Annotated in this window: 53 protein-coding genes and 1 riboswitch (2 of these 54 cut by a window edge); of the genes, 29 read left to right on the forward strand and 24 right to left on the reverse strand. The window is 38.1% G+C overall.

The genetic code is table 11. The features are described from left to right. Positions 1-5,745, forward strand: partial view of a M36 family metallopeptidase gene (locus ACJJVW_RS06160; protein WP_405251064.1) — the 3' portion only. 759 nt of this gene lie to the left of the window's left edge; the window shows 5,745 of its 6,504 coding nt (coding positions 760-6,504); its start codon lies off the left edge, out of view; its stop codon occupies positions 5,743-5,745. An 80-nt stretch (positions 5,746-5,825) separates the two neighbouring features. On the opposite strand, the gene ACJJVW_RS06165 is transcribed toward ACJJVW_RS06160, so the two are convergent. Next, the gene (locus ACJJVW_RS06165) at positions 5,826-6,749 is read right to left on the reverse strand and encodes a ketopantoate reductase family protein (protein ID WP_405251065.1); all 924 of its coding nucleotides are present in this window, start codon (positions 6,747-6,749) and stop codon (positions 5,826-5,828) included. A 110-nt stretch (positions 6,750-6,859) separates the two neighbouring features. Beyond that, positions 6,860-6,951, forward strand: a riboswitch (TPP riboswitch). A gap of 158 nt (positions 6,952-7,109) precedes the next feature. Here ACJJVW_RS06165 and ACJJVW_RS06170 point away from each other — a divergent pair. Further along, a complete protein-coding gene (locus ACJJVW_RS06170; RefSeq protein ID WP_405251066.1) occupies positions 7,110-9,347 on the forward strand; it encodes a TonB-dependent receptor in 2,238 nt (745 codons plus the stop codon). A 135-nt stretch (positions 9,348-9,482) separates the two neighbouring features. Here ACJJVW_RS06170 and ACJJVW_RS06175 read toward each other — a convergent pair whose 3' ends face one another. Continuing rightward, complete coding sequence (locus ACJJVW_RS06175) at positions 9,483-9,905, reverse strand: hypothetical protein (protein WP_405251067.1); 423 nt, start codon at positions 9,903-9,905, stop codon at positions 9,483-9,485. Between the two features lie 188 nt (positions 9,906-10,093). Between ACJJVW_RS06175 and greA the strand changes: the two genes are divergently transcribed. From greA to ACJJVW_RS06190, 3 genes are all read left to right on the forward strand, one after another. Further along, positions 10,094-10,570, forward strand: coding sequence for a transcription elongation factor GreA (gene greA, locus ACJJVW_RS06180; protein ID WP_339846481.1), 477 nt, complete (start codon positions 10,094-10,096; stop codon positions 10,568-10,570). Positions 10,571-10,752: 182 nt separating this feature from the next. Next, the gene (locus ACJJVW_RS06185; RefSeq protein WP_405251068.1) at positions 10,753-10,989 is read left to right on the forward strand and encodes a four helix bundle protein; all 237 of its coding nucleotides are present in this window, start codon (positions 10,753-10,755) and stop codon (positions 10,987-10,989) included. 46 nt (positions 10,990-11,035) lie between these two features. Further along, the gene (locus tag ACJJVW_RS06190) at positions 11,036-11,425 is read left to right on the forward strand and encodes an HIT family protein (protein WP_405251069.1); all 390 of its coding nucleotides are present in this window, start codon (positions 11,036-11,038) and stop codon (positions 11,423-11,425) included. Positions 11,426-11,431: 6 nt separating this feature from the next. Here ACJJVW_RS06190 and ACJJVW_RS06195 read toward each other — a convergent pair whose 3' ends face one another. From ACJJVW_RS06195 to ACJJVW_RS06220, 6 genes are all read right to left on the reverse strand, one after another. Next, positions 11,432-11,776, reverse strand: a complete 345-nt coding sequence (locus tag ACJJVW_RS06195) for a hypothetical protein (protein WP_405251070.1) — start codon at positions 11,774-11,776, stop codon at positions 11,432-11,434. A gap of 22 nt (positions 11,777-11,798) precedes the next feature. Further along, on the reverse strand, positions 11,799-12,386 hold the full coding sequence (locus ACJJVW_RS06200) for an NUDIX domain-containing protein (protein ID WP_405251071.1): 588 nt from the start codon (positions 12,384-12,386) through the stop codon (positions 11,799-11,801). Further along, a complete protein-coding gene (locus tag ACJJVW_RS06205) occupies positions 12,383-13,576 on the reverse strand; it encodes a sensor histidine kinase (RefSeq protein WP_405251072.1) in 1,194 nt (397 codons plus the stop codon). Before ACJJVW_RS06205 ends, ACJJVW_RS06200 begins: the two co-directional genes overlap by 4 nt. 81 nt (positions 13,577-13,657) lie before the next feature. After that, positions 13,658-14,386, reverse strand: a complete 729-nt coding sequence (locus tag ACJJVW_RS06210; protein ID WP_405251073.1) for a metallophosphoesterase family protein — start codon at positions 14,384-14,386, stop codon at positions 13,658-13,660. An 18-nt stretch (positions 14,387-14,404) separates the two neighbouring features. Further along, positions 14,405-15,541 carry an ATP-binding protein gene (locus tag ACJJVW_RS06215; RefSeq protein WP_405251074.1) on the reverse strand — a complete coding sequence of 379 codons (1,137 nt, stop codon included), beginning with the start codon at positions 15,539-15,541 and terminating at the stop codon, positions 14,405-14,407. Between the two features lie 27 nt (positions 15,542-15,568). Further along, on the reverse strand, positions 15,569-16,315 hold the full coding sequence (locus tag ACJJVW_RS06220) for an SDR family NAD(P)-dependent oxidoreductase (protein ID WP_405251075.1): 747 nt from the start codon (positions 16,313-16,315) through the stop codon (positions 15,569-15,571). 148 nt (positions 16,316-16,463) lie between these two features. Here ACJJVW_RS06220 and ACJJVW_RS06225 point away from each other — a divergent pair, with 148 nt between their 5' ends. Further along, positions 16,464-17,258, forward strand: a complete 795-nt coding sequence (locus ACJJVW_RS06225) for a DUF4382 domain-containing protein (RefSeq protein WP_405251076.1) — start codon at positions 16,464-16,466, stop codon at positions 17,256-17,258. Between the two features lie 74 nt (positions 17,259-17,332). Here the strand turns inward: ACJJVW_RS06225 and ACJJVW_RS06230 are convergent, their stop codons facing one another. Beyond that, entirely contained in the window at positions 17,333-18,199 is an 867-nt protein-coding gene (locus ACJJVW_RS06230; RefSeq protein WP_298323703.1) for an aldo/keto reductase family oxidoreductase, read from the reverse strand. Between the two features lie 168 nt (positions 18,200-18,367). Here ACJJVW_RS06230 and ACJJVW_RS06235 point away from each other — a divergent pair, with 168 nt between their 5' ends. The 12 genes from ACJJVW_RS06235 to ACJJVW_RS06290 all read left to right on the forward strand — a co-directional run bounded on the left by ACJJVW_RS06235 (position 18,368) and on the right by ACJJVW_RS06290 (position 32,502). After that, the gene (locus ACJJVW_RS06235) at positions 18,368-19,372 is read left to right on the forward strand and encodes a MoxR family ATPase (RefSeq protein ID WP_108877319.1); all 1,005 of its coding nucleotides are present in this window, start codon (positions 18,368-18,370) and stop codon (positions 19,370-19,372) included. Positions 19,373-19,433: 61 nt separating this feature from the next. Then, a complete protein-coding gene (locus ACJJVW_RS06240) occupies positions 19,434-20,300 on the forward strand; it encodes a DUF58 domain-containing protein (protein ID WP_405251077.1) in 867 nt (288 codons plus the stop codon). A 54-nt stretch (positions 20,301-20,354) separates the two neighbouring features. Then, entirely contained in the window at positions 20,355-22,016 is a 1,662-nt protein-coding gene (locus tag ACJJVW_RS06245) for a hypothetical protein (RefSeq protein WP_405251078.1), read from the forward strand. Next, positions 22,016-23,020 carry a vWA domain-containing protein gene (locus ACJJVW_RS06250; RefSeq protein ID WP_405251079.1) on the forward strand — a complete coding sequence of 335 codons (1,005 nt, stop codon included), beginning with the start codon at positions 22,016-22,018 and terminating at the stop codon, positions 23,018-23,020. Before ACJJVW_RS06245 ends, ACJJVW_RS06250 begins: the two co-directional genes overlap by 1 nt. A 28-nt stretch (positions 23,021-23,048) precedes the next feature. Next, positions 23,049-24,083, forward strand: coding sequence for a vWA domain-containing protein (locus tag ACJJVW_RS06255; RefSeq protein ID WP_405251080.1), 1,035 nt, complete (start codon positions 23,049-23,051; stop codon positions 24,081-24,083). A gap of 53 nt (positions 24,084-24,136) precedes the next feature. Beyond that, entirely contained in the window at positions 24,137-25,075 is a 939-nt protein-coding gene (locus ACJJVW_RS06260) for a tetratricopeptide repeat protein (protein ID WP_405251081.1), read from the forward strand. Then, positions 25,075-26,838: a BatD family protein gene (locus tag ACJJVW_RS06265; protein WP_405251082.1), complete on the forward strand. Its 1,764-nt coding sequence runs from the start codon at positions 25,075-25,077 to the stop codon at positions 26,836-26,838. Before ACJJVW_RS06260 ends, ACJJVW_RS06265 begins: the two co-directional genes overlap by 1 nt. A gap of 1 nt (position 26,839) precedes the next feature. Continuing rightward, positions 26,840-27,604, forward strand: coding sequence for a tetratricopeptide repeat protein (locus ACJJVW_RS06270; protein WP_405251083.1), 765 nt, complete (start codon positions 26,840-26,842; stop codon positions 27,602-27,604). Positions 27,605-27,860: 256 nt separating this feature from the next. Further along, positions 27,861-28,160, forward strand: a complete 300-nt coding sequence (locus ACJJVW_RS06275; RefSeq protein WP_405251084.1) for a hypothetical protein — start codon at positions 27,861-27,863, stop codon at positions 28,158-28,160. 125 nt (positions 28,161-28,285) lie between these two features. Continuing rightward, complete coding sequence (locus ACJJVW_RS06280; protein ID WP_405251085.1) at positions 28,286-29,863, forward strand: SulP family inorganic anion transporter; 1,578 nt, start codon at positions 28,286-28,288, stop codon at positions 29,861-29,863. Between the two features lie 3 nt (positions 29,864-29,866). Further along, positions 29,867-30,493, forward strand: coding sequence for a carbonic anhydrase family protein (locus ACJJVW_RS06285; protein WP_298323679.1), 627 nt, complete (start codon positions 29,867-29,869; stop codon positions 30,491-30,493). A gap of 131 nt (positions 30,494-30,624) precedes the next feature. Further along, on the forward strand, positions 30,625-32,502 hold the full coding sequence (locus ACJJVW_RS06290; protein WP_405251086.1) for a SulP family inorganic anion transporter: 1,878 nt from the start codon (positions 30,625-30,627) through the stop codon (positions 32,500-32,502). Positions 32,503-32,556: 54 nt separating this feature from the next. On the opposite strand, the gene ACJJVW_RS06295 is transcribed toward ACJJVW_RS06290, so the two are convergent. Further along, the gene (locus tag ACJJVW_RS06295) at positions 32,557-33,111 is read right to left on the reverse strand and encodes a CvpA family protein (RefSeq protein ID WP_405251088.1); all 555 of its coding nucleotides are present in this window, start codon (positions 33,109-33,111) and stop codon (positions 32,557-32,559) included. Between the two features lie 142 nt (positions 33,112-33,253). Here ACJJVW_RS06295 and ACJJVW_RS06300 point away from each other — a divergent pair, with 142 nt between their 5' ends. From ACJJVW_RS06300 to ACJJVW_RS06310, 3 genes are all read left to right on the forward strand, one after another. Then, on the forward strand, positions 33,254-33,616 hold the full coding sequence (locus ACJJVW_RS06300) for a hypothetical protein (RefSeq protein WP_013750813.1): 363 nt from the start codon (positions 33,254-33,256) through the stop codon (positions 33,614-33,616). Between the two features lie 117 nt (positions 33,617-33,733). Beyond that, a complete protein-coding gene (gene pheS, locus ACJJVW_RS06305) occupies positions 33,734-34,750 on the forward strand; it encodes a phenylalanine--tRNA ligase subunit alpha (protein WP_339846425.1) in 1,017 nt (338 codons plus the stop codon). Between the two features lie 86 nt (positions 34,751-34,836). Continuing rightward, positions 34,837-35,232, forward strand: coding sequence for a hypothetical protein (locus ACJJVW_RS06310; protein ID WP_339846423.1), 396 nt, complete (start codon positions 34,837-34,839; stop codon positions 35,230-35,232). Positions 35,233-35,306: 74 nt separating this feature from the next. On the opposite strand, the gene ACJJVW_RS06315 is transcribed toward ACJJVW_RS06310, so the two are convergent. The 8 genes from ACJJVW_RS06315 to ACJJVW_RS06350 form a co-directional block, all read right to left on the reverse strand. Beyond that, a complete protein-coding gene (locus tag ACJJVW_RS06315; protein ID WP_298323667.1) occupies positions 35,307-36,308 on the reverse strand; it encodes an NAD(P)H-dependent glycerol-3-phosphate dehydrogenase in 1,002 nt (333 codons plus the stop codon). 27 nt (positions 36,309-36,335) lie between these two features. Then, a complete protein-coding gene (locus tag ACJJVW_RS06320; RefSeq protein ID WP_405251090.1) occupies positions 36,336-38,504 on the reverse strand; it encodes a prolyl oligopeptidase family protein in 2,169 nt (722 codons plus the stop codon). Between the two features lie 109 nt (positions 38,505-38,613). After that, positions 38,614-38,991, reverse strand: coding sequence for a DoxX family membrane protein (locus ACJJVW_RS06325; protein ID WP_298323664.1), 378 nt, complete (start codon positions 38,989-38,991; stop codon positions 38,614-38,616). 58 nt (positions 38,992-39,049) lie between these two features. Then, entirely contained in the window at positions 39,050-39,682 is a 633-nt protein-coding gene (locus ACJJVW_RS06330; RefSeq protein ID WP_405251091.1) for a CatA-like O-acetyltransferase, read from the reverse strand. 90 nt (positions 39,683-39,772) lie between these two features. Further along, positions 39,773-40,762 (reverse strand): aspartate-semialdehyde dehydrogenase, encoded by a 990-nt coding sequence (locus ACJJVW_RS06335; protein ID WP_405251092.1) that lies wholly within the window; start codon positions 40,760-40,762, stop codon positions 39,773-39,775. Between the two features lie 230 nt (positions 40,763-40,992). After that, positions 40,993-41,397, reverse strand: a complete 405-nt coding sequence (mscL, locus tag ACJJVW_RS06340) for a large conductance mechanosensitive channel protein MscL (protein WP_298323659.1) — start codon at positions 41,395-41,397, stop codon at positions 40,993-40,995. An 83-nt stretch (positions 41,398-41,480) separates the two neighbouring features. Then, positions 41,481-42,578, reverse strand: coding sequence for an alanine racemase (gene alr, locus ACJJVW_RS06345; RefSeq protein ID WP_405251093.1), 1,098 nt, complete (start codon positions 42,576-42,578; stop codon positions 41,481-41,483). After that, complete coding sequence (locus tag ACJJVW_RS06350) at positions 42,578-43,237, reverse strand: thymidine kinase (protein ID WP_298323655.1); 660 nt, start codon at positions 43,235-43,237, stop codon at positions 42,578-42,580. The genes alr and ACJJVW_RS06350 overlap by 1 nt, the downstream gene beginning before the upstream one ends. 113 nt (positions 43,238-43,350) lie before the next feature. On the opposite strand from ACJJVW_RS06350, the gene ACJJVW_RS06355 reads away from it, so the two are divergent. From ACJJVW_RS06355 to rsmI, 3 genes are all read left to right on the forward strand, one after another. Beyond that, positions 43,351-44,199, forward strand: coding sequence for a hypothetical protein (locus ACJJVW_RS06355; protein ID WP_405251094.1), 849 nt, complete (start codon positions 43,351-43,353; stop codon positions 44,197-44,199). 144 nt (positions 44,200-44,343) lie between these two features. Then, a complete protein-coding gene (locus tag ACJJVW_RS06360) occupies positions 44,344-44,706 on the forward strand; it encodes a DoxX family protein (RefSeq protein ID WP_405251095.1) in 363 nt (120 codons plus the stop codon). A gap of 41 nt (positions 44,707-44,747) precedes the next feature. Next, positions 44,748-45,422 (forward strand): 16S rRNA (cytidine(1402)-2'-O)-methyltransferase, encoded by a 675-nt coding sequence (rsmI, locus tag ACJJVW_RS06365; protein ID WP_013750800.1) that lies wholly within the window; start codon positions 44,748-44,750, stop codon positions 45,420-45,422. A gap of 50 nt (positions 45,423-45,472) precedes the next feature. Here rsmI and ACJJVW_RS06370 read toward each other — a convergent pair whose 3' ends face one another. The 4 genes from ACJJVW_RS06370 to gdhA all read right to left on the reverse strand — a co-directional run bounded on the left by ACJJVW_RS06370 (position 45,473) and on the right by gdhA (position 52,403). Beyond that, positions 45,473-47,884, reverse strand: coding sequence for a TonB-dependent receptor plug domain-containing protein (locus ACJJVW_RS06370; RefSeq protein ID WP_405251096.1), 2,412 nt, complete (start codon positions 47,882-47,884; stop codon positions 45,473-45,475). A gap of 1 nt (position 47,885) precedes the next feature. Then, on the reverse strand, positions 47,886-48,605 hold the full coding sequence (gene recO, locus ACJJVW_RS06375) for a DNA repair protein RecO (protein ID WP_405251097.1): 720 nt from the start codon (positions 48,603-48,605) through the stop codon (positions 47,886-47,888). Continuing rightward, positions 48,605-50,884 carry a two-component regulator propeller domain-containing protein gene (locus ACJJVW_RS06380; protein ID WP_405251098.1) on the reverse strand — a complete coding sequence of 760 codons (2,280 nt, stop codon included), beginning with the start codon at positions 50,882-50,884 and terminating at the stop codon, positions 48,605-48,607. Before ACJJVW_RS06380 ends, recO begins: the two co-directional genes overlap by 1 nt. A 175-nt stretch (positions 50,885-51,059) precedes the next feature. Then, positions 51,060-52,403: an NADP-specific glutamate dehydrogenase gene (gene gdhA / locus ACJJVW_RS06385; protein ID WP_405251100.1), complete on the reverse strand. Its 1,344-nt coding sequence runs from the start codon at positions 52,401-52,403 to the stop codon at positions 51,060-51,062. 210 nt (positions 52,404-52,613) lie between these two features. On the opposite strand from gdhA, the gene ACJJVW_RS06390 reads away from it, so the two are divergent. Continuing rightward, on the forward strand, positions 52,614-53,456 hold the full coding sequence (locus tag ACJJVW_RS06390) for a THC0290_0291 family protein (RefSeq protein WP_405251101.1): 843 nt from the start codon (positions 52,614-52,616) through the stop codon (positions 53,454-53,456). 67 nt (positions 53,457-53,523) lie between these two features. On the opposite strand, the gene ACJJVW_RS06395 is transcribed toward ACJJVW_RS06390, so the two are convergent. Continuing rightward, entirely contained in the window at positions 53,524-54,666 is a 1,143-nt protein-coding gene (locus ACJJVW_RS06395) for a cystathionine gamma-synthase (RefSeq protein ID WP_405251102.1), read from the reverse strand. A gap of 154 nt (positions 54,667-54,820) precedes the next feature. On the opposite strand from ACJJVW_RS06395, the gene ACJJVW_RS06400 reads away from it, so the two are divergent. Beyond that, positions 54,821-55,543 (forward strand): hypothetical protein, encoded by a 723-nt coding sequence (locus ACJJVW_RS06400; RefSeq protein ID WP_405251103.1) that lies wholly within the window; start codon positions 54,821-54,823, stop codon positions 55,541-55,543. Here the strand turns inward: ACJJVW_RS06400 and ACJJVW_RS06405 are convergent. Further along, complete coding sequence (locus tag ACJJVW_RS06405; RefSeq protein ID WP_405251104.1) at positions 55,533-55,997, reverse strand: DinB family protein; 465 nt, start codon at positions 55,995-55,997, stop codon at positions 55,533-55,535. The two genes, ACJJVW_RS06400 and ACJJVW_RS06405, sit on opposite strands and share 11 nt — an antisense overlap. Before the next feature lie 84 nt (positions 55,998-56,081). Here ACJJVW_RS06405 and ACJJVW_RS06410 point away from each other — a divergent pair, with 84 nt between their 5' ends. The 3 genes in view from ACJJVW_RS06410 to ACJJVW_RS06420 are tightly spaced (at most 6 nt apart) and all read left to right on the forward strand, a layout consistent with a single transcriptional unit that may run on beyond the window. Beyond that, entirely contained in the window at positions 56,082-56,435 is a 354-nt protein-coding gene (locus tag ACJJVW_RS06410) for an arsenate reductase family protein (RefSeq protein WP_298323631.1), read from the forward strand. Between the two features lie 6 nt (positions 56,436-56,441). Further along, complete coding sequence (locus ACJJVW_RS06415) at positions 56,442-57,335, forward strand: DMT family transporter (protein WP_405221906.1); 894 nt, start codon at positions 56,442-56,444, stop codon at positions 57,333-57,335. Further along, on the forward strand, positions 57,328-57,671 hold the beginning of the coding sequence (locus tag ACJJVW_RS06420; protein WP_405251105.1) for a peptidogalycan biosysnthesis protein. The gene runs 787 nt beyond the window's last position; the window shows 344 of its 1,131 coding nt (coding positions 1-344); it begins with the start codon at positions 57,328-57,330; its stop codon lies off the right edge, out of view. The genes ACJJVW_RS06415 and ACJJVW_RS06420 overlap by 8 nt, the downstream gene beginning before the upstream one ends.

The raw sequence follows: 57,671 nt of genomic DNA on the forward strand, positions 1-57,671 counted from the left end.
GGCTCACCTTTTGAAGGGGATCGCTCCCAAGTATCTGGGGTTTTTAACACTATGGCCTCACCATTTGGATGGCACGACACAAATGGGATAACAGGTGCTGAATACACTGTTACTAGAGGGAATAATGTAAATGCATATGAAGATGGTGACAATACAGGATTTCAACCAGATGGAGGTTTAGACCTTTTCTTTGATTATCCTATAAACACAGTTTTTAGTAATGGAAATCAATCTGAAAGCGCTGCTATTACAAATCTTTTTTATTGGAACAATATTGTGCATGATGTCTTATACCAATATGGTTTTGATGAGGCTAGTGGAAACTATCAAGAGAACAATTATGACAATGGCGGTGTAGGTAATGATCACGTAAATGCTGAAGCTCAAGACAATTCTGGAGAGTGCAATGCAAACTTTAGCTTTTCTCCAGATGGAGTTTCAGGTAGAATGCAAATGTATACTTGTGGCTCTAGGGATGGAGATTTAGACAACCAAGTAATCATACACGAATACGGTCACGGCATCTCAACTCGTCTTACCGGTGGGGCTGCAAACTCTGACTGTCTATTTAATGATGAACAAATGGGGGAAGGATGGAGCGACTGGTATGGCACCGTTATGACTATTAAGCCAGAAGATGTAGGAACAGACTTAAGACCAGTGGGTAATTGGTTATTCCAGCAAGGTCCTGACGATGGAGGTATCCGTGATTTTCCATATACTACAGATTTCTCTCAAGACCCGCGCACCTATAATAGTATTCAAAACACTTCTGTCCCTCACGGCGTAGGTTCTGTGTGGGCAGCAATGTTATGGGAAATGACTTGGAATCTTATAGAAGAGTACGGTTTTGATCCAGACATTTACAATGGTACTGGCGGAAATAATATTGCAATAGCTCTCGTTACAGAAGGACTTAAATTACAACCGTGCAACCCTGGTTTTGTAGATGGTCGAGACGCTATACTCGCCGCAGACCTTACACTATATGGAGGAGCTAATCAATGTCGTATTTGGGATGCCTTTGCAAAGCGAGGTTTAGGGCTAAGTGCAGACCAAGGCTCTTCTTTTAATCTTTTTGATGGTACAGAAGCTTTTGATTCTCCAGCAACTTCTTTTCAGCTAAATGAAGAACCTATATGTCTTTCTGCAAATGTTATTGTATTAGGAGGAGGTTTACCTACAGGCGGTGTATACTCTGGTACTGGTGTAACAGACAATGGGAATGGGCAAACCTTTACATTTGACCCTACTATAGCTGGTATAAATGATCACCTTATATCATATGTAGCAGACTCCCCTTGCGACGATGGAGGTGATACAGCAACTGCAATCCTTAGTGTTAAATCTGACGACCCTATTATTATATGTCAAGACATCACAGTAACACTTGATGCCGAAGGAAATGCACAAATCATTCCGGAAGACGTAGTAACCAATTTTTCACCTGGGAATGGGTATACTATAAGTCAATCTGGTGTGTTTTCTCCTGAAGACATTTCCGGAGGCACTGCATTAAACTTATCTGATGATCAGACTTCAGACCCAGTATCTCTTGGATTTGATTTTAATTTTTTTGGAGACACATATTCAACAGCTCGTATTTCATCTAATGGATTTTTAACTTTTGAAAACACGGGTAATTCAGGATGTTGCTCTGGAGAATTTATTCCATCTCAGAGTGCAATTAACAACTATATCGCTTTTGCGTGGTCAGATCTTTTTCCTCCAGGTGGAAATGGAATCGTTAGATACACAACAACAGGTGCAGCACCTAACAGAATATTTATATTAGACTTTATTGACATATCGTTATGTTGTGATTCTACTCCAGAGGTAACAACACAATTAAAGTTGTTTGAGGATAGCTCAGTGATAGAAATTCATACCACTGAAATCACACAATCTGGGATAATGAGCCAGGGGATTGAAAATGCTGATGGTACCGAAGGTTACGTTCTTGATGAGCGTAATAATACGCAGTTTACCCTAACAAATGATTTTATAGCATTCATTCCTAATACAGGAGATTTTCCTGATAATTGTGGAAATGCGACAACTGTAGCTATAGATATCGACACTTTTACCTGCTCTGACTTAGGAGAAAATACAGTAACAGCAACCGCAACAGATAGTGAAGGCAATACATCAAGCTGTACAGCTACGGTTACTATAATTTCTGACGTTTCTGTAACATTTGAACAAGAAGAGGTATTATGTGCTGATCAAATTAGCGTTACTTTAGGAGGAGGGCTTCCTACTGGTGGAGTATATTCTGGAACAGGTGTTACAGATGATGGAAATGGGCAAACATTTACAATTGACCCATCTATGACAGGCGAGGGTTCTGTAACAGTATCTTATGAATCTGAAAATTCTTGTGGCTTAAATGGTACAGCCGCTGTTACACTAGAAATTATATCTAGTATTCCTGATGTGTCCTGTCAAGATATTACCATTTCATTAAATGACGAGGGGACAGCAACAGTGTCGTGGGAAGATGTTTTCGACTCCAGCACTTTTACGGGGAATCTTGAAAGTACTTTATATGCGTTAAATCCAAATTCTGGTATATTGAATATAGCCGAATATCAATTTAATCAAACTAGTAGTAACCTTGAACTTAATTCAGGTTTTAACTACTCTACAGGGTTAGACCGAAATTACGGTTTTGACAAACACCCAGAAACAAGTGAAGTATACCTAGTAGCCTCTGAAGTTGCAGGAGGTGTAAGGTCTCTTTATAGGATTGATCTTAACAACCCCTCTATAGATCCACAACTTATTTCTAGTTTAACCTCATCAAATGGTAGTAATCAAATAATAGACATCACCTTTGACAACAACGGTAGCTTATACGCTATTTATAATAATGGGGAACTTGAAATTATAAATACAGAAACAGGGGCTTCATCTCCTTTTGCGTTTATAAATATTTTTGGAGCTACAGGAATAACATATGATTTTGATAATGATCGTTTATTGTATGCCACAGGTACAGGTCCTGTGAATATTTATGAAGTAAATCTCTCTACTGGAGGTTCCAATAATATAGGGGTGTTTTTTACACCAGGGCCCAACGAGTTTTGTTCGGCACAAGCGTTGGAATACATAGGAAACAACACTTTAATGGCAGGAGCAACATCTTCTTGTGACATTCTTTATGAGATAAACCTCACCTCTTTTGAGACATCTCTTCTAGCCAACCCTACTGGATCATACCCCAATATCAAAGACCTGTTGTTATACTCTCAAAAACCTCTTGACAGTTGCACCAACGAACCATTAACTCTAGTGGTGACTCCTAGTACTTTTGACTGTTCTAATTTAGGAGAAAATGTAATTACTCTTACAGCAACAGATAGTCTAGGGAATACTACATCTTGTACTAGTACAGCAGTTGTCACAACAACAGTTGATGTTACATTTGCAACAGAAAGTACATTTTGTCTAGATCAAGGTGAAATTATTTTGGGTGGAGGATTTCCTTCTGGAGGAGTATATTCTGGCTCAGGAGTAACGGATAATAATAATGGTATAGATTTCACACTAAACCCATCAATAGGAGAAGGATTTTACGAAATCACCTACTCGTACACTAATGCCTGTGAACTTCAAGACCAAGCAACACAAACTATAGAAATACTTGGTGTAATTCCAGATTTAGAATGTACTGATATAACTGTAAATCTTGAAGAAAATGGTATAGTTGTTCTAGATGCTGCGCTTTTACTGGGTGCTGCTGGCGAATCTGAAATAGGGACACTCTACGCTTTAAACCCTTTCTTTGGTAATCAAAACATTGCAAAATATAGTTATGATACGATTACTGATGACTTAACTTTAGATTCTTCTTATTCTTATAGTACTGGAGCAGACAGAAATTATGGTTTTGATCAAAATCCGTTAACTAGTGAATTATATCTATTAAGAAGAGTGCCAGAAACAGGAAATAGAGCACTCTATAGTATTGATTTACAAGAAGAGGAAGGAGAACCTACGTTTATTTCTGAAATAATTTCTGTAAATGGATCAAATCAAGTTCAAGATATGGCCTTTGGTATAGACGGAACACTCTATATGGTATTTAATGGTGGTGAGATTAATAGCTACAATATCGATTCTGGTAATACAGAAGTTATTGCATCTGTCAACTCTTCCGGAGCTGCTGGAATGACCTTTGACACTGATCAAAATAGACTTCTATACTCCACAGGATCTAATCCTGTAAACCTTTTTGCAATTGATACATCGACTGGTACAGTAACAGAGTTATTTTCTTGGTTTACGCCAGGAAACGATAATAGCTGTAGTGCTCAAGGCATTGAGTATGTCGGACAAGGAAAAGTAATTGCGAGCTCAACATTTGGCTGCGATATTATATACACTGTTGACCTTGAAAGTCAAGAGACTGAATTACTAATAAATCCTACAGGTTCATATGCTGATATAAAAGACTTGATGTTTTTAGGAACATTACCTGTAGATAATTGTAATGGTGAAGCGCTTACTTTTACGGTAACTCCTAATCAATTAGATTGTTCTAATATTGGTGAAAACATAGTAACTGTAATAGCAACAGATGTAGATGGGAACACGAGTGAATGCACCTCTACAGTTACTGTAATTGACACTACTGCTCCTATAATAAACTGTTTATCTTCTATTGATGTTGTTTTAGACAGTTCTGGAAGTATTATACTAAATGTAGAGGATCTTATTACAGGAAATATCATAGACAATTGCGATACAAATCTCCAAATAGATATCTCGCCATCTGAAATCACTTGTGATAATTATTCTACAATTGCACTTGCGGAACTAGTTAAAAATGGCAGTTTTGAAAACGACTTAAACTTCTGGGAATCAACAATTGAAAATGGAACAGATGATGGATCGTGCTCTCAACCTTGGAAAGCTCAACCAGATTCGCAAAATATATGTTGTTGTGTAGACGAAATATTTCCCACCGATGGTTTCTCCGCTGCATTTACTTCATTTGATGGCTTTGGCAATAGTTTTTATAGATTGTCCCAAGATATTCTTATTCCTACAAGTGAAAATGAAAGCGACTTTGAAGCCCTTTTGAGTTTTGATTGGGTTGCAAACTTTAATTTAAGCGGATTTGAAAACAGAAAACTAGAAGTAATTATTTACGACGATTCTGGTGCTGAAATCGAAGTTGTTTATGAAGATATCATCCCAGCAGATGGGGAGTCTTTTAGGAATGAAACCATTTCTCTTGATTTAACTAACACACTACTACCTTATCGCAGTGAACAAATTACACTTGAGTTTAGCGCTTTTATTCCTGAAGAATTTTTAGGACCTGCTAAAGCAATGATAGATAACGTTTCACTTTTAGCAAATGCAACTACCAGTATTGTTGATGTACAAATTACAGTGACAGATGTTTCAGGTAATAGCTCGGTATGTACAGTACAGGTTAATGTTTCAGACCCTAATAATGTTTGTGCATTAAGCACAGATGAATTTTTTAATAATGACATTAAAATTTTCCCAAATCCAGCGTCATCAAATTTTAAAGTCACTTGGAATAGTACATATAAGCCAGAAAAAATTAAGATTTACGACCTCCTTGGCAAACATATTCTAACGAAAAGAATACAAGAAAATCAACTAGATACGAGCTTCAATATTAGTGAGCTTAAAACTGGTATTTACTTGGTTCAATTGATTCATCAATCAAACCAGATTATCACAAAAAGGTTAATAGTAGAATAGGTTAGAATACTACTATTATTTTTTAAATAAAATACGCCTGTAGCTATTGCTTCAGGCGTATTTTGCTTAATCTTATATCTTTAATTTCTATGATCCCTTTCCATAGGCAATAACAACTGATAAATCATCTCGTTTACTGGCGTAGGCACTCCAAGTCGTTTACCTTCCTTCATGATATAACCATTAAAGTTTTCTAGTTCGCTAGGTTTTCCAGCCATGATATCGCGTTGTGTTGAAGCTGTAGTCTCATGCGCTTGCTTGCTAATGGCTTCAAAGATGTTTTCAATGGTTTTCTCTGGGAGTATAATCCCTTTTGCTTTTGCAACCTCAAATACTTCTTGCGCGGTCTTGCGCATCAGTTCTTTTATATACGGCTGCTCTCTCATCACGCCTATAGGTACTCTTGTTAGTCCGCCTATGGCGCTTATAGTTGTTATAAAAAGGAACTTTTGCCAGATGGCTACTTGAATATTATCTGGAACAGCCGCATTAATTCCTGCATTTGTAAATACAGACACTATTTTTTCTAAACGTTCTGTCTTGATATTATCCTGCTCTCCAAAAAGTATTGCAGGCGCTATATCTGGATTAGAGATCACTCCTGGCGCTTCAATAAAACTAATCATACGGCAAAGTCCTGCCAGTACTTGTGACTTAGGAACCACCGAATTAAGGACCTCTACGTTACTTGCTCCGTTTTGTAAAGGCAGGTATAATGTGTTTTCATCACAATATTGCAATATATCTTTTACAGCACTCTCTATTTGATATGACTTCACTCCAAAGATGACTAAATCTGGTGTTTCAATCTTACTAAGATCATCTGTTGCTAGATACGGAGTCGCTTTAAAATCTCCTGTTATACTTTTTACCTCAATACCGTTTTCTTGTATGGCCCTAAGGTGTTCTCCTCTGGCAATCATGGTCACTTTATTTCCAGCAAGCGCGAGTTTCCCTCCAAAGAATCCCCCCACGCCACCGGCTCCGTAAATCAAAATATGCATCGTTTTATTGTTTTCTTAGGACTAGAGAATTCTAGTCAGTTTAAAAGTACAGTAAGCGGATTTATTTTTTCTTTATAATATCTTAATTAAAAACTCTAGTATATCTTTGCAAAATCTCAAAGGGGTGCTTTTTACGAAGCTGAGATTATACCCATTGAACCTAGAACAGGTAATGCTGTTTAGGAATGAGGAACATGTCTTTCTAGATAACGCTATACAAATTAGCTTTTCTAGTGTTACCATATTTCTCTTGAGAAGCACCACGGTGCACCCTCTTCAATATGTGCTTATCGCACAGGTATGTAAATGCTAACTTATTAGAATATTTGCCCTTTGTATTCGTAACTAAACCATATACGGATGAAAAAGGTCCTATTGAGTATGATTGCGCTTGCAGGAATTACAGCTAGTGCACAAGAGAAAACAGTGGTAGACACTACAAAAGTAGAGTCACTTGATGAAGTTTTAGTTCGTTCTGTACGAGTAAAAGCCGACTCACCTATTACGCACTCAAATCTTAATGCAGAAGATCTTGAAAAGCGTAATCTAGGACAAGATCTTGCTACGCAACTTAACTTTTTACCAGGCGTAGTGACTACCTCAGACGCTGGTGCTGGCATAGGTTACACTGGTTTCCGAGTACGTGGTACAGGTAACCAAGGGATTAACGTTACTATAAATGGAATTCCCTATAATGACTCAGAAAGTCTTACTACCTTTTTTGTAAATCTTCAAGATTTTACATCGTCCGTAGAAAGTTTACAACTACAGCGTGGAGTAGGTTCTTCTACGAATGGACCTGGAGCTTTTGGAGCAAGTCTTAATATTCTTACAGATGCAATTTCTAATGAAGCATATGGTGAGATTTCTAACTCTTTTGGGTCTTTTGGGACACGCCGTCATAATGTTAAGTTTAGTACAGGCTTGCTCAACGATCACATAGAGATATCTGGTCGTTTATCACAGATCAAATCTGACGGTTACATCGACCGTGCGTCATCTGATCTTAAATCTTACTTTTTGCAAGCAGCATACAAGGATGATAATACGCTTATCAAGCTTATCAACTTTGCAGGGTCTGAAGTTACATACCAATCTTGGTACGGATTTGAAGAAACAAGCCTAGCAACCATAGGTGCAAACACAAATATAGATGAAAATCGCACTTTTAATATTGCGGGTGTACAGCTAGATGATGAGGGAAATATCACTGGTTTCCACAATAATCAAGTGGATGATTACAAACAAGATCACTACCAACTACACTGGAATCAGAAATATGATAACAACTGGAGCTCTACCGCTAGTTTCAACTACACGTATGGTCGTGGATTTTTTGAAGAATATGTAGATGATTTTTATGAGCAGAATTACAACTTCGGCAGTGAGAGCACACTCGCTTTTTACGGGATCACTCCAGTTACCATAGGTGGAGAAACGATTGAAACTTCTGACATTATACGTCGTCGCTGGTTAGATAACGACTTTTATGTGGCAAGTGCAACGGCAAATTACAAGGACAACATGGTTGACTTTGTAGGTGGTGCTTTGGGTAGCATTTATAGAGGAGACCATTTTGGCGAAGTGATATGGGCACGATTTGCTGGTGATTCTGAGCTAGGAGATAATTACTATTTTGGAACGGGAAGTAAGAATGAGTTTTCTGCTTTCGCGAAAGCGAACTTTAAATTAAATGATCAATGGCAATTTTATGCAGACATTCAAGGTCGATTTATCACTTATAAAACTGACGGAATCAATTCTGACCTTGATGAATTTTTGGTAGATGAAAACTATGAGTTCTTTAATCCAAAATTAGGTTTGAGCTATAAGATTAATGCAGAAAATCAGTTATATGCCTCTTATGCGCGTGCAAACCGTGAGCCCAACCGTGGAGATTTTGAAGACGGCAATCCACGCGCAGAAAAACTAGACGACTTTGAGCTAGGATGGAGATTAAATACAGAGACCGTCACCTTAAATGTGAATGGTTATTTTATGGATTATGACGGGCAGTTAGTCCCTACTGGTGAACTTGATAATGTAGGAGCGCCTATCCGAATTAATAGTAATAGCTATAGAGCAGGTATAGAAATAGATGCTGCGATAAAGCTAAGTTCTAAGTTTACTTTACAACCTAATATTGCATTAAGCACAAATAAGAATAGAGATTTTCTTTTTAATCTAGATGGTGCGATTACAAACCTAGGTAATACAAATATTTCATACTCGCCTAATCTCGTAGCTAGTAATATGCTTACCTATAAGCCTAATGCAGATTTTAGTATAGGTTTCTTATCGAAATTTGTAGGAGAGCAATATATGGGTAATATAGATAGCGAACTTTCTAAACTTGATTCTTATTTCTTAAATGATTTGAGTATTCAATACGAGATTAAGGAGGTTCCAGTATTTAAGTCTATTCTCCTCAATGGACTTGTGAATAATATCTTCGATAAGAAATATATCTCAAATGGATACTTCTTCACCTATGATGATGATTTCTCAGTACCTAATGAGATTACAACCATTGAAGGAGCGGGCTATTATCCGCAGGCGGGAATTAATTTCTTAGTAGGAGCTACACTTAAATTTTAAGGGATAAAAGGTCTTATTATTTAATTTTCGCTATATTTAAGTCGCTAAAAATAAACAATATGTAATCAGTTGGGGGACTGAACTACAAATTGTAAGTGAGAAGCCGCCTCTTTTGAGTCGGCTTCTTTTTTACTTTTAGTTAAATACGGTGATGCTATTACCAGAAGCATTTACTCGGTAATTAAGCATTGTATATTCTAGCACTTCATTATTAGACTGCCCAGTAAAGAGGTTGTAACTATTATCATCATCACACTGGCATTTTACATTGATACCATCTATGACCATAAGTGAGCAATCATTAGGCGCATGGTTAGGATCTGATGCTTCCCACGCAACAATGCTACTCCCTGTATTAATAACAAAAAGACCACGTATACCTCCGTTTTGAACGTAGATAGGGTTACTTGGGATTTCTAAATCTAATACTTGAATAGCACTCAATTGTGTAGAAAAGTTCACATCTAGTAAGAAAGGATTACGCTGGTTTCCATCGTCACTATTTGTGCATGAAAAACAAAAGGCAATAAGAATAACAAAGGTCAATATCTGACGCATAGAAGTATTTTTTTACGCTTTCGCGAAAGCGTGATTTCAATAATTTAGGCTCGCAAGGTACCATAAAACGGTAAAGGATTTAAAATATTTTGTATATTCGTGAGACACGTCCCGAAGAGGGACTTTTTTTATGTGTATGCATAAAAAGACAACATTTTTAAACTAATTATACTTAAACCGGATCTATTATGAGTAAGGTAAATTATTATACACCAGAGGGCTTAAAGAAGCTTAAGGATGAACTAAATCAACTACGCGATGTAGAGCGCCCAAAGGCGTCGCAAGACATTGCAGATGCTCGTGATAAAGGAGATTTAAGTGAGAATGCCGAATATGATGCCGCAAAGGAAGCGCAAGGTATGCTAGAAATGCGTATTGCTAAACTAGAAAATCTAGCCTCAAATGCACGTATCATTGACGAGTCACAGCTGGACACTTCTAAAGTACTAGTACACTCTAGCGTCAAGATTAAAAATCAAATAAATGGCGCTATGATGACCTACAAACTAGTAGCTCAAAATGAAGCCGACATTAAAAAAGGCCTCATCTCTGTAGACTCACCTATAGGTAGAGGTCTGCTAGGTAAGGAAGTAGGTGAAGTAGCCGAGATTCAAGTGCCAAGTGGCGTAATGAAATTTGACATTGTTTCTATCTCAAGGGACTAAGTAGAAGTTGAAGTTGAAATTGAAATTGAACGAGAAGTTGAAAAATGAAGTTGGCTAAATAATTATAATATGAGCGATAAACCTTTCGATTTGAGTGAACGACTGGAAGATTTTGCTGCTGCGGTTATTATACTTTACAATAAAAAACCATCTTATTTGCTGCAGAATATCTCGCAAAACAATTGATACGATCATCTTGCTCATCTGCTTTAAACTATGGAGAAGCCTTAGGGGCGGGAACTACTAACGATAAAGTTCACAAACTCAGAATTTGTTTAAAAGAACTAAGAGAAAGCATGCGCAATCTCAACATTCAAGTTAAAGTAAATATATTATCCGAAAACAATCTCGCATCGCTTAGAAATGAAAACGATCAACTCATAAGAATAATCGTCACCAGAATTAAAAATAGTAAATAAGGAGCTTGTTCGAGTTCAGTTTCAATTTCAATTTCAATTTCAAATTATGCCAAGCATTTTCACAAAAATCATAAACCGAGAAATCCCAGGACACATCGTTGCCGAAGATGATAAGCACATCGCCATTCTAGATGTAAATCCTAATGCAAAAGGACACACACTTTGTATTCCTAAAAAAGAGGAAAATAAAATATTTGATCTTGAGGAACAAGAATATCTTGACCTCATGCTATTCTCTCGTAAAGTTGCAATTGCTCTAGAAAAAGCAGTGCCTTGTAAACGCGTAGGCGTTTCTGTAATAGGTCTTGAAGTTCCTCACGTACATGTACATCTTGTACCGCTACAAACTATGGAAGATATCCAGTTTAAGAAAAAAGTGACGCTTAGCGATGGTGAGTTTAAAGAGCTTGTAGAGGTTATAAAAGGGGAGTTTTAAGACGTTTTACAAACTACTAACCAACGCAAAAACCACAATAGCGATAACTGCTATTGCTATTGCCCCTATTACATAGGTTTGTGATTTTACTTTAAAGAAGGTTTCCTTTTCGGCGCGTTTTAGGTTGTACTCATAGAGGCGCTCAATATCTGGGGTCCATTTTACGGGATAAATAGGAAACTCACAGTGCTTGCAGTATATCTCTTCACGCACAACATCTGTAGCTTTTTGTACCCAGAAAGTATCTTTCCACTCTTGTTTGAAACTTAATTCAAGGCCACTATTACTGTAGCATTCTGGGCAGTTGCACTGTAAAATAGTCGTTTGTATGGTCTTTAATTCGGTTGTCATAAAAGAAGTACGATGTATATGGCTAGTTAGATCTTTCCATGATTCCAGATAGCGCCAAATTTTGCAGCAAGATTACGGTTTTTGCATCTCTTATCTCTCCATTTTTTAATGCTTTTAACGCTTTCGCGAAAGCATACTCAACCACAGTGATATCTTCATGTTCTGTTACCAAACCTCCGCCATTACTTACTTTTTGTTGCTCCTCGTATGACGCAAGAAACATATGAATGCGCTCTGTACTTGCGCCAGGAGTCATAAAAAAGTCACCCGCCTTCGTAATGCTATCAATGCGGTAACCCATCTCCTCTTCTATCTCCCTAATAATTGTTTGCTCTGGGGTCTCATCTTCTATCATGCCTGCACAAGCTTCTATAAGGAAACCACTATCCTCATTAAGATATGCTGGCAGTCTAAATTGCTTTATAAGCAATACCGTTTGCCTTTTTACATTATAAAGCAGCGCGCAAGCTCCATCACCACGGTCATAGACCTCGCGGCGCACCTGATCCCAAGAGCCATCTTCATTCTGATAATCAAAATGGACTTTTTTAAGCGTTGCCCACTGGTCACTTATGATCTCTTCTTTTATATTTTTTATACGTGTATTCATTCGGCTAGTCGTAGGGAGATTTGCATAGTGGTTCCTTTGTTTAATTCTGATTCCAGTACTCTTATGCGTCCGTCATGATACTCCTCAACAATACGTCTTGCGAGCGAAAGTCCAAGACCCCAGCCCCGCCTTTTTGTAGTAAAGCCAGGCTCAAAAATATTATTGAACTTAGATTTTGGGATTCCTTTACCCGTATCTGTAATGAGTATTTTGGCAAATCTAGTGTCACGTGAAATTGCAATGGTTAACGCTCCCTTACCCTTCATGGCATCAATCGCATTTTTAATAAGGTTTTCAAAAGTCCACCCATAGAGTTCTTTATTAAGCATCACAGGCAACTCTCCTTGAGGAACGTCTAAAGTAAAGTTTATGAGCTTAGAGCTTCTCTTACTCAGATAATCATAGGCTTCTTGTGTTTCTGCTATAATATCTACTTTTTCTAAATCTGGAATGGAGCCTATCTTACTAAAACGATTTGTAATCGTCTCTAGCCTATTGATATCCTTAGTCATCTCTGCAATATAATCTGGATCTACATTTTCTGTTTTGAGAATTTCTGTCCAGCCTACAAGGGATGAAAGTGGTGTACCTATCTGATGAGCGGTTTCCTTTGCCATACCTGCCCATAGCAGATTTTGAGCTCCTGCTTTTGAGGTTAAGTAATAGAAGTAAATCAATGCCACAAAGAGAATGACAATCACGATAAGCGCAATAGGAAAATACTTAAGCTGATTAATAACAGATGAGTTTCCGTAATATAAAATCTGACTATCAACTCCGTCGTAACCTATCACAATAGGCTCATTAATGAGCGCATACTCTTCTGCAAGTCGTTTAAAATCTTCTTGCGAGAGTTTATCTTCTTTATTGATGTTTCTAGGGGTGTAATGGTTTTCTTCTATGCTGTATAAAAGTATAGGGATGGTTCTATTATCACCTATTATAAATTGCTGCAGAGATATAAGCTCGTCAGAAACAATGCGTGTATCCCTGTTTCTAGTTTCTAGATTAACATCACTTGTATTTGCAAATGCTCTGTAAGCAGCGGCATAAATCTCCACTTTAGAACGCTCTGCATCCTTGAGCTGATCAAAAAACAGCGACACATTCCACAAGATAAGTGTGGTAATGATAAGCGAAGCGATGATGATAAACCATCTCGCAATGTGCGGCTGGGCGCTAAAGTTCATAAAAGATTCTTTGTGTTAAAGATACGGGAGAAATTAAAAACGCCGGACCTCCTTATTAATTGCTTCTTGCAATGCAAACTCTTAGTTTCTACCTATTTCATCTGGGTATAATGACGGCAGAGTGTCACTCTGCCAGAACTCCTTTGTATCCACATCCATCACTGTAAGTGAACCCTTAAAAGCTGCTCCAGTGTCAAGATTCCAGATGTTTGCTTTATTAACAGGAACCAAGGAATTAATACGCGTAGTGGGTGTGTGACCTATATAAATCTCTTCAAATAATTGTAACCGTTTAGGATATAACGGGTCTTCCTTTTTGAGATCCTCTCTCATAGCGCAAGCCATCTCCCAGAGTGTACGATCCCAATAAAATGCGGTACTATGCCACTCGTATTCTGGACCGTTTAAATTTTGAAAACCCGCATGACAGAAAAAGCGATTTTTATCATCTAGATAGTAATCCTCAAAAGTCTTATAAAATTTTATATGCTCTTGAATTTCTTGAGCAGATCTCTTTTCATAGCAATCTATTGTACTTTGCCCGCCATGCTGTAACCACTTAGGAGACATTGTTTTTCCTTCTAGCCATTGCTGCACAAGGTCGTCATGGTTACCACGTATTAAAGTGACTTTTTTATATTCTTTCTTGAGGCGCATTAACTCATCTATCACTGCATCACTCTCACTCCAGCCGTCCACATAATCTCCTAAAAAAATGAGGTGATCATCTTGTGTGACATTTGCTCTCTCCAAAACCTGCACTAATGCTCTGTAACCTCCGTGTATATCTCCGAAAACTAATGTTCTCATACTTCTTTTCTTTCTTTTTTATTCATAACGTACTTTTCTCAAAATACGCATTGCCTCCTTATATCTGCCGTAGACAGCGCCGTCTAAAGTTTTCAAATAAGGTTTTAAATCTACCAACTTTTGTATGGCGGTTTCAAAACCATTTAAATAACAAATTAAATAGGTATTAGCTAGATTATATAAATCATTCCACTCCCCTTGATTAAGGTTTATACCTCGTTTCAGTTTATAAAAAATAACATTGTTATTATTAAAAATATGATACAAGATCTTCTTATCTATCACTGGTGGTTCAAAAATAAGCGTTGTATCAATGGTATAAGTACCGCTTTCGCGAAAGCGTATCACCACCTCCTCTAGTGGATAATATTTAAATTGCTCTTGTACTCCCAAGTGCACGAATTCTTGAATTTTGAAGCAATCCTCATCATAAGTAATAGTTACCTCATCTAGTGTTGAGTAAAATAGTTTTACTTGTTCATTAATGAGCTCTATATCTACCCGAGAGTAATAGGTCTGACCTTTAACCACCTTTTTATTTCCTGCCCAGCACAACACAAACTGCTCTTTAAATACCTTATAAGTGCTCTCCATGTCCTTATGACGATGATTTACAAAGTCCATTACACCATCAAGCGTGAGACCTATGCTGTTTTTTGCGTGATTTTCTATTGCCGCAACAATCTCACTATTTACATCTACAATATCTGACTTGAACGTCTTAGGCATAGACATACTCCCATCTCTAAAAAAGACCGTGCCACCCCAATATTTCCAGATATTACGTCGTAACGCTGTAAGCTTATCTTGTGCTCGTATGGTAACAAGTCCCACTACTTTGTCTTGCGGCAAATTAGGAAAAGGAATATTCTCATAAGATATTATAGGAGGATTATCTAAGTATGCATTTATGAGATTCTGCAGTTTGCTGTCATCAAAAAATGGCACACCTATAATAGCATTTTCGCCATCATCTACGCCTATTACTATGAACGAATTGTTCTTTGGGTTACTATTGGAAAGCGCACAAATATGCTTTAAAAACTTTGCCTTCCCTTCTTTGTTACTGATGTCAATCTTACGCTTTTTGTCGTAGAAACTGTTCTCGTCATTATGAGCGAGTAAGTTCTTTACGAGAAGGCGTTTATTGATCATCGCATTATTTTATTAGTCAGCTTGCAATCAACTTTTATTTACAATAGTAGAAGATGCTTGTGCAGTGCTAAGCACAACTAAATCTGCTATGTTCACATGATAAGGTCTTGATACTACAAAATGAATAATATCTGCAATATCTTCTGGTTGTAGGCAATCAAAACCTTGATACACCTTATCTGCTCGCTCATCATCATTTTTAAAGCGAACTTTACTAAAGTCAGTTTCAACCATTCCAGGATGCACTGCTCCTACTCTGATGTTAAATTTATTTAAATCAATGCGCATCCCTTGGTTAATAGCATCTACGGCATGTTTACTTGCACAGTATACATTTCCGTTAGGATATACTTCTTTGGCAGCGGTAGACCCTATGTTGATTATATGTCCGCTTTTGCGTGCGGTCATCTGTGGTATAATAGCCTTGCTCACATAAAGCAATCCTTTTACGTTAATGTCAAGCATGGCGTCCCAATCCTCTACAGAACCTGTTTGTATAGGGTCTAGTCCGTGAGCATTACCTGCATTATTAATAAGGATGTCTATTTGTTTGAAATCTTCTGGTAGGTCTAAAATTGCTTTTTGTACATCCTCATTCTTTCTCACATCAAAATTGAGCGTATGCACTTGCACGAGCTTACTTAATTCATTTTTGAGGGTGTCAAGTTCTTCTTGACGTCGCCCGCAAAGGATAAGGTTTATAGATTCATTTGCAAAGCGTATTGCTGTTGCTCTTCCTATCCCGCTAGTTGCGCCTGTTATAAGTGCTGTCATTAAAATTACGTTTTTTTAAAAGTACCTTTTTATCACTAAATCTGAAAGTTAAGATATTCTTATAGGCCAAGTTAATAAGTGTTAAGTCTAAATGTAGGTTTTAAAACGTATAATAGTTTTACACAACACATTAATAAACTATCAAATTATGAAGACTTATTTAAAATTTGCGCTTATGAGCGTACTTGCTTTTGGAATTGTTTCTTGTGACGATGACGACAACAATTCAGAAAGAGGTGAAGCTCGTATGGCTGTGCGCCTTACAGATGCTCCTGGAGATTATGATGCTGTATTTATTGACGTACAGGATGTAGTTATTAAATACAACGGAAACAACGATGATGATGACGATGTAACAATAAGCAACGACGTAAATGCTGGAGTATACGATCTTCTCGAGCTTACTGCAGGTACTAACGTATTGCTAGTAGATGATCAAGTAGAAACTGGAAACTTAAGTCAGATTAGATTAATACTAGGTTCTGACAACACTATCGTTGTAGATGGAGAAACATTCCCTTTACAAACGCCAAGTGCACAACAAAGCGGTCTTAAGGTTCAAGTTAATGAGTCTTTAGAAGACGGTATTTTTTATGAGTTTTTATTAGATTTTGATGTAGATGAATCTATTGTACAACAGGGTAATGGTGGATACTCACTAAAGCCAGTAATTAGAGCTAGTGTTGAAGCAGAATCTGGAGCTATCTCTGGTACTGTTCTTCCTTTAGACTTTATCACTGAGGTAACTGCTACAAACGGAACAACAGAAATTTCTGCCTTTACAAATGAGACTGGACAATTTTTACTTGCAGGAGTGCCATCTGGAACTTACACACTGACTTACCAAATCGATGCAGCAGCTGGATTTGAAACTATTACTGTTACAGACGTAAATGTAGAAGTAGGCGCTATTACAACTGTAGACGCCGTAACTTTTCAATAATAAAAAATAATCATATTATTAAATAGAGGGCTGCATATTATGCAGCCCTCTATTTATTTTTAAACAACGCTGTACTAGGCTACTTCTTCTCCTGTACTAGCTTCCAGCAATTCAAACCAATCTTTTCTTTCAAGATTAATAGCCACTGCTTTTACAGCATTTGTGATTCGGTCTTTATTTGTGGTTCCTATAACTGGGTGAATATTTGCTGGGTGTTTGAGTAACCACGCTAGTAGTAGTTGGTCTTGAGTTGCGTTATACTTATCGCCTAGCTCTTTCAATTTTTTCTTGATACGCATATTCTGCGGGGTGTCTTCTCTAAAAACAGACCCCAGCGGACTCCAACTCATAGGAGTTATATTGTGAGTCATCATGTAATCAAGCGTTCCATCTGTAAGTGAAGACCGTTCTGTGATAGAAATTTCAATCTGATTTACAGTTACCTTACTTTTTGTAGCCAGTAAATCTACAGTTCGCGGTGTAAAATTAGACACCCCAAAATCCCTAACCTTCCCTTGCTGTTGTAATTGACTCACTGCCTCTTGCACTTCATCTGGATCTAAAAGTGGGCTCGGTCTGTGTAATAAAAATAAATCTAGGTATTCAGTACGCAGCTCCTTTAATGATCTTTCGGCGCTTGAGATGATGTACTCTTTATCATATTGATAATGCTTGATGGTATTTTCTTTGCGAGCATCTCCTTTCATCTGGATACCGCATTTGCTTATGATCTGTATGGTGTCTCTGGAGATATCCGCTTTCGCGAAAGCGTTACCCCATTCACCCTCAGTCGTGTAATCCCCATAAATATCTGCATGATCAAAAGTGGTGATACCTTTCTCCAAACAATGATTCATAGTCTCAATCATTTGCTGCTCGTTGAATTGCTTACCCCAAACGCCCCACGTCATACAACCTTGAATAATTCTTGAAAATTTCATTATCGTTTTTTAATTTGCATTCTGAATAAAATTACTACTTCTAAAACTACCTAAATGTGTGCGAAGCCCTTTATTTTCCTTTATTTTTAACCAAATGTTAACAAGCTTTATAGGAATAAAATGTGATTTTGCGACGTTAGAAGTATCTGCTTAATAGAATTTGAAATTATGGAAGAAAATACTACTGCTATTGATATACAGGCTATCAATGAGAAGATAGAAAGAGAGAGTGCCTTTGTAGACATTCTCGCAATGGAAATGAACAAAGTAATCGTAGGTCAAAAACACATGATCGAGCGTTTACTTATAGGTCTTTTAGGTCGTGGTCATATTCTCTTAGAAGGAGTTCCAGGACTTGCAAAAACGCTTGCGATTAATACGCTTGCACAAGCGGTAGACGGGTCTTTCTCTCGTATACAGTTTACTCCAGATTTACTTCCAGCAGATGTAGTGGGAACACTTATCTATAACATGAAGCTTGCAGACTTTAGCATCAAGAAGGGTCCTATTTTTGCAAACTTTGTTCTTGCAGATGAGATTAACCGTGCTCCTGCCAAAGTGCAATCTGCACTGCTAGAGGCGATGCAAGAAAAGCAGGTAACCATAGGTGACGAAACTTTTATTCTTGACAAACCATTCTTAGTAATGGCAACTCAAAATCCTGTAGAGCAAGAAGGTACGTACCCACTTCCAGAAGCACAAATAGACCGTTTTATGCTTAAAACGGTAATTGATTATCCAACAATAGCAGACGAACAACTCATTATACGCCAAAACTTAAAGGGTTCTTACGAAAAAGTAAATCCTGTAGTTACAGTGGCGCAAATTTTACGTGCACAAGAAGCCGTAAAAGAAGTATACATGGATGAAAAGATTGAGAAATACATTCTTGATATCATCTTTGCAACTCGCTACCCAGAAAATTATGGGCTAGCAGATCTTAAACCTCTTATTAATTTTGGAGCATCTCCTCGTGGTAGTATTAACCTTGCAACTGCTGCAAAGTGTTATGCTTTTATAAAACGTAGAGGGTATGTGATTCCAGAAGATGTAAGAGCCGTAGTACACGATATCTTACGCCACCGTATAGGAATCACCTACGAAGCAGAAGCAGAAAATATCACCTCTGTAGATATTATCAACAAAATTGTAAATCAGATTGAAGTACCATAGTCTTTAGATTAAAAGACCATTTGTAACCCTCATATTATTACATAAAAGGCAATAAGAACCATTGGATACTAAGGAACTCTTAAAGAAAGTACGCAAGATTGAGATAAAGACACGTAGACTGTCTGATCATATCTTTGGTGGTGAGTACCACTCTACGTTTAAAGGACGTGGTATGACTTTTTCTGAGGTGCGCCAGTATCAATTTGGCGATGATGTGCGTAACATCGATTGGAACGTAACTGCTCGCTATAGCGAACCATACATTAAAGTATTTGAAGAGGAGCGCGAGCTCACCATGATGCTCGTAGCAGATGTGTCTGGATCAGAGTTTTTTGGTACAGATAAGCAATTCAAAAACGAGATTGTGACAGAAATTGCTGCGACGCTAGCCTTTAGCGCCATGCAGAATAACGATAAAATAGGTCTCATCCTTTTTACAGATGAGATAGAATTATTTATACCTCCTAAAAAAGGAAAGTCCCACGTACTCCGCATCATACGCGAACTACTAGAGTTTAAGCCAAAATCTAAGAAAACAGACCTTTCTCAAGCTATTAAGTACTTGAGTAATGTAATGAAGAAGAAAGCAATTGTTTTTGTGCTCTCAGACTTTATTACTGATGGTTACGAGCAAACGATGAAAATCGCTGCAAATAAACATGATATCACAGGTATACGTATTTACGATCAGCGCGAGGAAAGCATCCCTAGTTTAGGTATTGTACAGATGGAGGATGAAGAAACTGGCGAACTCATGCTTGTAAATACAAGTTCAAAAAAGGTACGTAATGATTACACTACTTATTACCGTGAGCGTGTAGATTATTTTAAAGAAACCTTTAAACGTAGTGGTGCAGGAGTGATAGACGTAAGGACAGATGAAAGCTATGTAAAGAAGCTTCTAGGCTATTTTAAGAGAAGAGGGTAAGGTTAAAATAAAAAGCTAGATTAAAAATGATCTCGCATTAGATGACAAAAATTAATGAATAACAACATAACATACATAACAACTCCTAAGAATGCGATTCTTCGTGCGTTATCGTTATTCTTATTGCTATTTATTTCTTCACTACAGGTTCAAGCGCAAGATGATGTGCGTGCAACCATAGATTCTACAAGTATTCTCATAGGCCAGCAAATCAATTACACAATTGAGGCGCTAGCAAATGATGGTGAAGCTGTTATTTTTCCAGAAGGACAAACTTTTAGTCCGCTGGAGGTTATTGAGAGTTATGCAATTGATACAGCAAGTTCTACCTCTGCTAGAATGAAGCTTATTAAAAAATATGGCTTGACACAGTTTGACAGTGGTCGCTATGTAATCCCAAAACAAAAAGTAATAATAGGTACAAGAACGGTTGAGACAGATACTTTTCTTGTTGAAGTGAATAATGTGATTCTTGACACCGTAAATCAAGGATTATATGATATCAAACCTATTATAGACCTACCCAGAGACTACAGCAACTGGTGGAAGTATCTATTATGGATTATCCCAGTAGTGGTAGCGATTTCATTGTTTTTATGGTGGTTATTACGTCGCAACAAGAAACAAAAAGAAGCAGAGCAATACATCCCTCCTTTTGAGCAGGCAATGGCTACGCTTACAGCGCTAGATAGTAAAAACCTCATTGCCGAAGCTAAATACAAAGAGTACTACTCTGTACTCACAGATGCCATACGTCGCTATTATGAGGAAAAGGTGTATGATCGCTCTATGGAAAGCACCACAGACGAGCTTATTGCCCGTCTTGAGATGGAACGCGATAGTGGTCATATAGATTTCAGCAAGCATACTATTGCTAGTATTAAAGATATTTTTAAACGTGCAGACCTTGTAAAATTTGCGCGTGTGAATCCGCCAGAAGGAAAGGCACAAGCAGATAGACTTGCTGTAGAAGATATTGTAAAACAAACCAGAGAAGCATTACCACCTCCTACTGTTGAGGAATTAATGATGCAGGAGGATTATAGAGAGGAGCTTTCGCGAAAGCGTAAAAGGAAACTTTGGCTTTCTGGAATAGGCGGTATCCTCGCAATTTTACTACTCGCTACAGGAATAGGAATCGCTATTAAAGGATATAGTGAAGTGAAGGATTTTGTTTTTGGAAACATGACAAGAGAGCTCGCCGAAGGTAACTGGATCACGAGTGAATACGGCAGCCCCTCTATGGCAATAAGCACCCCAAAAGTTCTGGAACGTAAAGAAGTAAGCCTACCTGAACAAGCTAAGGGTAAAATGGAAGCAGAATCATTTGTTTGGTCAAGTAAACGTCCCGCAATATTAGTTACCTTATTTCAGACAACGTATCCAAAAGGAACCAAAGCCACACCAGGCCCAATTGTTGATACACGATTAAAATATTTTGAAGAATCCGGAACAAAATTCGCTATTGTCAAAAATGAAAAGTTCACTACTCCTAATGGTGCTGAAGGACTTAAAGTTTTTGGATCTGGAAGTACAACATATTTTGAAACAGTAGAAGAATTTGAAACAAATTATGTGTTACTCGTTTTTGTGACGGAAAATTACACTCAAGAATTATACTTGAGTTGGCCATCTGAAGATCCATACGGAAAAGAAATCGCAGAGCGCGTGATGCAAAGTATCGAACTCCAGGCTAAAGAAAAAGAAGAGAACTAATGCTAAGCAATTTTGAATTTACTAATCCTGAGTTTTTCTGGCTGTTTCTAGCACTGCCAGTTGCCATTGCTTGGTATTTATGGAAGCGCAAGAAGCAAACCCCAGCGGTAAAGCTTTCAAGCATTAAAGGTTTTAAAACTGGAAGCAGCTTACTACCTAAACTTAGACCGTTATTATTTATACTACGCCTCGCTGCATTAAGCTTAATAATCGTCGCACTAGCAAGACCTCGTAATGTGGAGGTATCTACTAAGACTAAAACCACAAAAGGTATAGATATTGTAATCGCAATAGACGTATCTGCCAGTATGCTGGCAAAAGATTTACGTCCTAATAGACTGGAAGCTCTTAAAAAAGTAGCTGCCAGCTTTATAAATGGACGTCCTAATGATCGTATAGGTCTTATAGAATATGCAGGGGAGAGTTTTACAAAAACGCCTATTACCAGCGATAAAAGCATTGTACTTAGTGCACTTAAAAGTATCCAATACAATAACATTATAGAAGGAGGAACTGCTATAGGTATGGGACTTGCCACTGGTGTAAACCGTCTCAAAGACAGTAAGGCGCTAAGTAAGGTGATTATTTTAATGACAGACGGTGAGAATAACGCAGGGCAAATAGATCCTCGTATTGCTGCAGAGCTTGCTCAAGAGTTTGGCATTAAAGTGTACACCATCGGGATGGGAACAAACGGGATGGCGTTATCACCGTACGCTCGTAATGCAAATGGAACTTTTGTGTATGAGAATATCCAAGTAACCATTGATGAGGAGCTACTAGAAGAAATTGCAGCCACCACCGGTGGGCAATATTTTAGAGCAACTAATAATGAGAAGCTACAAGAAATCTATGATGAGATAGATAAGCTTGAACGTACAGATGTGGAGGAATTTAAGTACACCAACTACGAAGAAAAATATCGCCCGCTTGTGTTACTCGCTGGGTTACTACTACTTATAGAATTACTGTTGAAATACACGGTCTTCAAGAGTTTTGTTTAAAAATAAATAGCGCTTCAAGAAAGCAACTATGTATCTATTAGAAGAAAAAATATGGTTTTGGTTACTGCTGGCTATTCCGGCGGTGATACTCTTGTACCTTGGTGTAATAATCTGGCAACGCAATGCACAGAAGAAATTTGCCAATGCTAAATTACTTAAGAAGCTAAGTCCAAACAGGTCTTACTTCAAGACTGGTCTTAAAGTCATATTAGTATGTTTTGCCATATTATTTCTAGTCGTAGGGCTTGTAAATCCTAAAATAGGAACCAAGTTAGAAACTGTAAAAAGAGAAGGTGTAGATGTCGTTTTTGCCATAGATGTATCAAAATCTATGCTTGCCGAGGATATAGCTCCTAATCGAATAGAAAAATCAAAACAACTCGTTACTCAGATTATTAATAATCTAGGCAGTGATCGTATAGGTATCATCGCATATGCTGGTAGTGCTTATCCGCAGCTTCCTATTACTACAGATTATAGTAGTGCAAAGCTCTTCTTAAGCCAGATGAACACAGATATGCTATCTAGTCAAGGAACAGCTATCGGTGAAGCCATAGAACTTGCTAAAACCTACTATAACGACGAGGAGCAAACAAATAGAGTATTATTTATCATTTCTGACGGAGAAGATCACGTAGGTGAATCTTCTAATATAGCAGAGCAAGCAAACGAAGAGGGTATACGCATATTTACAATAGGTGTGGGTAAACCAGAAGGTGGACCTATACCTCTTAAACGTAATGGTATCGTACAGTCTTATAAAAAAGATCAAAATGGCGAGACTGTAATTACCCGTCTAGATGACACCACATTAAAAGAGATTGCCTCGGGAGCAAATGGAGAATATATTGATGGGAGCAATACTGCCACGGTAGTAGAAACGGTACAGAATTTGCTCAACGGAATGGATAAGAAAGAGTTTGAGGCAAAGCAATTTGCAGATTTTGAAGATCAGTTTCAGTGGTTTTTGGGAGCTGGATTATTACTATTGTTTTTAGACATCTTTTTACTTGACCGTAAGACTAGTTGGCTTAAAAAACTAAACCTATTCAACGATAATTAAACATCCTCACCAAACCACTCCCTTACAAGAGTGAAGTAATAGTGAAATGTACAATGAAACAGTTTATAACTAACATATCTCACAAAACGATGGCTCCTTTACAAGGTGCTAAGGACACATTATTCATAGTTGCCTTGCTACTTTCATTTACCATCACAGCACAAGATAAAAAAGCGACTCCTCCAGAAAATCCTTATGCAGATCAAGCTCGAGAGCTCATTGTAGAAGGGACAGAAGCTATGGTTAATCAAGAAGGTGGTGTGGTTGATTTTAACGCTTTCGCGAAAGCGGAATCAAATTTAAGAGCAGCAATTTCATTGACACCAGAGAGTGTTCCTGCAAAGTATAATGCGGGTAACAATTACTACAAGAACAAAAGATGGGAAGAAAGTACAGATGCGCTGGTTAAAGCCACTGCAGTTGCTCAAACTAAGAAAGAGAAACATAAATCTTTTCACAATCTTGGGAATGCTTTATTCCAACAAAAACAATGGGATGGCGCAGTAGAGGCTTATAAAAATGCGTTGCGTGCAGATCCTACAGATGAAGAAACTCGTTATAATTTACAGCTAGCCAAGAAGGAGAAAGAAAACGACGGTGGCGGCGGTAGTGATAACGACGACAAGGAAGATCAAGACGAGGATAAAAAAGAAGACGAAAAGAAGGAAAACGAAGAAGGCGACGGAGATAAGAAAGAAGGAGAAGACGGTGACAAAGATGAAACCGATGATAAAGGAGAGGAAAAAGAGGATGATGGAGAGAAGAAGGAAGATAACAATGGAAAGCCTGAAGACAAGGATAAAAAACAAGATGGCGGTGAGGGTGAAGAAGATAAAAAACAACCTCCACCACAACCTAAACAAGGACAGTTATCTCCTCAACAAGTGCAGAGTTTACTAAAAGCTATGCAAGATCAAGAGAAGAAAACGCAAGAAAAGATGAACGCACAAAAGGTGAAAGGTGCTAAAGTCAAAACAGAGAAAGACTGGTAATGAAGATGAAATTAAACATACTAATTCTATTCTTACTCGCAACAATAACAACGGTTGCACAAGATGTACAGTTTAACGCAAAACTGAGTAAAAACAGACTAGGCGTAAACGAACGTTTACGTGTAGATTTTACCATGAATCAAGATGGTGACAACTTTAAGTCGCCAGATTTTGACGGCTTTACAGTAGTGGGTGGTCCTAGTCAAACTACAAGCAGACAGTGGATTAATGGGAAAGGTAGTTTTTCAAAAACATTTTCTTATTTCTTAACCCCTACACGACAGGGGAATTTAGAAATAGGCCAAGCAGAAATAACAGTAGGTGCCCAAGTTTATAAGTCACCAGCGGTTCCCGTAGTAGTCACTAGCGCTGTAGAAATACCTAAGGACCCGAACGACCCAACCTACCTAGCCAAAGAAAATGTACACCTCGTAGCCGAAGTTTCAAAAACAAGTCCTTACCTAAATGAAGCCTTTACGGTAGTATATAAACTGTATGTCTCAGAAACAACTACAGTAAGCAACTGGCGCGAGATTGAATCTCCAAAATTTGCTGATTTCTGGAATCAAAGTGCAGATGAGAAACAGTTTAAAATATACGACGGCACCTATCAAGGCAAGCCTTATAGATATGTCATCTTAAGACGCACCGTACTTTATCCTCAAAAAACTGGTAAGCTAGAGATAGAACCTCTTAGCCTCAGCGTGGCTGTGAGCGTTCCTACAAGTCGTAGAGACATTTTTGGAAGGCCACTCAGTAAAAGTGCAAATATTACAGTAAGTGCTGCGAAGAGAACTGTAAATGTAAAACCACTACCAGAAGCGGGGAAACCCGAGTATTTTGGTGGAGCCGTAGGAGAATTTGAATTTGCAGTAACTACAGACAAAGACTCCCTAGACGCTGGCGAAGCATTCCAGATGAGTGTTGAGGTAAGAGGAAAAGGAAATTTAAAGCTGTTTGAGCTTCCAGAGCCTACACTTCCTAGCTCACTAGAAGTATATGAGCCGGAAAATGGGGACCAGATACGCACTAACCTTGCAGGTATGAGTGGTATGAAAAAGAATTCTTACACGGTAGTTCCTCAGTATAAAGGAACCTACCCTATACCACCACTCTCTTTTTCTTATTTCAACCCTAGGACCAAAACCTATGAGCGTCTTACATCTGATGATATTGTCGTTACTGTAAATAATGGGCCTTTAGAAAACCCAGTGACTACGGATACAAAGACAGCAGATGGTGAGCAGTTGGTTGCAGCGCAAAATCAATTTCAATACATTAAAACTAAAGCAAATTTAACGCCTGTTTTAAAGGAACATTTTTTTAAAAGTAATACGTTCTGGACCTTAGTGATTGTCCCTTTTCTTTTAATTCCGCTTGCGATGATTATTCGTAAAAAGCGTGATGCGTATGCAAGCGATGTCACTGGTAATAGAATTAGAAAAGCAGATAAGCTAGCTCGTAAATTTTTAAGTACTGCAAAGAAAAGTCTAGGTAACCAAAAAGAGTTTTATATCGCAATGGAGCGAGCACTTCATAACTATCTTAAAGCAAAGCTTAGCATTACTACCAGTGAGATGTCTAAAGATCGTATCACAAGACTTCTAGAGGAAAGAAATGTAGAGACTGCTACTAATATTGAGTTTATAAGCTTACTAGAAAGCTGTGAGTTTGCAAGATACACTCCTACTGGAGACGTAGCAATGCAGCAAGATTATGACAAGGCAGTACGAGTAATAAGCACTTTAGATAAACAACTGTAACATGAGAAACGTAATCAATTATCTCGTAGTGACCGTTTTTATGCTAGCGGCCATTTTTACCACTGCACAAACACCAGAACAACTTTTTGAGCAAGGCAATAACCACTATGCAAATGGCCAGTTTCAAGAAGCGATAGATGCTTATAAAAAGGTGCTAGACGCAAATCAAGAAAGCGCTGCCGTTTATTACAATCTTGCAAATGCACATTTTAAACTCAATAATGTTGCTCCAAGCATCTATTATTTTGAGAAAGCAAAACAACTAGCTCCTGCAGATCAAGAGATAAAAAATAATGCCTCTTTTGCAGAGAAGATGACCATAGATGCCATCACCCCGTTACCAGAAAACACGTTTAAAAAGTGGTACAATAGTGTACTTACATTACTAACTACAGACGGATGGGCGTATGCAACGGTAATATTTGTTGCGTTGTGTACACTGCTATTTTTAGGGTACTACTTTACCGCTAGTTCTACCAAGAAGCGCGCGTTATTTGTGTCATCATTAGTTAGTCTGGTGCTTGCTGTATGTTCTTTGTTATTTGCTTATTCCGCTTTCGCGAAAATATCCAAGGATAACCCAGCCATCGTGTTTGCAAAAGAATCTCAAGTAAAAGGAGAGCCTACTTTATCAAGTCAAGAAGCATTCTTATTACACGAAGGCACAAAAGTAATGGTGCTGGAAACTGTCGACAATTGGAAAAAAATACTTATTGTGGATGGAAGAACGGGCTGGATTCCTACTACAGATATAAGAGAGTTGTAAAACAACTCTTGCTCCTTTCACTCCATTACACGAGCAAATAATGCTCCTACTCTAGACAAAAGAGTAATACTATCAATCCCACAACTACGTTTTGCTCAAGCTTATTAAGATTAATAGCCCTTATAGGTATGTAATTAACTTAAGTATTCCCTAATCAAAGCCATAGTTATAAATGCCTGAGGCAATCATAAAAACTATTTTATGCCTTTTAGGAGGTATTAAATTTATTTATCTTTATCATTAATTATATTAAACAATGCTCAAGGCTTTTATCTTGTATTCACTAGCGTTAATGCTGTCCTTCTCTATTTTGGGCCCAGCATTTCTTGCGTTACTTGATAACGAAGCAGATATAGAGGTTGTACAGGACATTGAAGAGGAGAACAACGAGACCAAAAAAGAACTTGAAGAGTATGAAAAATTCTTCAGCAACCTTGCTTTTTTCCCGATTGAAGTAGACGAAACTGCTGAGCTTTCTAGCTATTCCTACTTTATGAGTACTTATGATTATACTCAGGATATTAATATTCCACCGCCAGACTATAGATTATCTTAACCCTGACTCTTTTATCAGGTATATGTAGAGGCGTAAACTTACGTTTCGTTTTCGCGTAAGCAAACCCACAATTTTTATTTAAAAACTGCACCTCTACCTTAATAGAAGTGTTCAAATCACGAATTATGTTCAAATATTTAAAAAACGACTTACCCGCAAGTGTCGTTGTATTTTTTGTAGCATTACCACTATGTCTTGGTATTGCTCTCGCCAGTGGTGCTCCGCTATTTTCTGGTCTTATTGCAGGTATTATAGGAGGTATTGTAGTAGGAGCTTTAAGTGGCTCTAAAATAGGAGTAAGTGGTCCAGCTGCAGGACTTGCAGCGATTGTTCTTACTGCGATTGGTGCTTTAGGTGGTTATGAAAACTTCCTTGTAGCAGTAGTATTAGGAGGAGTTATACAGTTAGTGTTTGGATTTTTAAAAGCTGGTGTGATAGGATATTACTTTCCTTCATCAGTAATTAAAGGAATGCTTACGGGTATAGGTATCATTATTATTTTCAAGCAAATCCCACACTTTTTTGGGTATGATGCAGATCCAGAGGGAGATTTTGCTTTTTTTCAAATGGATGGCGAAAACACCTTATCAGAATTAGGAAATATCGTCGGATCTATAAGTATAGGAGCAACATTAGTAGGAGTACTTGCCTTAGGAATACTCATATTATGGAGTAATGTTCTATCTAAAAAGGGAAAGATATTCCAACTTGTGCAAGGACCACTTGTCGCAGTTGCTGTAGGTATCATTTATTTTATAAGCACTCAAGGATCTGAATATGGAATAAGTGCTGAGCACTTAGTAAGTGTACCAGTACCTGATAGTGTAGACAGTTTTATAGGTCAATTTGCTTTTCCAAACTTTGCAGCAATAACAAACCCAGCGATATGGGTAACAGCATTTACCATTGCACTTGTAGCAAGTTTAGAAACCTTATTATGTGTTGAGGCTACAGATAAACTCGATCCAGATAAAAATGTAACTCCTACTAACAGAGAGCTGCTAGCCCAAGGAACAGGAAACATCTTATCTGGTATGATAGGAGGACTTCCTGTAACACAAGTAATCGTAAGATCATCTGCAAACATACAGTCTGGAGGAAAGACTAAAATGGCAGCAATCATTCACGGTTTCTTATTATTAATCTCTGTAATTCTAATACCTACACTACTTAATAAAATACCACTATCAGTACTAGCAGCCATTTTACTAGTTGTGGGATATAAACTAGCAAAACCGTCTACTTTTAAAGCAATGTGGAGTGCTGGTTGGAAACAATTTGTACCATTTATAGTTACTGTAGTAGGTATCTTCTTTATAGATTTATTATGGGGTATAGGCCTTGGTCTTGCCGTAGGGATTGTTGTGGTTTTATTTAAGAGTTACAAGAACTCACACTTCTTACATAAGGAAGATATAAGTAATGGAGCTTCAAAAATGAAAATGACACTTGCCGAAGAGGTAACTTTCTTCAACAAAGGTGCTATTCTAAAAGAACTAGACAATTTACCTGAAAACTCGTATCTTGAGTTAGATGTGCGTAAAACGCGCTTTTTAGACAATGATATTATAGAAATTCTAGAAGACTTTGCTGGCAAAGCACGAAGTAGAAATATAAATATCAAACTTATCTCAGAACGTGGTATTGTAGAGAACCCACCTAGTTATATTGAATTCTTTAAACTAAGACCAAAAACAGCATAAATTATGAAAGCACATACTAAAATTTCACAAGCAAAAATGACCCCGGATACTGCATTAGAATTCTTGCAAGAAGGGAATCAGCGTTTTTTGCAAAATTTAAAAGCTAATCGTAATCTACTTGAACAAGTAAATGACACCTCTGACGGGCAGTATCCTTTTGCAACAATCTTAAGTTGTATAGATTCTAGAGTATCTGCAGAGCTTGTGTTTGATCAAGGGCTAGGAGATGTTTTTAGCGTGCGTATCGCAGGAAACTTCATTAATGAAGATATCTTAGGAAGTATGGAGTTTGCTTGTAAAGTAGCAGGAACTAAACTTCTTGTAGTATTAGGACACACAAGCTGTGGAGCTATTAAAGGAGCTTGTGATCACGTGAGATTAGGTAATCTTACTGCTCTTATCAATAAAATAGAGCCAGCCGTAGCAGCTGTAAAAGAGCCTAAAGATGAGGCTTTAAGAACTTCGGCAAATTTAGATTTTGTTGATGAAGTATCTCGTGAGAATGTAAAAATCGCCATCGACAATATTAGATCAAGAAGTGTTGTTCTAAATGACATGGAGAAAGATGGTGAAATCAAAATTGTAGGCGCTATGTATGATATTACTGATGGAAGAGTAACTTTCATGTAGTAAAAACGCTTTCGCGAAAGCATACGCTTGATACAAACTAAAATGTTAAATTAGTAGGGTGGTTCCGTTAAGAAGCCACCCTATTTTTATGCAATGAATTAACTTTCTATTTTGACACCAACCTAACCATTATGAAAAACTTCTTTAAACACCTTAAAGGCGATGCCTTTGGAGGAATTACAGCAGGTATTGTAGCCTTACCACTAGCACTAGCCTTTGGTGTATCTTCTGGTCTAGGTCCAAGTGCCGGATTATACGGTGCTATTTTTATTGCTTTTTTTGCTGCGCTGTTTGGAGGTACTCCTACTCAAATCTCTGGACCTACAGCTCCTATGACGGCAGTAAGCATGGTAGTTATTGCAGGTATTATTGCCACTTTTGATGGTGATGTTGAGAAGGCTTTGCCTGCTATACTTACGGTCTTTTTACTAGCGGGACTATTTCAGATAGTACTAGGAGTAATGGGTATAGGTAAATACATCAAGTACATTCCCTACCCTGTTGTATCTGGTTTTATGACCGCCATAGGTATTATGATTCTTATCACACAGCTCTTGCCTGCAGTAGGTTATTACCCTAATCAAGATGAGAGTTATGTAGATAGTTTTAAGCCAGAAGCACAAGAAATTGTGCTCAATAAAATTTTAGAGAATGAAGCAGGAAAAGGTCTCTTAGTTCTCGAAAATTTTGAAGAAACTATACGCAAAGCAAAACTCACAGACGATACAGATGTATACAAAGAAGCGATTACGCTTGCAAAGGCATCCTCTTCTGGAGTGGTGGGCACCTTTAAAGTGATGGGACGTGCCTTGCAAAACATAAACTGGATAGAGCTTGGCCTCGCACTTGCTACTATCTTTATTATTTATGGCTTTAAACGTATCACAACCGTCGTGCCAAGTACACTTGTTGCACTGCTTGTAGTGTCTGGAGTTGCATACGTCGCGCCCTTTGAATACAGAGCAATTCAAGAAATCCCGAGCGGATTTCCAGTGCCTAAGCTTTCTATTATTACAGACTTTAAGTTTAGCATCATATCACCATATATACTCACGGCACTGTCGCTTTCGTTTTTGGGAGCAATAGATTCGCTGCTTACATCTGTTGTGGCAGATAATATGACGAAAACTAGACATAAACCTAATAAGGAACTTATAGGTCAAGGTATAGGTAATACGATTGCTTCCTTCTTTGGCGGGATTCCTGGTGCAGGAGCCACAATAAGAACGGTAGTCAATATCAACTCTGGTGGTAAGACTAAACTATCAGGTATGATTGCTGGCGTCTTGCTACTATTTATTTTACTTGCTTTAGGCCCTATAGCTTCACAAATACCCGCAGCTGTACTTGCTGGAATCTTAATTACAGTTGGTCTCGGCGTTATGGATTACAAAGGGTTAAAAGCAATCCCTAATCTTCCTAAAGACATAAAACTTGGCCCTATCAAACTAAGTTCTGAAGTTATTATAATGCTTGTGGTACTCGTGCTATCTGTAGTGTGGGACCTAGTGGCAGCAGTAGGAATTGGCCTTGTGTTATCGTGCCTTATGTTTATGAAAAAAATGGGTGACTTTACCGCTAGACAGTCTAAAGTTTTTGACCTACGCGCCGCAGAGAAGAATAAAGTTTTATGGAGTGATGAACTTATTTTTCCAGATCACCTTAAAGAGGAAGTATTTATAAAACACCTTCGTGGCCCATTATTTTTTGGATATACGAGTGACTTCTCTGCACTTACTAAGCAGATACCTGCTACTGCGTCAGATGTTATTTTGCGTATGGGCCGTGTACCTTATGTAGACCAGTCTGGTGTATATGCTATAGAGGACACTATTCTCCAACTTAACCAGGGCGGAATTAATGTGCATATTGTAGGCCTAAGAAAACAGCCTAAGTATATGCTAGAACGTATTAAAATTATCCCCGAGTTAATACCAGAAACTGAGGTTTACGATACTTTTGAAGAGTGTATCAATTCCCTTAACAAGCAAGTAAAAGATAGATATTAAATAGATGGTGTAGGGTGTAATTACGCTTTCGCGAAAGCGTAACCATCTACATTTTTAAATATTAGAAGAGTCGCCTGTTTCAGTCGGCTCTTCTTCTTTATTGGGGTTGTAGATATCTTCATCCTTTGCCTTTTTAAGAATAGAAGGAAGAAGTGCAGGTGCGAGTGGCTGAATAATGGGGTACAATACCGATTGCTCTTTTTTATCATCACCTATAAATGATATCTGACGGTCTGCGGCATCTATAAACATAAGCACCACACTTATCAAGAAAGCAAATTTAAGTACTGCAAAAGCTGCTCCTACTATCTTATTTACAATGCCAAGCATTGCGAAATTTGCCACTTTGGTAAGTAATTTTCCTGCAAGAGAGACCACAAGTACAATAATGATAAAGGTCGCCGCAAAGGCTGTGAGGTTAATGATTTGCTCGCTCCATGCTGTTTTTTCTACAAGCCAATCCCCTACGTAATGAGAAAAGTGGATTGCTCCGTAAATTCCAGCAACAAGCCCTACTAGAGATGCTAGCTCTACAAATAATCCCTTGCGCAATCCTTGAATAGCGCCTAGTATTAAAATAATACCAAAAATGATGTCAATAGTGTTCATGCGCTAAAGATAGTAATTTCAGTTAATGGTGGTATTTTTGCAGCTTAAAATTGGTATAGATGCTATTTCATGGCATTACTCAAAAGCTTTCATCTAAGGAAGCTTAACCGCGTGAATAAATTCACGTACAGAAGAGAAATATATGGCTAGAGACGAACAACTCAAAGAACGATATGCGGCGGTAGTTGATAAACTATCTACCCGTTTTGCAGATGGTGATAAAGGCGCTATGGATTTAGATAGCATTATCTACCTCATAGGTATACAAGAATTAGGACAGCTGGATAAAACTTTTAAAAAAGACGAGAAAATGAACTTGATGCATATTGCCATCTGTCGTTTACTTGAACCTTTTGGGTATTATCAGTATGATTATGATGATCCTGAAGGATGGCCTCACTATAAAGTGCTAGAAGCACTGCCACCACTTAAGGCTGGCGAGCAACAAATACTCATGAAAGATGCGATTGTGCAATACTTTCTTGAAAAAGGCTTAATCTCTTAAAAACTAAACACGGTAGCGACTATATAATCTTACTGCTTTTACGGCTTTGTTATACTGCTACACCCCAATTTTATTCTTAAATTTGCCATTTCCTTTTAGAGGGTTAAAAGACGTATTATGTTAGATAAAATCAAAGAACACATTGAAAAAGTAAAGGCCTTTAAAGCCGAAACTTTAGAAGAGGTTGAAGCATTCAGAATCAAGTATTCTGGAAAGAAAGGACTTGTGAATGATTTTATGGCAGACTTCCGTAACGTGCCTAATGAGATGAAGCGCGAGTATGGACAAGTAATTAATACCCTTAAAGCAAGTGCCCTTGAAAAGGTAAACGAGCTTAAAGAAAAACTAGAAGGAGCAGAAGAAGCCACCGCTACTGGTGATTTATCACGTCCAGGTGAACCTATTGAAATAGGAGCACGCCACCCTATCTCTATTGTAAAAAATCAAATTATTGATATTTTCTCTCGCATAGGTTTCAACGTTTCTGAAGGTCCAGAAATAGAAGATGACTGGCATAACTTTACTGCCTTAAACCTTCCGGAATATCACCCAGCTCGTGATATGCAGGATACCTTCTTTATACAAACAAATCCAGACGTATTACTACGTACTCACACCTCATCTGTACAAGTGAGATATATGGAAAATAACAAGCCACCTATACGTACGATCTCTCCAGGTCGTGTATATCGTAATGAGGCTATAAGCGGTCGTTCACACTGTTTCTTCCACCAAGTAGAAGGATTATACATAGACAAAGACGTCTCTTTTGCAGATCTTAAACAGACGCTGCAACACTTTACTACAGAAATGTTTGGTAAGAGTAAGATACGCTTACGTCCATCATACTTTCCATTTACAGAGCCTAGTGCCGAAGTTGATGTATACTGGGGTCTTGAGACAGAGACAGATTATAAAATGACTAAAGGAACTGGATGGCTTGAGATCATGGGCTGTGGTATGGTAGATCCTAATGTACTTGAAAATTGCGGTATTGACTCAAAAGAGTACAGTGGTTTTGCATTTGGGATGGGAATAGATCGTATTGCATTATTATTACACCAAATCTCAGATATTAGAATGCTTAGTGAGAACGATGCTCGTTTCTTAGAGCAGTTTAAATCTGCTTTTTAGAGTCACACTGTCCCCTCGAGCGCAGTCGAGAGGTAAATTATTTCTTAATTAAATAAGTCATTACTGCGTCTGACCAGATTATAAATATGCGCAAAGACATTATCATACCAGAAGTTAAAAACGTCTACGTAGCTGCTGTAAAAGAGCTACACGAGGAGTTTAAAACAGAAGATTGGAATGCTTATATCATAAACGATAATCTTGAGCCTTTAGAAATGGTACTTCTTACCGTGCAAGGCTATAATGAGAAGCAAATGACTACGCATATGCGTCACACAATCAAGCTACTTCCCGCTAAGGGATTTGCTAAGATTGAATTCATGCAAGAAGATATCTTTACACTAGATAACTTCTACTCTGTCACTTATTTTCTAGACAACAAAATGTATGAAAGACGCTTTGAGTTTCCAGCAAACTCAATCCAAGAAGACAATACAGTTAAAGTACCTGTAATGGGAAAGAGTGGCGTACTAGCGGTGTAACTTTTTACGCTTTCGCGAAAGCGTAATCAAAAATATATTTCAATAAAAAAAGCACCCTTAATGGATGCTTTTTTTTAGTTAAGCTTTTCAGTGAGTTTACTAAATACCTTCTTAGGATCTTTGCCCTTATAAAGAATACTGTGTACCGCCTCTATAATAGGCACACGTGCTTTCTTATCGCGTGATTCGTTGAGTTCTAAAGCGCTTTTGGCAGCATAGTAACCTTCGGCTACCATAGACATTTCCATCTGTGCGCTTTTTACCGTGTAGCCCTTTCCTATCATGTTACCAAACATTCTATTTCTACTAAAAACAGAATATCCCGTCACCAATAAATCTCCTAAATAAGCAGACCCATTAATGTCACGCTTCATCTTGTGGGCACGCTTTACATAGCGCTTTATCTCACGTATGGCATTACTCATCAATAACGCCTGGAAGTTATCTCCATAGCCTAAACCATGTGCAATACCTGCTGCAATGGCATAGATATTTTTGAGTGTTGCCGCATATTCGATACCTATAATATCGTCACTCGTGGTACATTTTATATAATCACTTGATAAATGCTTTGCAATTACTTTTGCATTTTCCTTTTCGGCACATGCAATCGTAAGGTAAGAAAGTCGCTCTAGCGCAACCTCTTCTGCATGACAAGGTCCCGCTATAACCGCTATATTCTCAATAGCAACATTGTGCTCTTCATTAAAATGAGAGCCAACGAGTTTACCACTCTCAGGCATAATTCCTTTTATGGCAGAGACTATGACTTTATCTTTTAGTGACACCGTAAGATTCTTAAGCTCACCTCCTATAAAAGCAGAGGGAACGGCAAAAATTACATAATCTGAGTATGCTACAATCTCATTAATATCATTGCTCAACATAAGCTGCTCTGGCTTAAACTCGACAGAACTTAAATAACTAGGGTTATGCTGCTCACGCTTTATATGTTCTAAAGCATAGCTGCTACGCATATACCAACCTACGGTGTCAAGATTCTCACAGAGCATCTTTACAATCGCTGTTGCCCAGCTACCTCCTCCTATTACGCCAAATGTGGGTTTGCTCATCATCAATCTGTTTAATTCTAATTATGCTACTTACTTCTTCATCACGTTGCCTACCTTTTCTGGTAGTACCTCGTAGCCCATGTTGTATAATGTGAAGCCAAAGATATCTGCATACTGCTCTATGGTTTTTGCTACTGGCGTACCAGCACCGTGACCAGCGTCTGTCTCAATACGTATAAGCACCGGGGCATCTCCTGCTTGTTTTTCTTGAAGCTCTGCAGCAAACTTAAATGAATGCGCTGGTACTACACGATCATCATGATCTCCTGTAGTTACCATAGTTGCTGGATATGATGTTCCCGCTTTTACGTTATGAACTGGCGAGTATCCTTTAAGATAATCAAACATCTCTTTACTATCTTCTGCAGTACCATAATCATAAGCCCATCCCGCACCTGCTGTAAAGGTGTGGTAACGCAACATATCCATTACTCCTACCGCTGGTAATGCTACCTGCATAAGATCTGGACGTTGTGTCATTGTAGCACCTACAAGTAAACCTCCGTTAGAACCACCGCGTATTGCTAAGTATTCTTTTGAGGTATATTTATTATCTATTAGATACTCTGCTGCTGCAATAAAATCATCAAAAACGTTTTGCTTTTGCATTTTAGTTCCTGCATCATGCCATTTTTTACCATATTCACCACCACCTCTTAAATTAGGCACTGCATATACTCCTCCTTGCTCCATCCACACGGCATTTGCAATGCTAAAGCTAGGTGTAAGACTTACATTAAAACCTCCGTAAGCATATAAAATAGTAGGGTTCTTACCATTAAGCTCTGTTCCTTTTTTATACGTGATAATCATCGGTACTTTAGTACCGTCCTTTGAGCTATAAAACACTTGCTTGCTCTCATAAGCTTCCGGATTAAAATCGATGTCTGGTTTGATAAACAGCTCAGAAGTTCCAGATGCGATGTCATATTTATAAATACTACCTGGCGTCTTATAATTTGAGAAGCTAAAGTATAGCTCCTTCTCCTCTTTCTCTGCTCCAAAACCTCCTACAGTACCTACTCCCGGAAGTTCAACATCACGTACAAGCTCACCGTCATAATCATACTGTTTTACTTTTGATACCGCATCCACCATGTAACTCGCAAAAAAAGAACCTCCTCCTGTACTTGGACTTAATACGTTTTCTGTTTCTGGTATAAAATCTACCCAGTTTTCTGGAGTAGGGTTTGATGCATCTACTGTTACAACACGCATATTAGGCGCATCAAGATTAGTCGCTATAAATAGTTTACTACCTATATTTTCCATCACATAACTATCAGATTCTTCGTGATCTAATACAGTTACAAAATCACTAGCTGGCTTTGTAAGATCTTTCATGAACATCTTTCCTCCAGAAGTCGAGTTGCGCGCACTTACTAGCAAATAGCGGTTATCCTCTGTAACCCCACCACCTACATAACGATGCTTCTCTGCAGCTGTCCCGCCAAAAATGAGCTTATCTGTAGCCTGTGCAGTACCCAACTTATGATAGTACAATTTATGCTGATCCGTCTTTGCCGATAGTTCGCTGCCCTTAGGCTTATCATAACTAGAGTAGTAAAAACCTTCATTTTTATACCAAGACATTCCAGAAAATTTTACATCAACCAGCGTGTCTTCTATAATTTCTTTTTTCTCAGTATCCATTACAAGAATCTTACGCCAGTCACTTCCTCCTTCAGAAATAGCGTAGGCAAGTATAGAGCCATCTTCAGAGAAACTTGCTCCTCCTAAAGAGATAGTACCATCTTCGGCAAAGGTATTTGGGTCTAAAAATACAGAAGCAGTACTTGGATCTTCACCCGTTTTGTAACGATAAATAACGTACTGATTTTGAAGTCCGTCGTTTTTATAGAAGTACGTATAATCACCTTCTTTAAATGGCGAACCTACTTTTTCATAATTCCACAAGGTGGATAAGCGCTCTTTGAGCTCTTCACGAAAAGGGATATTCTTTAAGTAATCTTGCGTGGTATTATTCTCACGTACAACCCAATCCATCGTTTCCTCACTACGATCATCCTCCAGCCATCTGTAAGGATCTTGTACTTCTGTGCCAAAATAGGTGTCTACAGTATCTACTTTTTTAGTTTCGGTATAGTTCACAGCAATAGTGTTTTTTGGTGTCGCGGGCGTATCATCACAGCTTATAATAGCGGTTGTAGCAAGAGCGAGAAGAATCAATTTTTTCATAATACGGGTTGTGTTTGATTGCGTATTCAAGATACGAGTTATTACGCTTTCGCGAAAGCATAAAAAAACCCACTCAAAAGAGCGGGTTAAATATAGTATTAAGCATTTTCTAAGAAAACAAATGTCTGTAATTATTCCAATTACGATATATAAAATACCCATTGAGAACTGCTACCAAAAGTGCAGGCATAATGTTAGGTGGGTCTAGTACTGCGTGGAAAAGAACAATATTTACAGAAATAGGAATTAATGCGAGTAACGCCACAGGAAAAATCTTCTTTGTTATAAAGAGAAGTCCTACAATCACTTCTAGTCCTCCTACTAACGGCCACATGTAACCACTATCTGTAAATGCTTGAAAAAGATTTGCTGCGCCTACATTATCTCCAAATTCGAAGTCTGGCATAAACCAGAAAAATTTATTGAGTCCAAAGACAAGAAGCATTAAGCCTAGCCCTATACGTATAATTGTGTTTACTAATTTCATAATGGTTGTTTTTAAATTACAACCTTAGACGATAGACAAAGCGCATAATTACAAAGACCTACTCTTTACCGTCTAGAAGTTGCTGAAACATGTCCTTATATCGAGATACATGTAAACCATCTATGAGACCATGATGCACGTACAATGCAACGGGCATTGTAAAGGTGCCGGGTGATTTTTCTGTAATTTGCCCGTAAGAGATTTTAGGAACGCTATCCTTTGCCTTAAAGAGTCGTGAGTGCGTAATAGATGAAAAATCCATCCACGGTATTGCAGAGCAATGCATCACATCATCTGTATTAATAGGCGGAAAAAGGTCGTCTGTATTTTTGATGCGCTCCACCTCACTCTGCACAGACTTTGTAAAAACCCTTATATCTGCATCATATGGAATATAACTAAAACCAAAGGTTTCATTATCTCTCATGAGCGTTGCACTAGCGCTTATAGTATTTAGTAAAATTACCTCATTATCAGATGTAATGCGATATTTAAAATTCTCAATAGCCATCGCAGCTTCTAGCGACTTGTGGAGGTAGTAGATAAATAAAGATACTCCTTGCTCTTTTGCATGCTGCTTTGCGAGCGTCATATCTACTTGCCAAGTGATCCCGAAATAAGGCTCCTCAAATTGTGAGAAAAACTCAAAATGTGCACGGCGCTTCCAGGTAGAGATATCTATTTTATTCAAAGTAGTTGTGTTTTACACAAATATAAAAAGTCCCTCACGAGGAAGGACTTTTTATAGTATTAAATAAAGATATTCTTAATAGTGTAGAAGTTACACTAAGCCATTAGCTACTAGATATTCTCCTATCTGTACCGCATTTGTTGCTGCACCTTTACGTAAGTTGTCTGATACAATCCACATATTAAGCGTGTTTTCTTGAGAGTAATCACGGCGTATTCTACCTACAAAAACATCATCTTTACCTTCTGCATAAATAGGCATAGGGTATGTATTTGTATCCGGATTATCTTGTACCGTTACTCCAGAGGTTTCATTAAGAACCTTACGAATATCCTTCTCTTCAAAAGGCGCACGCAGCTCTACATTTACAGATTCACTATGACCACCTACCACTGGAATACGCACTGCTGTTGCAGTTACCGCAATAGATCGATCATTTAAAATTTTCTGAGTTTCATTTACAAGCTTCAACTCCTCTTTAGTGTAACCGTTATCATCAAAAACGTCACAAGCCGGTATTGCATTACGATGTATAGGGTAAGGATAAGCCATTTCTCCCTTCTCACCAGTATATTCATTTTCTAATTGCTGTACCGCTTTCACTCCAGTACCTGTAATAGATTGATACGTAGAGATTACTAATCTTTTAATACCATAATCTCTATGTAATGGTGACATTGCAAGTACCATTTGTATCGTAGAGCAGTTAGGATTTGCAATAATCTTATCTTCCTTAGTAAGAGAAGTTGCGTTAATTTCTGGAACGATAAGTTTCTTAGTAGGATCCATTCTCCATGCAGAGCTGTTGTCTATCACGGTTGTTCCCACCTCTGCAAACTTAGGAGCAAACTCCTTAGATGTATCTCCTCCTGCCGAGAATATGGCAATATCAGGTCTAGCTGCAATTGCATCATCCATAGAGTGGATGGTATATTCCTTCTCTTTATATAGCACCTTCTTACCTACAGATCGCTCTGAGGCTACGGGTATTAATTCCGTTATAGGGAAATTACGTTCTGCAAGAACTTTTAACATCACTTGGCCTACCATCCCGGTGGCTCCTACTACCGCTACTTTCATAGTATCGTTTTAAAGAGGTTGTTTTAAAAATGAGCTTCGCTTTCGCGAAAACTTTATAAAACGTCAAAGTTAGTACGCATTAACGATTTATAAGCCGTTGAAACCTTAAAAGTTAGTTAGATATATAACAATACGTCAAACTTTGTTTTAATTACATAAAAAAACCACCTTGTTAGATAAACAAGGTGGTTTAAGTTAGAATATAATAGTGTAGCGGTTGCTACGAGTAATTATTTCTTAAGAGAATCTCTGATTTCTTTTAATAAATCGATTTCAGATGGTCCTGGATCTGCTGCTACTTCTTCTACAACAGGCTTCTTAGTTTTGTTGTAAGCTTTTACAATCATGAAAAGTACAAAACCAACGATAATCAAGTTAATGATTGCATTAATCCAGTTTCCGTACATAATTGCATTTTCTGGAATAGATACTGCTCCGTCAACCATTACTGCTTCATCAAGAACTACTTTTAAATCTGAGAAGTTTACACCTCCAGCAAAGTGTCCTATAATAGGCATCATGATGTCTCCTACAAATCCTTTTACTACAAGTCCAATCGCTCCAGCAAGTATTACTGCTATTGCTAGGTCAATGACGTTACCCGTCATGATGAAATCCTTAAATTCTTTTAACATTGTCAAGTCTGTTTTTTAGGTTAATATGAATCGAAGGTAACTATTTTTCTCAAACCACTTAACAAAAGTTTAAGAAACACGCTTTATCGAAGAATGACACGTTTTACCCGTTGACCGATCGCTGTTAAGAGTTCGTATGAAATAGACTGCATCTCTCCTGCCAGTGTTTCGGCACTTGTAGTTTCTCCAAAAACCTCCACATCATCTCCCTCTTTACAAGCTATACCCGTGATATCGACCATTACCATATCCATACAAACGTTACCTACAATGGGTGCCTTTTGTCCAGCAATCATCACATAGCCTACCCCGTTTCCTAGCGATCTAGAGATCCCATCTGCATGACCTATAGGTAATGTCGCTGTAACGATTTCTTCGGTTGCTTTGTATGCTCTATTGTATCCTATACTCTGACCAGCCTTAATATGATGAATCTGTGAGATTACAGATTTTAATCTTGCTACTGGTTTTAAATTTTTTGTCTCCTCATTATTATTACCGTAACCGTACAGCCCTATTCCTATGCGCACACAGTCAAAATGGGCTCTATGATAGTTAATAACTCCAGATGTATTAGTCATGTGCATGAATGGCACATAATCTAACGCTTGTAAAAGTTCCTTTGAGATGTTTGTAAACTGTAATATTTGATTTAATGTAAATTCTTCTTCGGCAGGATCTTCACTGGCGACAAGATGTGAGAAAAGAGACGCTACTTTTACACTCACATTTTCGCGCAAGCGGTCAAGAATCCATGATACGTCTGTATTTAAGAAGCCTAATCTATTGAGTCCTGTGTTAAACTTTAAATGAATAGGGTAATTTTCTTGGCCTTTTCCTTTTGCAAAAGCTGTAAACAACTCCATCATTCTAGTGCTATAGATGCTAGGCTCTAGGCATCGCTCTATAAGCTCATCAAAGGTATCTGGCTGCGGATGTAGTACTAATATAGGTGTTGTTATACCAGCATCTCTAAGCGCAACACCTTCTGAAACGTATGCCACAGCAAAATAATCTACTCCTAGCATTTCTAGTTCTTGAGCCACAGCTCCAGCATCACTCCCGTATCCAAAGGCCTTTACTACTGCCATCATCTTGACCGAAGGCGCTACCTTTTTTCTTAAATAAGAATAGTTATGACGCAAGGCAGCTAGATCTATTTCTAAGCGTGTTATTGCCATTAGTTAGGATCTTGAGGGGTTTGCCTTGCGTTATTTGTTGTGATTTCTTCGGGAGTTTCTACATCCATCTTACGTAATCTGTCTCGTAACATAGCCTTGAAGTATGCAGCACGAGAGAGTGGTTCATACTCTTCTGTCTCTCCTAGCATCACGATATCCTCACTTTGAGCTTTTCTATAACTATATTGAGCAAGGTTACCTGTACGAGTACAAACTGCATGAACCTTAGTCACATACTCTGCCGTTGCCATTAAATTAGGCATAGGCCCAAAAGGATTTCCTTTAAAATCCATATCGAGACCCGCGACAATCACTCGTATACCGCGATTTGCAAGATCATTACAAACCTGCACAATCTCATCGTCAAAAAATTGCGCTTCATCAATCCCCACCACATCACATCCATCTGCAAGCATAGGTATGTTTGCAGCTGCGGGAACTGGTGTAGAACGTATTTGATTTGAATCATGCGAGACCACCATTTCTTCATCATAGCGGGTGTCTACGGCAGGTTTAAAAATCTCAACTTTTTGTTTTGCAAACTGTGCGCGTTTGAGCCTGCGGATGAGTTCTTCTGTTTTACCAGAGAACATAGATCCACAAATGACTTCAATCCAGCCAAATTGCTCTTTATGATTTACTGTATTTTCGAGAAACATTTTGTACTTTTCTAGACCAAAACGGCAATAATTCCGTTTTATTAATCCCAATGATTAAGGCAGAGGTAAATGTATCAAAATTACGTTGAAACCGCTCCACATATCTCAAAGTTATGAAGAAAACTATAAAGGCAGAACTCGTAAGTATAGCTCATAAAATTCTACAACTACGCGACAATGCAGATTATAAACAACTGGCAGATACAACTAGAAAACTGCATGAAAAGCTCACCGTTCTTGCCTATGCAGAACAGCTTGAAAATGCGGGAAAACCTACTTTGGGACTTAGAGAACTGGAGGAAGTAATGGTAAATGAGGAACTTGCGCCAGCAAGCAAACCATCGCCAACTAATCTAGAAACTCAAACCACTACCACACCTTCTCCTACAAGAACGCCTGCCGAAATACTAGCAGATAACCAAGCTAGATACGCCGAAGCAAAAGGAACAGATGATCACCACAGACCAGATGGCACTCAATACAATGATGACGATGAGCCTGTACATGAGCCTGTGATTGAAAAAATTAAAGATATGTGGCCAGAAATGACTCCTGAGGCTGCAGATATTGATAAGGTAATAGACGCAATCATACCACCTCAACCAGCAGTAGGAAAAGCAGATAGTTTTGAAATAGGAAATGAATATGGCCAAATGCCCATTTTTGAACCTAAAGAAATTACTAATGAAGAAGTAGTAGATGATAAGCCTAAGAACCTTAATGACCGTTTAAAAACTGGTTTAAAAATTGGACTTAACGACAAGCTCTCCTTCATAAAACATTTATTCGCTGGAAGCACCTCAGACTATAATAGAGTATTAAGCCAACTAGAAACCTTTGGCTCTGCAGCAGAAGCCAACACTTTTATCTCTCAGATGGTAAAACCTGATTATAATAACTGGGAAGGTAAAGAAGTACAAGAAACTCGCTTTCTTGAAATTGTGGAAGGAAGGTATTCTTAAAAACTTCACACTGCTCGTAAATAAGGTAGTTAACGACAGATTACAGTAAAAACATATTAAGTTTTGATTAACCATTACGACAAATGCGCAAAAGTGCATCGTTCAACGCTTCCTTTTCAATTCTAAAATCAAAACTAGCTTACTATGAAAGTACAACGTATTATTTACTGGATCACCACAATAGGCATTTGTGCTATCATGCTCTACTCTGCTCAAATGTATTTTAGAAATACAGAGATGGTTGAAGGTTTTTTTAAGGCTCTAAATCATCCTACATATGTTGTGATACCGCTAGCCGTATTAAAAATATGTGCAATCCTTATGTTATTATGGAGAGGAATTCCATGGCTTACAGAGTGGGCTTATGCTGGAATATTTTTTGACGTAGTTCTCGCAACTGCCGCACACTACAAAGCAGATCATGATATCACTTTGACATTAGTTGCATTAGTATTACTACTTGCTTCTTACTTTTTTGGGAAAGAAGTTCGACCTATGTATCGTTAGTTTTACAACTACAAACTATCATTAATCACTAACTTTGCGGCATGTCAAAACTCTACTTAGTCCCTACACCTATTGGTAATCTTGAAGATATGACCTTCCGTGCTATTCGCATACTTAAGGAAGCAGATCTTATACTAGCTGAAGACACTCGCACGAGTGGTAAGCTACTTAAGTATTACGAAATAGGCACACAGATGATGAGTCACCACATGCACAATGAACACCAGACAGTGGATACCATTGTAAAACGTATTCAAGCAGGTGAGGTAATTGCATGTATAAGTGACGCAGGAACTCCCGCCATCTCAGACCCTGGATTTTTACTCACTAGAGCTTGTGTAGAGGCAGGTATAGAAGTAGACTGCTTACCAGGTGCAACAGCATTTGTACCTGCACTTGTAAATAGCGGCTTCCCCAATGATAAGTTTATTTTTGAAGGATTTCTTCCTGTAAAGAAAGGGCGCCAAACTCGCTTTCTAGCACTTCAAGAAGAAACGCGCACGATGATTATTTATGAATCACCTCATAAACTCATAAAAACACTAGGTCACTTTATAGAGTATTTTGGTGCAGACCGTCCAGTTTCTGTCTCTCGAGAGATTACAAAATTACATGAAGAAACTGTACGCGGGACTGCTACAGAAGTACTTGCCCATTATACAAACAAACCTCCTAAAGGTGAGATTGTCATTATAGTAGGAGGAAAAAGCAAGTAGTAAGCTCGTTGAATTATTGTTGTTTGGTACGCTTTCGCGAAAGCGTAACTTTAAAAATTATAAGTCGCCGCCAGTATTAAATTTCTTCCCGCAGCAGCTATTCCAGATGAATATGTGCGGTATCGCTGGTCTGTGATATTATCAAGATTTGCTGTAAAAGACCAACTATCTGAAAGCACATAACGGCTACCTAAACTAAGTTCATACCAGCTAGGCGAGTAAGGGTTACCATCACTATCAAGAGCATATAGGTGGTCATTACTTTGCTGACTAGGAGCAAGTTCATCAAAATCAAAAGAGCCACTATAAGCCACCGAAGCATCTAGCGTCCATTTATTACTAGTCCATATTAAATGGTTATTACCAAAAAGCGGCGCCACGTGCCTAAACGGAATGTAACTACCATCTTCATCTTGTTCTACACCACTCGTATAATTAAACTGCCCTGTAAGCTTTAAGGTTTTAGAAAGCTTTGCATTTGCGCCTATTTCTATACCATAAACCTCAGCTTTTGAGGCATTCTGTATTGCTTGTACATTGCTTAATTCACCTTGATATGCTATCTCTGTCACGCCATCAAGATCAAAATCACGACGTACTAATGCATTCTCCAGCAATGTGTAATAACCGTTTACATCCAGCCTTAGTGCGTTAGAAAAATTGAAATTAAATCCTAGTTCGCCATTGTAAGCATACTCAGATTTAAGATTAGGATTAGGCACTACCACAGATCCTGGTTCGCTATCAAAAATCTTACCCACATCATCAATGTTAGGTGCTCTAAACGCTGTTCCTAGATTTGCTTTGAGGCTTACTGCCTTAGAAATTTCATGAGTGACACCTATGCTTCCTGTAAGATTTCCAGTACTTAAATCTGCTTTGTCAAAAGGCAGTGCAAAAAACTCGTTGTTATCAGAAAAATCGGCTGCAAGTAGTATGTGGTTATATCGCAATCCAGATTGCAGGCGCGTCTTCTCTGTAAGTTCTAATTGTATAGTCCCGTAGGCAGCGAGAGACTGCCATGTAGATCCGTCTGGATAACGAGAAGCCTGATTGCTTATAGTTCCTGTAGTGATATCTGTTACTTGACCATTAGATCCTACTTTATTATGTACATACTCTAGTCCATAAAAGACTTTATTACGCTTTGACTTCAGGTTTTTTGTAAAATCTAAGCCTACAGAAAAAGCATCTACATTCTCATCTGTTTCAAAAAAATCTGTTCCGCCAAAATCCCGGTCGTTTCTACTTTCCTTAGAGTTTTGGTACGTTATGGTTGCTCTTGCACGATTGTAAAAACTCCCATATCCTTCTTTATCAATCTGGAGGTTAGTCATAAACCACTGTTGCGGTCCATAAAACCACTCTGCTGCTCTAAACTCTCCATCTCTTTTTCTCGTTAATCTATCATAACGATCATAATCTGAAGTGGTGGCATAAATAAGACCTAGGTTAAAATCCCAAGTATCGTTAGGCCTAAAACGCACTTTTTGCATCAAGTTTAATGAGTTAAAAGCTGAGCCTTCTTGTATTAAAGGATCATCATTAACCACGGCGGTATCAACGCCGTCTATAATTTTTACAAAATCAGTGCGTAAATAATCATCTGGACCGTGCTTCCCTTGACGCTGGTCATCATAATCTGAGTAGCTTGCACTAGTAAGAAAAGACCAGTTGCGCTTACCTATATTGATATCAAAATGTCCTGTCCTTTCATTATTTGCAGTATTTACACGTGCGACAGCAGTACCAGTAACTAAGTGATTTTCTGTAAATGAAAGCTTAGGCTGCTTTGTATAAAAGTTCATTACTCCTCCCACGGCATCACTACCGTAAATTACAGATCCTGGACCTAGTAGCACCTCTGTACGATCTATAGTAAATGGATCTATTGAGATTACATTCTGTACGTTTCCACCTCTAAAGATTGCGGTATTAAAACGAACGCCATCTAACGTGATGAGTAACCTATTTGTAGAGAATCCTCTTATCAAAGGACTGCCTCCACCTTGCTGACTTTTTTGCACAAATACAGAGCCACTTGCCTGTAGTAAATCTGCTGCTGTTTGTGGGTTTGCGCGCTGTATATCTTCAGAAGAGATCCCTACAATTTTTTGTGGAACATTTTTTCGGCTTTGTGCAAATTTGCTTGCAGAGAGCACAATTTCCGTAAGCTGATTGTCCTTCTGCTTTAAGAAGATTCTGTTAGAAAGTGCTATGATCTGAGCTTTGCTGTATTGCGCGTCTTTATGTGCGACTTCTTGAAAATAAAGGATTTCCGCTTTCGCGAAAGCGGTCACATCTGCTCTCCCATCAAAATCTGTGAGAGCACTTTTACTTTTATCTTTATTAAAAATAGCAACTCCTATTATAGGTTCGCGCGTGTCTACATCAAGCACCGTGATTTTTTGGGCTTGTACAGAGACAGCTACTAATAAGAGTAGGGTAAAAAGTATGCGCATTTTAGCTGAAAATTGAGTTGAGCACCGCTAGTGATCTAGGTTTTTTAAAACCGTGTAAATGTAACTCATAATACTGTAATAGCATGTTGAGAAAAGAGGTGCGCTGTTTTTGGTTTAGTTTGATAGAAATTAGTGCATCAAAATTTGTGCCCAAGAATAACTTTAACAACTCGATATCCTGCCCAGAACGGCAGTAAATACTTGCTCCTAGATTTTCAAACATCCCGTCCATCAAGTTAAAGTACTCATGCTGAACCTCTGAGTCATCAGGATAAAAACCTAAGTAGCTGCTTAGCTTCAAAAGAAATAATAAATGAAAATTTGCAATCGTATTATTTAAATCTAGCCATAAGCTAGCGTTCACTATAAAATCAAAGAGAGGTACGTTTTCTTCTTCCTCTTGCACAGAAGATCTAAGTACATCTGCAATAAAAAAAACAATGGCACTTTTTGCCACTTCCGTATGTAAACTCGTGTAATGCGTGACCACTTTTGCCTCGCGTATACTTTCTAAAGTTCCCTTATCCTTATGATTTGCTTCAATCTCTAAATGTGTGAGCGGCTGGAACATGGCAACTCGAAGCTTACCTTTCTTTGATTTTAAAACTCCTCTAATAAGGTAAGATTTGAGTCCGCTACTTTTTGTAAAGGCTTTTACAATGAGATCTGCCTCTCCATATTTGAGAGCAGAAAATACAATGGCTTCTGTTTTTACTAGCATTATCTAATGATCATGACTTTCTCAATGGTAGTTTCTTGCAACTCTTCTGGAGGTCCCGTAATAATAATAAGGTAGACTCCAGAGGCAACTTTATGTCGCCCAAAAGCAGTAGTATCCCACTCAATGCTTCCTCCCGTGGTGTTTTCTTCATAGACCAGATTACCCACTAAATCTGTAATCTTTACATTAGTATTTGCAGTAAGCCCTTCAATACGCACATTACCATTAAACCCAGGCCTTACGGGGTTTGGGTACACGAGCACTTCTTCAAGATCTTCGGCTGGTGCGGTGGAGGAGCCATCAAAAGCTACCATTCCTCTTATCGTACCAAAATACACACTACCGGTTTCTGGATCAATTGCTACAGATTGTACCGTGTTTGAAGGAAGTGGTGAATTATCTGTTGTAAAATGAAAAATCGTTTCTTGACCATTAGGACTCACATAAAACACTCCTGAATCTGCAGTGGCAAGCCACTTATTATTTGCGCCATCTACGATAATGTCTGTCACTACCTGATCATTAAGTAGCTCTTGAGCAATGCCATCTTGTAATATTATGATAGCATTTGCACTTACCTGAGGATTTTCAAAGAGTTGTGAAGGACCAAATAATACTCGCAAACCTAATCTTGTGCCTACCCACAGCGCTCCGTTTCTATCTACGGCTAGTGATCGTATATCATCTATGGGAAGGTTTCCAGCGCCATCCTCGCCTGCTAGACGAGCAAACGTATTTGTACCTGGATTAAAAGCAATAACACCTCTTCTATCTGTCCCCACAAAAATATTACCATCTGGGGTAATAGCAACAGCATCTAAGTTTGCATCTTCACCAGCAAGAATCTCTTCTGTATTAAATGGAGTAAACTGTCCGCTAGGAGAAACTCGTTGTAAACCTAATACAGAACGCGCATTAGTCACCCAGAAATTACCTTCATTATCAAATGCTCCTCCATTTACTCTTACATCATTTGTCGTGGTAGCCACCGGTAAAAGCGGACTATTATTTTCATCATAGAGAATACTTGGAGTTTCATCTATAATCTCCACAAGTCCTCCATTAAAAGAGCTAGCATATAATCGGGATGGATCTTGATCATTAATGGCAATGTGCACAAAGTTGCTCGCCCCAAAAAAATCTTCCTGCGGAATAAAACTCCATCCCTCTACCTCACTATAACGACTTATCCCTTGCCTTTTAAGTGGGAATGGATTGTATGAAACAGTATAATCACCAAAAACAGACCACACAGAACCCGTACTTGCTGCTACGTCAAAATGTGCATTTTCTAACGGTCCATTAGGTAATAAACGGGTTATGTCTCCCGGAGTTGTGATATTAAAGAGAGCCACACCAGACCCTAATGTTCCTATATACACAGCACTATCTTCTATAATTGCAGTGGCATATATAGGGTTGAAATCTTCTATAGCCCCATAATTTTGAACTTGGGTACCAGTTACATCATATATAAGAACACGAGCGTTTAATGTTACTGTAATATTTTCATTGTTAGATCGCACATCTATAATGGAAGTTGGAAAATTTTGAAAAACAGAAAAATCTAATCCGTCAGATGAGACTAGAAGACCATTATCCTCTTGTAAGTAAAGGTTATTGTCAAATTCTATAATTTTCTCAAAAGCGCCATTTCGAGTTGTCTCCCAGTTATTAAAGTCTATAAGATTCTCGTTTGCAACGAGTGCCCTACGTAATCCACCATCTAGGGTTGCGGCATAAATATATGGTTCTTGTACAGCAGTACTACCTATATCTAAAAGCCCACCATTATTGCCAATAAAATAGGAGTCATCAAACTCAAGTCTCTCTACATCATAAAGTGATACCCCAAAACCTGTAGCTATATAGACAAATCCGTTATATTCTTCAAAGTGGTTGATACGCTTGCGATCTGGCGGAATGGCTGGTTTATTAAAAATATCTACAACCGTAAGTACATCAGAAGTATTACCTACAATTACATCTATCACTCCATTTTCATAACCCACGAAGAGCGTGTCAAAACTCTCACTATAATATATAGAAGAGATTAAATTACCAGAAAGACCATTTACCGTAGTTCGGTTTGTGGTAGTGCCATCTAGTGTATTATAAATAAAAACCGCATTCTCAGATGCTACATACACCTTATCATTACCAGAGGTGATACCAACGGTTTGGTTATAAGAAAAATGTGCTGTCCAATCTTCAGAAAAATCTTGTGCCACCGCAATAGATGAAACCAAGAATACAATAAGAAGAAGACGTATGTTCACAGCAAGAAAATCTTATTTATTTAAAACGATCAAATGTACAATTATTGCACTATGAATCGAAATGAGGCATTTACATATATTAGTATGATTTTATGTAGAAGTACGCTTTCGCGAAAGCGTAACAAAAAAAAGGGTAGCCTAAGCCACCCTTTTTAAAAACTATATAAAGCAGTTATTATACTACTCCTTGTGCTAGCATTGCATCTGCGATTTTTACAAACCCTGCAACGTTTGCTCCTTTTACGTAATCTACGTAACCATCTTCATCTTTACCATAAGTTACACATGCTTCATGTATATCAAGCATAATGTTGTGTAGCTTCTCATCTACTTCTTCTGCTGTCCAGTTGTAACGTAAACTGTTTTGTGACATTTCAAGTCCAGAAGTAGCAACTCCTCCAGCGTTTGAAGCTTTTCCAGGTGAAAACAAGATTTTTGCTTTGTGGAATACTTCAATTGCTTCTGGTGTACAAGGCATGTTTGCTCCTTCAGCAACACAGATACATCCGTTATCTACTAAAGTTTTTGCTTCATCACCGTCAAGCTCATTTTGAGTTGCACAAGGTAAAGCCACATCTACTTTTGTTCCCCAAGGTCTCTTACCTTCATGGTACTCTGCAGAAGTATACTTTTCTGTGTACTCGCTTATGCGGCCACGTTTTACATTTTTAAGCTCCATTATAAATGCTAGCTTCTCTGCATCAATACCATCGTTATCTACGATATATCCTCCAGAGTCTGACATAGTGATTACTTTACCACCTAATTGAGTTACTTTTTCTGTAGCATATTGAGCAACATTTCCTGATCCAGAAACTGCAACTTTTTTACCTTCAAAAGTTTCTCCTTTAGTTTTAAGCATACTTTGTGCAAAATATACGTCTCCGTATCCTGTTGCTTCTGGCCTCATTAATGAACCACCGTATGATAATCCTTTTCCAGTAAGAACTCCCGTAAATTCATTACGAAGTTTCTTGTACTGTCCAAACATGTATCCTATCTCACGGCCTCCTACTCCAATGTCTCCCGCAGGTACATCTGTATTAGGGCCTATATGACGAGAAAGCTCGCTCATAAAGCTTTGGCAAAAACGCATTACTTCTGCATCAGATTTTCCTTTTGGATCAAAATCAGATCCACCTTTACCACCACCCATAGGTAATGTAGTAAGGCTGTTTTTGAAAACTTGCTCAAAACCTAAAAACTTAAGAATACTAAGATTTACAGATGGGTGGAAACGAAGACCCCCTTTATAAGGACCAATAGCGCTGTTAAACTCTACACGGTATCCTCTATTAACCTGTATCTCTCCAGAATCATCTGTCCATGGCACACGAAACATAATCGTACGCTCTGGTTCTACCATACGCTCAAGAAGTTTCTTCCCTTGATATTTAGGATTTTCTTCTATAAAAGGTATTACAGTTTCTGCTACCTCGTGAACGGCCTGCATAAATTCTGGCTCGTTTGGGTTGCTCTTAGCAACATAATCGACAAATTTTTTAATGCTGTCTGACATAAGTTTAATCTATTGTGAGAATGTATTTTACAAATCAATTTTTACTGGTTACAAATATACGGTATCCTTGATTTTATGCGCATTTTTTTTAGAATATCACAATGAACAAATCAACAAGTAAGATTAAACTTACAAGAAATGGGGAATATACTTGGAAATTTCGGTGTTTGACATTATTTCATATATTTGTCTCACTCAAATTACCTACTTATGAAAGCCAAGTACCTACTGTTGGCATTGCTATCTTTTATGATGGCGCATCAGAGCTTAAATGCTCAATTTGGATTTTCGCACGAACTTGGCGTGATTGCGGGTCCAGTTGCATTCCAAGCAGACTATGGTGAGCGTGGTAATCAAGAAACAAATATAGGCAATACAGGATTTGGAGTAGGTATCGTTCACTACCTAAACTTCTCATATCAAGCAGATTGTAACTGCTACTCCCGATACACGTATTTTAATGATCACTTTAAAGTTCGTAATGAAATTGATTATCATTTTACAAACCTTAATAATTTTGGTCCAGAAACAGACGACAATGATTTTGGTGGTTTAAGACTACGTAATCACAAAGGAAAAGCGAGCGTTCTAGAAATAGGTTCTCATTTAGAATATTACCCACTTAGCATAAGAGACTTTGCAGCAGGAGCTTTTAAATTTGCTCCATATGTGAGTCTTGGTGCCCACTTTGTTTCTTATAATCCTAGTGCAACTACTGATTTGAGAGCAGATGGGAATATTTTTGGACAAGTGCTCAACCCCTACACTCAGGATCCTTTTGACACGGGACCTGCTATAATTGAAGGCTTTAATGTAGGTGATGGCGAGTTTGGGACAGGAGTTGACACACAACCTGGAACAACCTGGGCAATCGCAGGAAGTATAGGGACACGATATAAACTAAGCGTACTAAGTGATCTTAATTTAGATTTGAGATGGCACTACTACTTTTCTAACTGGGTAGATGGACTTAACCCTGACCCAAGACCTGACAATAAAGTGAATGACTGGATTTTCTGGGTCAATGTAGGATACATCTATTACCTAGATTAACTTATTATAAAGAATAAACAGAAAAGCGACTTTGATAATTTCAAAGTCGCTTTTCTGTTTTACAAGGTTAGTTTTCTAGTGCCTGTTTAAGATCTGCTATGAGATCTTCTTCATCTTCAATACCCACGCTTAGCCTCACTAAGGAATCTTTGATTCCGAGTTTTTCTCGTTCTTTTTTAGGGATAGAACCATGAGTCATTGATGCTGGATGACCTGCAAGCGACTCGACACCCCCTAGGCTTTCGGCAAGCGTGAAAATTTTTAATTTCTCTACAAAGCTTACAGCACCAGCAAGAGAATCTTGCTTAGTAGTAAATGAAATCATAGCTCCGTAGTCCTTCATCTGTCTTTTGGCAATATGATGATTAGGATGATCTTCAAAGCCAGGCCAGTATACCTTATCAACCATAGGATGAGACTTAAGATAGTGAGCAACAGCCTTGCCATTCTCGCAGTGTCGTTGCATACGCACATGTAAGGTTTTTATACCACGCAATGCCAAGAAGCTATCTTGAGGTCCACTTATCGCCCCACTTGCGTTTTGTATAAAGTACAATCTATCTGCCAGTTCCTTGTCCTTAACAATAAGAGCACCCATAACCAGATCGCTATGACCCCCTAAATACTTTGTGGCACTATGCATCACAATATCGGCACCTAAGTCTAGTGGTAATTGCAAATAAGGGGTTGCAAATGTATTATCTACAGCAAAGAGCACCTTGTACTTTTTTGATATTGATGAAACTGCCTCAATATCAATAATACTCATCATCGGATTTGTAGGCGTCTCTACCCAAATGAGCTTTGTGTTTTCATTTATATATGTCTCTATATTCTTTACATCTTGCATTCCAACAAAGTGGAACTTTATGCCAAAACCTTCAAATATCTTAGTAAAAAGCCGATACGTACCACCATAAAGGTCACTCGTTGAGACCACCTCATCCCCCGGCTTGAGCAATTTCATTATTGCATCTATTGCAGCAAGTCCAGATGCAAAAGCGATTCCGTATTCTCCATTTTCTATACTCGCAAGCGACTGTTCAAGCGCATGACGCGTTGGGTTTGCAGAGCGACTATATTCATATCCCTTATGACCGCCTGGAGTAGACTGTGCATAAGTAGAAGTTTGGTATATGGGAGGCATAACAGATCCATAAGCCTTATCTGGATGCTGTTTCCCGTGTATTGTCTTAGTATTAAATTTCATTGTAGTGTTCTTTAAGTAAAAAAGCTCTTTCTCCTTACATCGTAAGAAATATAAAAATACAATAACTGATGACAAGCCATCATGATTATAAGAAGGAGTGGTCTCCTAGTATATGTTGCTTTTATTTTGAGAGCATATCAACTACCTTTATCTTATGAAAAAACTGCTCCCTTCTATACTTGTAATTATTCTTTTTATAAGCTGCGAAAAGACAATCACCTATACATCTAGTACAGATAGTTATTCTACAAAAGACTTTGCTATTTGCAATAGCCAGCCTTGTCCAGAAATTGCACTATCGATTCTCAATATGGAAATACCAGAAGAAGCTGCTATCACCGTTAATAACTGGGTTCAGACTTCTACTATAAATACACTTTATAACGAGACAGAAAGTTCACCTAGCTCTATTAATGACGCCATTGAACTCTATATTAATAACTCACAAATATCATATCCAGAAACTACAGAACTTTCGGACGCTCATGAAATCACTATAGATTCTGCGATATCATTTGGTTCTAACAACTTACTATCAATAGTATTCTATTCATATCAATTTATGGGCGGTGCGAGTGGTTTTGATAACGAAATGTATCTCAATATCAATCCACAAACTGGTAAGGAATATAGAGATGACGATTTGCTCGATGATGATTTTTACGCTTTCGCGAAAGCGCAATTTGAAAAAGAATATCCGCAAGAAACATTTGACGTTACACCATCAAACCTTCCCGATAGCTACCTAAAAGAAGTAGGGTTTACCGAAGAAGGTATTGTTCTTATTTATAATGATATGGGTGTGTCCTCATTTAATATGGAAGATAAGCAGATTACTATCTCTTGGGAACTTTCTCAGGATTACCTTAACCTTTAACGAGTCGAGATAACTGTATAATACACCCTAGATGTAAACCTTCGTGAAAGTTATTAAAATCAAGTCCATGCTCTACTTTTGACAATGTTCCTCCCGAGGTAGAAAGCGTATATTCTTTAAAATCTTTAAAAATACCCGCCTCATAATCTTTTTGAAGTGTCTTAAGAGTATCAAAAAGCATCTCGTGTATGAGGTTTAGTTCCTCTTGAGTTACATCTTTTTCTGGCTTTGTACCCTTCTTATAACTATTAATAAACTCCATAGATACAGCTGGGGTGAGACCAGAAAGTCCGTAGGTAAGAAGTTGTTGTGTAGCGATGCTATGACCTATATTCCAAATAATATTATTGTTGAAACCATCAGGTATTTTATTAAGCTCTTCAAGTGTGTGACTCTTAATAAAACGCTCTAGAAGGTGGCGGTTTTTTAGGCAAATATCAAAGGTGTATTCCATTGGGTTTAATTTTCCTTAAAAATAATTCATTTTAGTAGAGATAGGCGGTATTTTTATACTGTAATTGAAATACACCACCTTATTTTGAAGAAAATCTACCACCTCTCTACTTGTAATACTTGCCAGCGCATCATTTCTGAAATTAACCCTAGTGATGATGTCATTATGCAAGACATTAAATCTGAGCCTATGACGTTATCTCAAGTAGAAGAGATGAAAGAAATGGAAGGGTCTTATGAAGCTCTTTTTAGCAAGCGAGCACAATTATATCGTAAACGCGGTCTTAATGAACAGACACTATCTGAAGATGATTATAAAAATCTTATTCTAGAGCATTACACTTTCTTAAAACGACCTGTAATGATTGTAGAAGATAAAATCTTTGTGGGAAACAGTAAGAAAGTAGTTGCTGCTGCCGTTGAAGCATTTGCAAAATAGTTAAATATGAGTAAGCGTCATCTCGCCTTTCTTGCAGCCTTTGGCGCTAGTTTTATTTACGGTATTAATCACACGCTAGCAAAGGATTTGATGCCCACCTACATCGAGGCGTATGGATTTATTATGCTTAGGGTACTAGGAGCAGCGGTTCTATTCTGGATTACAAGTTTGTTTTTTCCTTCAGAAAAGATAGAACGTAAAGACTGGTGGCGTATGCTACTTTGCGCACTCTTTGGGATGACCATAAACATGCTCATGTTTTTTAAAGGGCTACAACTATCTACTCCCATAAATAGCAGTGTGGTGATCACATTATCTCCCGTCATATTGCTTGTGCTTTCTGCTATATTTTTAAAAGAAAAGATCACTTGGCTTAAAGGTTCTGGTATTGCTATAGGTCTAGTGGGCGCATTGGTTTTGATCCTCTTTGGCGCCAAAACACAAGAAAATGCCCCTAACATTACGTTAGGTAACATGCTCTTTATGATTAATGCTACTGCCTACTCTGTTTATTTAATTCTTGTAAAGCCACTCACCGCAAAGTACTCGTCAATTACCTTAATGAAATGGTTTTTCCTTATTGCGGTATTTACAAACGCACCTATCGGGCTTCCTCAATTTCTTGAGGTATCCTGGAGTACATTACCTCCTAATGTCATAGGAGTCATGGCTTTTGTGGTAGTAGGTACGACCTATCTTACATATCTCTTTAATGTATTTGCTTTAAAGCAGCTTAAACCATCAACTATAGGCGCATTTATATACCTGCAACCTCTTATCGCAACCATTGTAGCGATTATCTTAGGTGCAGATACGCTTACTACTATTAGAATTATTGCTGCTGCACTTATTTTCTTAGGTGTATATTTAAGTACTAAACGAAAAAAAGCAATTGCCTAAAATAACCACTCAAGAGTTTTTTACTATAAACGACATCCCTGACACCACCTTCAGAGAATTAGGTTGTGATCAAACCTTTTACTTTTCAAAACTATTTTTGGCTTCTTTTGAAGAGGCAAATAACACGATAGATTATCGGTATTTAGTTTTCATGAGTAGAGAGAAACCTATCGCTATCGCTATTCTCCAGCGTGTGCGAGTTTCTCTTGAGAGCGCATCAAGTAATCTTCCCTATTATCAAAAACTAGCCAAATCTGTACAATGCTACCTAAGCAATAAAAAAACGCACATTCTAGTTTGTGGGAATGTATTTTTAAGCGGGGAGTATGGGATATG

Source organism: Dokdonia sp. Asnod3-C12 (assembly GCF_045063975.1).
GTDB lineage: Bacteria > Bacteroidota > Bacteroidia > Flavobacteriales > Flavobacteriaceae > Dokdonia.

Coding starts and splice junctions, on each gene's coding strand:
- rsmI (WP_013750800.1), top strand. CDS start 44,748: ATGTCAAAACTCTACTTAGTCCCTACACCTATTGGTAATCTTGAAGAT.
- ACJJVW_RS06315 (WP_298323667.1), bottom strand. CDS start 36,308: ATGATGAGCAAACCCACATTTGGCGTAATAGGAGGAGGTAGCTGGGCA.
- ACJJVW_RS06175 (WP_405251067.1), bottom strand. CDS start 9,905: ATGCGTCAGATATTGACCTTTGTTATTCTTATTGCCTTTTGTTTTTCA.
- recO (WP_405251097.1), bottom strand. CDS start 48,605: ATGCTAGTAAAAACAGAAGCCATTGTATTTTCTGCTCTCAAATATGGA.
- ACJJVW_RS06220 (WP_405251075.1), bottom strand. CDS start 16,315: ATGACAGCACTTATAACAGGCGCAACTAGCGGGATAGGAAGAGCAACA.
- ACJJVW_RS06250 (WP_405251079.1), top strand. CDS start 22,016: ATGCTAAGCAATTTTGAATTTACTAATCCTGAGTTTTTCTGGCTGTTT.
- ACJJVW_RS06360 (WP_405251095.1), top strand. CDS start 44,344: ATGAAAGTACAACGTATTATTTACTGGATCACCACAATAGGCATTTGT.
- ACJJVW_RS06285 (WP_298323679.1), top strand. CDS start 29,867: ATGAAAGCACATACTAAAATTTCACAAGCAAAAATGACCCCGGATACT.
- ACJJVW_RS06200 (WP_405251071.1), bottom strand. CDS start 12,386: ATGAATACACGTATAAAAAATATAAAAGAAGAGATCATAAGTGACCAG.
- ACJJVW_RS06225 (WP_405251076.1), top strand. CDS start 16,464: ATGAAGACTTATTTAAAATTTGCGCTTATGAGCGTACTTGCTTTTGGA.
- ACJJVW_RS06235 (WP_108877319.1), top strand. CDS start 18,368: ATGGAAGAAAATACTACTGCTATTGATATACAGGCTATCAATGAGAAG.
- ACJJVW_RS06170 (WP_405251066.1), top strand. CDS start 7,110: ATGAAAAAGGTCCTATTGAGTATGATTGCGCTTGCAGGAATTACAGCT.
- ACJJVW_RS06280 (WP_405251085.1), top strand. CDS start 28,286: ATGTTCAAATATTTAAAAAACGACTTACCCGCAAGTGTCGTTGTATTT.
- ACJJVW_RS06335 (WP_405251092.1), bottom strand. CDS start 40,762: ATGAAAGTAGCGGTAGTAGGAGCCACCGGGATGGTAGGCCAAGTGATG.
- ACJJVW_RS06230 (WP_298323703.1), bottom strand. CDS start 18,199: ATGAAATTTTCAAGAATTATTCAAGGTTGTATGACGTGGGGCGTTTGG.
- ACJJVW_RS06325 (WP_298323664.1), bottom strand. CDS start 38,991: ATGAAATTAGTAAACACAATTATACGTATAGGGCTAGGCTTAATGCTT.
- ACJJVW_RS06275 (WP_405251084.1), top strand. CDS start 27,861: ATGCTCAAGGCTTTTATCTTGTATTCACTAGCGTTAATGCTGTCCTTC.
- ACJJVW_RS06405 (WP_405251104.1), bottom strand. CDS start 55,997: ATGGAATACACCTTTGATATTTGCCTAAAAAACCGCCACCTTCTAGAG.
- ACJJVW_RS06400 (WP_405251103.1), top strand. CDS start 54,821: ATGAAAAAACTGCTCCCTTCTATACTTGTAATTATTCTTTTTATAAGC.
- ACJJVW_RS06350 (WP_298323655.1), bottom strand. CDS start 43,237: ATGTTTCTCGAAAATACAGTAAATCATAAAGAGCAATTTGGCTGGATT.
- ACJJVW_RS06395 (WP_405251102.1), bottom strand. CDS start 54,666: ATGAAATTTAATACTAAGACAATACACGGGAAACAGCATCCAGATAAG.
- ACJJVW_RS06310 (WP_339846423.1), top strand. CDS start 34,837: ATGCGCAAAGACATTATCATACCAGAAGTTAAAAACGTCTACGTAGCT.
- ACJJVW_RS06370 (WP_405251096.1), bottom strand. CDS start 47,884: ATGCGCATACTTTTTACCCTACTCTTATTAGTAGCTGTCTCTGTACAA.
- ACJJVW_RS06190 (WP_405251069.1), top strand. CDS start 11,036: ATGCCAAGCATTTTCACAAAAATCATAAACCGAGAAATCCCAGGACAC.
- ACJJVW_RS06215 (WP_405251074.1), bottom strand. CDS start 15,541: ATGATCAATAAACGCCTTCTCGTAAAGAACTTACTCGCTCATAATGAC.
- ACJJVW_RS06210 (WP_405251073.1), bottom strand. CDS start 14,386: ATGAGAACATTAGTTTTCGGAGATATACACGGAGGTTACAGAGCATTA.
- ACJJVW_RS06390 (WP_405251101.1), top strand. CDS start 52,614: ATGAAAGCCAAGTACCTACTGTTGGCATTGCTATCTTTTATGATGGCG.
- ACJJVW_RS06260 (WP_405251081.1), top strand. CDS start 24,137: ATGAAACAGTTTATAACTAACATATCTCACAAAACGATGGCTCCTTTA.
- alr (WP_405251093.1), bottom strand. CDS start 42,578: ATGGCAATAACACGCTTAGAAATAGATCTAGCTGCCTTGCGTCATAAC.
- ACJJVW_RS06295 (WP_405251088.1), bottom strand. CDS start 33,111: ATGAACACTATTGACATCATTTTTGGTATTATTTTAATACTAGGCGCT.
- ACJJVW_RS06205 (WP_405251072.1), bottom strand. CDS start 13,576: ATGAACTTTAGCGCCCAGCCGCACATTGCGAGATGGTTTATCATCATC.
- greA (WP_339846481.1), top strand. CDS start 10,094: ATGAGTAAGGTAAATTATTATACACCAGAGGGCTTAAAGAAGCTTAAG.
- ACJJVW_RS06245 (WP_405251078.1), top strand. CDS start 20,355: ATGAATAACAACATAACATACATAACAACTCCTAAGAATGCGATTCTT.
- gdhA (WP_405251100.1), bottom strand. CDS start 52,403: ATGTCAGACAGCATTAAAAAATTTGTCGATTATGTTGCTAAGAGCAAC.
- ACJJVW_RS06290 (WP_405251086.1), top strand. CDS start 30,625: ATGAAAAACTTCTTTAAACACCTTAAAGGCGATGCCTTTGGAGGAATT.
- ACJJVW_RS06415 (WP_405221906.1), top strand. CDS start 56,442: ATGAGTAAGCGTCATCTCGCCTTTCTTGCAGCCTTTGGCGCTAGTTTT.
- ACJJVW_RS06300 (WP_013750813.1), top strand. CDS start 33,254: ATGGCTAGAGACGAACAACTCAAAGAACGATATGCGGCGGTAGTTGAT.
- ACJJVW_RS06265 (WP_405251082.1), top strand. CDS start 25,075: ATGAAGATGAAATTAAACATACTAATTCTATTCTTACTCGCAACAATA.
- ACJJVW_RS06195 (WP_405251070.1), bottom strand. CDS start 11,776: ATGACAACCGAATTAAAGACCATACAAACGACTATTTTACAGTGCAAC.
- mscL (WP_298323659.1), bottom strand. CDS start 41,397: ATGTTAAAAGAATTTAAGGATTTCATCATGACGGGTAACGTCATTGAC.
- ACJJVW_RS06255 (WP_405251080.1), top strand. CDS start 23,049: ATGTATCTATTAGAAGAAAAAATATGGTTTTGGTTACTGCTGGCTATT.
- ACJJVW_RS06270 (WP_405251083.1), top strand. CDS start 26,840: ATGAGAAACGTAATCAATTATCTCGTAGTGACCGTTTTTATGCTAGCG.
- pheS (WP_339846425.1), top strand. CDS start 33,734: ATGTTAGATAAAATCAAAGAACACATTGAAAAAGTAAAGGCCTTTAAA.
- ACJJVW_RS06320 (WP_405251090.1), bottom strand. CDS start 38,504: ATGAAAAAATTGATTCTTCTCGCTCTTGCTACAACCGCTATTATAAGC.
- ACJJVW_RS06355 (WP_405251094.1), top strand. CDS start 43,351: ATGAAGAAAACTATAAAGGCAGAACTCGTAAGTATAGCTCATAAAATT.
- ACJJVW_RS06165 (WP_405251065.1), bottom strand. CDS start 6,749: ATGCATATTTTGATTTACGGAGCCGGTGGCGTGGGGGGATTCTTTGGA.